The sequence below is a fragment of the Lysobacter sp. 1R34A genome (assembly GCF_051217035.1).
GTDB lineage: Bacteria > Pseudomonadota > Gammaproteobacteria > Xanthomonadales > Xanthomonadaceae > Lysobacter.
Genome location: NZ_JBPKJP010000024.1, coordinates 1 through 44702, shown reverse-complemented (window position 1 = coordinate 44702; position 44702 = coordinate 1). Strand labels below are relative to the sequence as shown.

Annotated in this window: 39 protein-coding genes; 26 read left to right on the top strand and 13 right to left on the bottom strand. The window is 69.5% G+C overall.

From position 1 onward, the window contains the following. From ACSAMQ_RS08575 to ACSAMQ_RS08550, 6 genes are all read left to right on the top strand, one after another. Positions 1-1068: ExeM/NucH family extracellular endonuclease (locus ACSAMQ_RS08575; protein ID WP_435395238.1), on the top strand; the 1068-nt coding region annotated here is incomplete at its 5' end. Between the two features lie 89 nt (positions 1069-1157). After that, on the top strand, positions 1158-1838 hold the full coding sequence (locus ACSAMQ_RS08570) for an alpha/beta hydrolase (RefSeq protein ID WP_435395237.1): 681 nt from the start codon (positions 1158-1160) through the stop codon (positions 1836-1838). Between the two features lie 103 nt (positions 1839-1941). Next, a complete protein-coding gene (zapE, locus tag ACSAMQ_RS08565) occupies positions 1942-3030 on the top strand; it encodes a cell division protein ZapE (RefSeq protein ID WP_435395236.1) in 1089 nt (362 codons plus the stop codon). A 448-nt stretch (positions 3031-3478) separates the two neighbouring features. After that, a complete protein-coding gene (locus tag ACSAMQ_RS08560; RefSeq protein ID WP_057919768.1) occupies positions 3479-3874 on the top strand; it encodes an HU family DNA-binding protein in 396 nt (131 codons plus the stop codon). Positions 3875-4129: 255 nt separating this feature from the next. Beyond that, complete coding sequence (locus ACSAMQ_RS08555) at positions 4130-4414, top strand: hypothetical protein (protein ID WP_435395235.1); 285 nt, start codon at positions 4130-4132, stop codon at positions 4412-4414. Positions 4415-4558: 144 nt separating this feature from the next. Further along, entirely contained in the window at positions 4559-5365 is an 807-nt protein-coding gene (locus ACSAMQ_RS08550) for an aminoglycoside phosphotransferase family protein (protein WP_435395234.1), read from the top strand. Between the two features lie 83 nt (positions 5366-5448). Here the strand turns inward: ACSAMQ_RS08550 and ACSAMQ_RS08545 are convergent, their stop codons facing one another. From ACSAMQ_RS08545 to ACSAMQ_RS08535, 3 genes are read right to left on the bottom strand one after another with little or no spacing between them, the layout of a single operon-like run. Beyond that, on the bottom strand, positions 5449-6840 hold the full coding sequence (locus ACSAMQ_RS08545) for an efflux transporter outer membrane subunit (protein ID WP_435395233.1): 1392 nt from the start codon (positions 6838-6840) through the stop codon (positions 5449-5451). Next, on the bottom strand, positions 6837-8087 hold the full coding sequence (locus ACSAMQ_RS08540) for an HlyD family secretion protein (RefSeq protein ID WP_435395232.1): 1251 nt from the start codon (positions 8085-8087) through the stop codon (positions 6837-6839). The genes ACSAMQ_RS08545 and ACSAMQ_RS08540 overlap by 4 nt, the downstream gene beginning before the upstream one ends. Before the next feature lie 15 nt (positions 8088-8102). Continuing rightward, positions 8103-9851 (bottom strand): MFS transporter, encoded by a 1749-nt coding sequence (locus ACSAMQ_RS08535; RefSeq protein ID WP_435395231.1) that lies wholly within the window; start codon positions 9849-9851, stop codon positions 8103-8105. 233 nt (positions 9852-10084) lie between these two features. Here ACSAMQ_RS08535 and ACSAMQ_RS08530 point away from each other — a divergent pair, with 233 nt between their 5' ends. Then, positions 10085-11806 carry a serine hydrolase domain-containing protein gene (locus ACSAMQ_RS08530; protein WP_435395230.1) on the top strand — a complete coding sequence of 574 codons (1722 nt, stop codon included), beginning with the start codon at positions 10085-10087 and terminating at the stop codon, positions 11804-11806. Positions 11807-11817: 11 nt separating this feature from the next. Here ACSAMQ_RS08530 and ACSAMQ_RS08525 read toward each other — a convergent pair whose 3' ends face one another. Both ACSAMQ_RS08525 and ACSAMQ_RS08520 read right to left on the bottom strand, forming a co-directional pair. After that, on the bottom strand, positions 11818-13149 hold the full coding sequence (locus tag ACSAMQ_RS08525) for an APC family permease (RefSeq protein ID WP_435395229.1): 1332 nt from the start codon (positions 13147-13149) through the stop codon (positions 11818-11820). A 106-nt stretch (positions 13150-13255) separates the two neighbouring features. Beyond that, complete coding sequence (locus ACSAMQ_RS08520) at positions 13256-14149, bottom strand: LysR family transcriptional regulator (protein WP_435395228.1); 894 nt, start codon at positions 14147-14149, stop codon at positions 13256-13258. Positions 14150-14271: 122 nt separating this feature from the next. Here ACSAMQ_RS08520 and ACSAMQ_RS08515 point away from each other — a divergent pair, with 122 nt between their 5' ends. Genes ACSAMQ_RS08515 through ACSAMQ_RS08505 form a run of 3 tightly spaced genes read left to right on the top strand, consistent with a single transcriptional unit; the run spans position 14272 to position 16505 of the window. Then, positions 14272-15039 (top strand): glucose 1-dehydrogenase, encoded by a 768-nt coding sequence (locus tag ACSAMQ_RS08515; protein ID WP_435395227.1) that lies wholly within the window; start codon positions 14272-14274, stop codon positions 15037-15039. Positions 15040-15071: 32 nt separating this feature from the next. Further along, complete coding sequence (locus ACSAMQ_RS08510; protein ID WP_435395226.1) at positions 15072-15452, top strand: RidA family protein; 381 nt, start codon at positions 15072-15074, stop codon at positions 15450-15452. Positions 15453-15512: 60 nt separating this feature from the next. After that, positions 15513-16505, top strand: coding sequence for an aldo/keto reductase (locus ACSAMQ_RS08505; protein ID WP_435395239.1), 993 nt, complete (start codon positions 15513-15515; stop codon positions 16503-16505). A 313-nt stretch (positions 16506-16818) separates the two neighbouring features. Here the strand turns inward: ACSAMQ_RS08505 and ACSAMQ_RS08500 are convergent, their stop codons facing one another. Then, positions 16819-18957 carry a TonB-dependent siderophore receptor gene (locus ACSAMQ_RS08500; RefSeq protein ID WP_435395225.1) on the bottom strand — a complete coding sequence of 713 codons (2139 nt, stop codon included), beginning with the start codon at positions 18955-18957 and terminating at the stop codon, positions 16819-16821. Positions 18958-19212: 255 nt separating this feature from the next. On the opposite strand from ACSAMQ_RS08500, the gene ACSAMQ_RS08495 reads away from it, so the two are divergent. From ACSAMQ_RS08495 to ACSAMQ_RS08475, 5 genes are all read left to right on the top strand, one after another. Then, complete coding sequence (locus ACSAMQ_RS08495) at positions 19213-20535, top strand: amidohydrolase (RefSeq protein ID WP_435395224.1); 1323 nt, start codon at positions 19213-19215, stop codon at positions 20533-20535. Between the two features lie 271 nt (positions 20536-20806). After that, complete coding sequence (locus ACSAMQ_RS08490; RefSeq protein ID WP_435395223.1) at positions 20807-22156, top strand: amidohydrolase; 1350 nt, start codon at positions 20807-20809, stop codon at positions 22154-22156. A gap of 183 nt (positions 22157-22339) precedes the next feature. Next, a complete protein-coding gene (queF, locus tag ACSAMQ_RS08485; RefSeq protein ID WP_435395222.1) occupies positions 22340-23152 on the top strand; it encodes an NADPH-dependent 7-cyano-7-deazaguanine reductase QueF in 813 nt (270 codons plus the stop codon). A gap of 179 nt (positions 23153-23331) precedes the next feature. Further along, a complete protein-coding gene (locus ACSAMQ_RS08480; RefSeq protein ID WP_435395221.1) occupies positions 23332-23634 on the top strand; it encodes a LysM peptidoglycan-binding domain-containing protein in 303 nt (100 codons plus the stop codon). 52 nt (positions 23635-23686) lie between these two features. After that, on the top strand, positions 23687-24178 hold the full coding sequence (locus ACSAMQ_RS08475) for a hypothetical protein (RefSeq protein WP_435395220.1): 492 nt from the start codon (positions 23687-23689) through the stop codon (positions 24176-24178). Between the two features lie 204 nt (positions 24179-24382). On the opposite strand, the gene ACSAMQ_RS08470 is transcribed toward ACSAMQ_RS08475, so the two are convergent. Then, a complete protein-coding gene (locus ACSAMQ_RS08470) occupies positions 24383-24781 on the bottom strand; it encodes a YchJ family protein (RefSeq protein WP_435395219.1) in 399 nt (132 codons plus the stop codon). Between the two features lie 71 nt (positions 24782-24852). On the opposite strand from ACSAMQ_RS08470, the gene ACSAMQ_RS08465 reads away from it, so the two are divergent. Both ACSAMQ_RS08465 and ACSAMQ_RS08460 read left to right on the top strand, forming a co-directional pair. Next, complete coding sequence (locus tag ACSAMQ_RS08465) at positions 24853-25560, top strand: UPF0149 family protein (protein WP_435395218.1); 708 nt, start codon at positions 24853-24855, stop codon at positions 25558-25560. Positions 25561-25762: 202 nt separating this feature from the next. Beyond that, entirely contained in the window at positions 25763-26212 is a 450-nt protein-coding gene (locus ACSAMQ_RS08460; RefSeq protein WP_435395217.1) for a YkgJ family cysteine cluster protein, read from the top strand. Here the strand turns inward: ACSAMQ_RS08460 and ACSAMQ_RS08455 are convergent. Further along, the gene (locus ACSAMQ_RS08455; protein ID WP_435395216.1) at positions 26209-26796 is read right to left on the bottom strand and encodes a hypothetical protein; all 588 of its coding nucleotides are present in this window, start codon (positions 26794-26796) and stop codon (positions 26209-26211) included. The genes ACSAMQ_RS08460 and ACSAMQ_RS08455 overlap by 4 nt on opposite strands. 242 nt (positions 26797-27038) lie before the next feature. Between ACSAMQ_RS08455 and icd the strand changes: the two genes are divergently transcribed. The 4 genes from icd to aceK all read left to right on the top strand — a co-directional run bounded on the left by icd (position 27039) and on the right by aceK (position 33395). Then, entirely contained in the window at positions 27039-28367 is a 1329-nt protein-coding gene (icd, locus tag ACSAMQ_RS08450) for an isocitrate dehydrogenase (NADP(+)) (RefSeq protein WP_435395215.1), read from the top strand. A 2294-nt stretch (positions 28368-30661) separates the two neighbouring features. After that, positions 30662-31048, top strand: a complete 387-nt coding sequence (locus tag ACSAMQ_RS08445) for a hypothetical protein (protein WP_435395214.1) — start codon at positions 30662-30664, stop codon at positions 31046-31048. After that, on the top strand, positions 31045-31533 hold the full coding sequence (locus ACSAMQ_RS08440; RefSeq protein ID WP_435395213.1) for a hypothetical protein: 489 nt from the start codon (positions 31045-31047) through the stop codon (positions 31531-31533). The genes ACSAMQ_RS08445 and ACSAMQ_RS08440 overlap by 4 nt, the downstream gene beginning before the upstream one ends. A gap of 125 nt (positions 31534-31658) precedes the next feature. After that, positions 31659-33395 (top strand): bifunctional isocitrate dehydrogenase kinase/phosphatase, encoded by a 1737-nt coding sequence (gene aceK, locus ACSAMQ_RS08435; RefSeq protein WP_435395212.1) that lies wholly within the window; start codon positions 31659-31661, stop codon positions 33393-33395. A 246-nt stretch (positions 33396-33641) separates the two neighbouring features. Here the strand turns inward: aceK and ACSAMQ_RS08430 are convergent, their stop codons facing one another. Then, positions 33642-33872 carry a hypothetical protein gene (locus ACSAMQ_RS08430; RefSeq protein WP_435395211.1) on the bottom strand — a complete coding sequence of 77 codons (231 nt, stop codon included), beginning with the start codon at positions 33870-33872 and terminating at the stop codon, positions 33642-33644. A 122-nt stretch (positions 33873-33994) separates the two neighbouring features. Here ACSAMQ_RS08430 and ACSAMQ_RS08425 point away from each other — a divergent pair, with 122 nt between their 5' ends. The 4 genes from ACSAMQ_RS08425 (at position 33995) to ACSAMQ_RS08410 (ending at position 38693) form a co-directional block, all read left to right on the top strand. Next, complete coding sequence (locus tag ACSAMQ_RS08425) at positions 33995-34990, top strand: LysR substrate-binding domain-containing protein (protein ID WP_435395210.1); 996 nt, start codon at positions 33995-33997, stop codon at positions 34988-34990. Positions 34991-35059: 69 nt separating this feature from the next. After that, positions 35060-35953, top strand: a complete 894-nt coding sequence (locus ACSAMQ_RS08420) for a class I SAM-dependent methyltransferase (protein WP_435395209.1) — start codon at positions 35060-35062, stop codon at positions 35951-35953. A 70-nt stretch (positions 35954-36023) separates the two neighbouring features. After that, positions 36024-36557, top strand: coding sequence for a pseudouridine synthase (locus ACSAMQ_RS08415; protein WP_435395208.1), 534 nt, complete (start codon positions 36024-36026; stop codon positions 36555-36557). A 366-nt stretch (positions 36558-36923) separates the two neighbouring features. After that, entirely contained in the window at positions 36924-38693 is a 1770-nt protein-coding gene (locus ACSAMQ_RS08410; protein ID WP_435395207.1) for a hypothetical protein, read from the top strand. A gap of 79 nt (positions 38694-38772) precedes the next feature. Here ACSAMQ_RS08410 and ACSAMQ_RS08405 read toward each other — a convergent pair whose 3' ends face one another. Together ACSAMQ_RS08405 and ACSAMQ_RS08400 are read right to left on the bottom strand one after the other, a co-directional pair. Beyond that, positions 38773-39741 (bottom strand): DMT family transporter, encoded by a 969-nt coding sequence (locus tag ACSAMQ_RS08405; RefSeq protein WP_435395206.1) that lies wholly within the window; start codon positions 39739-39741, stop codon positions 38773-38775. A 105-nt stretch (positions 39742-39846) separates the two neighbouring features. Then, entirely contained in the window at positions 39847-40800 is a 954-nt protein-coding gene (locus tag ACSAMQ_RS08400) for an aldo/keto reductase (protein WP_435395205.1), read from the bottom strand. 242 nt (positions 40801-41042) lie between these two features. Between ACSAMQ_RS08400 and ACSAMQ_RS08395 the strand changes: the two genes are divergently transcribed. After that, the gene (locus ACSAMQ_RS08395; RefSeq protein WP_435395204.1) at positions 41043-42143 is read left to right on the top strand and encodes a hybrid sensor histidine kinase/response regulator; all 1101 of its coding nucleotides are present in this window, start codon (positions 41043-41045) and stop codon (positions 42141-42143) included. 866 nt (positions 42144-43009) lie between these two features. Here the strand turns inward: ACSAMQ_RS08395 and ACSAMQ_RS08390 are convergent. Together ACSAMQ_RS08390 and ACSAMQ_RS08385 are read right to left on the bottom strand one after the other, a co-directional pair. After that, on the bottom strand, positions 43010-43378 hold the full coding sequence (locus ACSAMQ_RS08390; RefSeq protein ID WP_435395203.1) for a hypothetical protein: 369 nt from the start codon (positions 43376-43378) through the stop codon (positions 43010-43012). Positions 43379-43545: 167 nt separating this feature from the next. Continuing rightward, positions 43546-44702 (bottom strand): ATP-dependent helicase C-terminal domain-containing protein (locus ACSAMQ_RS08385; protein WP_435395202.1); only part of this gene is annotated, 1157 nt, incomplete at its 5' end.

Here is a 44702-nt window from a genome sequence, read left to right as displayed (position 1 = left end):
GTGCCGATCGACGGCAGCCCCGGCCTGCGCCTGAGCGCGGCGCCGACCGTGCAGGCCGCACCGCGGCCGCAGCCGCCGCGCGTCGCCGGCGACCTGCGCATCGCCGCCTTCAACCTGGAGAACCTGTTCAACGGCGACGGCCGCGGCGCAGGTTTTCCGACCCCGCGCGGCGCACGCACGCCGGCCGAGTACCAGGCGCAACTGGCCAAGCTCGTCGCCACGATCCAGGGCCTCGACCCCGACATCGCCGCCTTGATGGAGCTCGAGAACGACGGCTACGGCCCCGAGTCGACCCTGGCCGAACTGGTCGCCGCGCTCGACCGCGCCGACGCCGCCCATGGCGGCGCCCAGGACTGGCGCTACGCCGCACCGTGCAGGCAACCCTGCGCCGCGCAACAGCGCGGGCCGGGCGACGATGCGATCCGGGTCGGCTTCGTCTATCGCGGCTCGCGGGTGGCCGCGCGCGGCCTCGCCGCGACCCTCGAACAAGGGCCGTTCGGCTCGCTCGCACGCGTGCCGATGGCGCAGGCCTTCGCCGCGATCGGGCGCGACCGCGCCTCCGGACCGGTGTTCGTGGTGGTCGCCAACCACTTCAAGTCGAAGGGCTGCGGCAAGAACGCCGCCGGCGCCGACCGCGACCAGGGCGACGGCGCCTCGTGCTGGAACGCCTCGCGCAGCGAATCGGCGCGGCGCCTCGACGCCTGGCTCAAGACCGACCCGACCGCGAGCGGCAGCGCGCTGAGCATGATCGTCGGCGACCTCAACGCGTATGCGCAGGAGCAACCGCTGCGCGAGTTGTATGCGGCCGGCTGGCAGGACGCATTCGCGGTGGCGCGGGTCGAGGCACCGTACAGCTATGTCTATCAGGGCGAACGCGGCCGCCTCGATCACGCGCTGCTGTCGCCGGCCCTGGCCGCGCGCCTGCGCGGCGCCGCCGAATGGCACAGCAACGCCGACGAACCCGAGAGCGCCGGCTATCGCGCCGGCAGCGGCACCGGCGACGCCGGCCCGTGGCGCAGCTCCGATCACGACCCTTTGCTGCTCGGCTTCGAGCTGATGCCGCGCTGAGCGCGCACCGTTGAGCCGGCGACACCGCGCAGGCGAAGCCGCACACATGGCCGTAACACCCCGCTCACGGCGGGCCGTATCATGAGCGCATGAGCATTCCCGCCTTTCCCAGCGACGCCTCCGCGACGCTGACCCTGCCGGGTCCGGCCGGGGCGATCGAGATGATCGTCGAGGCCGCCGAGACTTCGCCGCGGCCGGTCGTGGCGATCGTCTGCCATCCGCTGCCGACCGAAGGCGGCACCATGCACAACAAGGTCGTGACCATGGCCGCGCGCGCCCTGCGCGAGTCCGGCGCGGCCACGGTGCGTTTCAACTTCCGCGGCGTCGGCGGTTCCGAAGGCGAGTTCGACGAGGGCGAAGGCGAATGCGAGGACCTGCGCGCGGTCGCCGCCTGGGTGCGCGCGACCCGTCCGGACGCGCAGCTGTGGCTGGCCGGTTTCAGTTTCGGCGCCTACGTTTCGCTGCGCATGGCCGACGAACTGCAGCCCAAGCTGCTGATCTCGATCGCGCCGCCGGCCGGCCGCTGGGACTTCGACCGCATCGCCCCGCCGAGCGGTTATCCCTGGCTGGTGATCCAGGGCGAAGCCGACGAAATCGTCGATCCCAACGCGGTCTACGCCTGGATCGAAAGCCTGCGCCAGCCGCCCGAACTGGTGCGCATGCCCGACACCGGCCACTTCTTCCACCGCCGCCTGATCGACCTGCGCGGTGCGATCAAGCACGGCGTGCGCGCCCACCTGCCGCCGGAAATCGCCCCGGACCCGTCCTGAGAACCATGTCGATGCTGCCACTAGCCCTCAACGCCGGGCGGCCCGGCTGCGCCTCGCGCTTGCGCGCGGCGCCGCGCCGCGACCGGCGGACGCGACGCTCGCGATGACCGGCAAGACCCCTTCCCAGGCCTATGCCGAAGGCGTCGCGCGCGGCGACTGGAGCGAGGACCCGGCGCAGCGCCCGGCCCTGCGCGAACTCGACCGCATCCATGCCGGCGTGCTCGACCCGCCGTCGCAAGGCCTGTTCGATCGCCTGCGCGGCAAGCCGCGCGAAGGCGTGCGCGGGCTGTACCTGTGGGGCGGCGTCGGCCGCGGCAAGACCTTCCTGATCGACCTGTTCTACGAGCAGTTGCCGATCCGCGAGAAGCGCCGCACCCATTTCCACCGCTTCATGCGCGAGGTCCACGCGCAGTTGCGCGCCCACGCCGGCGAGAGCGACCCGCTGGCGAAGATCGCCCGGCAGTGGCGTTCGGAGCTGCGGGTGCTGGTGCTGGACGAGTTCTTCGTCATCGACATCGGCGATGCGATGCTGCTCGGGCGCCTGCTCGACCGGCTGTTCGCCGAGGGCGTGACCCTGGTGACGACCTCCAACACCGCGCCGCCGAACCTGTACGCCGACGGCCTGCAACGCGAGCGTTTCAAGCCCGCGATCGAACTGATCGAGCGCCACTGCGAGGTGCTGCTGCTCGACAGCCAGCAGGACTACCGCCTGCGCGCGCTGACCCGCTCGCCGGTGTACCGCGCCCCGCTCGACGCCGAATCCGACGCCTGGCTGGGCGGCCGCTGGAAGGAACTGACCGCGGCCTGCATCGCCGAGGCCGGCCCACTGCGCATCGACGGCCGCGACATCCCGGTGCGCGCGCTGGCCGATGGCCACGCCTGGTTCGACTTCGCCGCCCTGTGCGAAGGCCCGCGCGCGGCCGGCGACTATATCGAGATCGCGACCGAATGCCACACCGTGCTGGTCGGCGGCATCCCGCTGTTCGACGGCCGCAACGACGACCCGGCGCGGCGTTTCATCAACCTGATCGACGAGTTCTACGACCGCCACGTCAACCTGGTCTGCACCGCGGCCGACGCGCCGACCGGACTGTATCGCGGCCATCGCCTCGGCGGCGCCTTCGAGCGCACCGCCTCGCGCCTGATCGAAATGCAGTCGGCCGAGTACCTGGCGCTCGAACACCGGGGCTGAGCCGGCGGCGTTACCGCGGCGGCACCGGCGCCGGCACATTGCCGTCGCCGCTACGGCTGCGCAAAATCGCACGCGCGGGCCGCCGGCAACCGCACGGCGACTGAACCGCATTGCGACATCGCGACGACGGCGCCGGATGGCGTCACAGATTCGCGCCGCGCTTCGCGCAAACCGTCGCTGCGATGCCGCAGGAACCCGTTCGAGCCGTATTTTCCAGCGGTTTTCGCCGAAAGCGACGAGCGGCGCGAAACATCGCGGCGCGCGCAAAACCCCTCATTCGCAAGGGATTTTGTCGCATCCGCGCCGGCCGTCCGGGGCGCACGCACGAAAAACAGCCGCTATTCGCGTCGAAAACTCTTGGCGGCGCGTCGGGCTTGCCCTACATTCCGCCTTGCCGAGGGGTTATCCAGGCAACCCATCCATTCAACGAGTGCTACCGGAAAAAACTATGGCTACGAAAAAAACCGCTGCAAAGAAGAAGGCCGCTCCGAAGGCCGCTGCGAAGTCCGCCGCCAAGACGGCCGCTCCGAAGCCGATCAAGGAAGTGCTGAGCAAGTCGGGCCTGGTCGCGCACCTGGCTGAAGTCACCGGTGTCGTCGCCAAGGACATCCGCGCCGTGCTCGGCGCGCTCGAAGGCGCGGTCCACGCGTCGGTCAACAAGAAGGGCGCGGGCGCTTTCACCCTGCCGGGCCTGCTGAAGATCACCGCCGTCAGCGTGCCGGCCAAGCCGAAGCGCAAGGGCATCAACCCGTTCACCAAGGAAGAGCAGTGGTTCGCCGCCAAGCCGGCCACGGTGAAGGTCAAGGTCCGTCCGCTGAAGAAGCTGAAGGACGCTGCGGCCTGATGCCGCCGGATGCGGCGTGCCCTAGGCCGCCGCATCGCGTACTGCCAACGCCGCCTCCGGGCGGCGTTTTTCATGGGCACCGCCGCGTGTCCGGGCGAACGCCGGACCGCCCCGGCAGACTTCGCCGACCGATCCGCCGCGCGGCGCCCGCCTCAGGCTGAATGCGACAGCTTGCAGCGCACGGGGCTCCGCGCAACGCAGTGCCGGACACGGTCGCGCATGGCATAGTGCGCGCAATCGCAATGGAGCCTTGTCGTGGACCCGATCAGCCTGGAAGAGCTGGCCTTGCTTAATGTGCTACAGCGCATCGACCAAGGTCATCCGCCCGAAAACCATTCCGGCGCGCTGCGCGATCGGCTGGTCGAATCCGGCTTGGCCGAGATCGGCGAAGGCGACGAAGTTCACCTCACCGATGCCGGCATCGAGCGCTGCAAATCGCTGCGCCACCGCGTCGCCGCCGACGCCGAAGCGGCATTGGTGCTGAAGGAGCGAGAAGAGGCGGCGGCGCAGGACGTCGAGACCACGGCCGAGGCGAAGTAGGCCCGGCGCTCGTTCGCCCCGCGCGCGAGGACTTTACCCTTCCTGCTGTTTCGCGGCCGGCGCCGGCCCGCCGCGGCGTGGGCGCTTGCATCGACCGCGCCGGTCCCGATATCGGCATGGACGCCGATCACGCCCGGGTGACGCATGACCCCGTTCGACCTGCATATCGCCCGATGGACCCTGGTCCCCGACGGCGCCCCGATCCACACCCACAGCAGCGACCTGTTGCCGGTGCGCTATCGCGACACGCCGGCGATGCTGAAGATCCCGCGCGAACCAGAGGAGCGCTACGGCGCGGCGATGATGCGCTGGTGGGACGGCGACGGCGCCGCCCGCGTGCTCGCCTGGGACGACGATGCGCTGCTGATCGAACGCGCCTGCGGGCCGCGCTCGCTCAAGCAGATGGCCCGCCACGGCGACGACGACGAGGCCACCCGCATCCTGTGCACGACCGCCGCGCGCCTGCACGCCCCGCGCGCGACCCCGTCCCCGCCGAACCTGCTCGGCCTGCAGCCGTGGTTCGCCGAACTGGCACCGTATGCGAACAGCCACGGCGGCCCGTTCGCGCTGGCCTGGGACAACGCCTGCGCGCTGTTGGCCGAACCGCGCGAGGTCGTGCCGCTGCACGGCGACCTGCATCACGAGAACGTGCTCGACGCTGGCGAACGCGGCTGGATCGCGATCGACCCCAAGCGCCTGATCGGCGAACGCGGTTTCGATTTCGCCTGTCTGTTCACCGATCCCGACGAAGCCACCGCCCTGGTGCCGGGCCGGCTCGCGCGCCGCGCCGACCTGGTCGCGCAGACCGCCGGGCTGGAGCGGCGCCGCCTGCTGCAGTGGATCGTCGCCTTCACCGGCCTGTCCGCAGCCTGGTATCTGATGGACGGGGAATCGCCGGACAAAGAGATCGCGGTGATCGAACTGGCGAACGCGGAGTTGCTGCGGGGCTGAGGTCGCTGCGGCCGGCGGGCAGGGCGACCGCACCGGCGCCAGCCACCGCGATCAGCTCGGCTGACCGGCAAACACCGGCTTCCTCAGCGCTCCACCCCGTCCCAGCCGCCGCCGAGCGCCTTGTACAGATTGACCTCGGCGGTCAGCGCGTCGCCCTGCAGTTGCGCGACCGTCAGCTCGGCGTTGAACAGGTTGCGTTGCGCGTCCAACTCTTCCAGGTACGAGGCGTAGCCTTCGTTGTAGCGGTTGTGGGCGATGCGCAGCGCTTCGTCGAGAGCGATGCGCTGTTGCTCGGCCTGATCGCGCTGTTCGTGCAAGCGACGGATCGCGGCCAAGGCGTCCTCGACTTCGGCGAACGCCGTCAGCACGGTCTTGCGGTAACCGAGCACGGCCTGATCGCGGCGCGCAGCGCCGGCCTGCACTTGCGCGCGCAAACGCCCGCCGTTGAACAGCGGCGCCAGCACGCTGCCGCCGACGCTCCACAGCCGGATCGGGTCGCCATGCAGCAGGCTCGATTCCAGGCTGCCGAGCGTGCCGGTCAGGCGCAACGAGGGCAGCAGCTGCGCACGCGCGGCCGCGAGACTGGCGTCGGCCGCGGCGATCTGCGCCTCGCCCTGGGCGATGTCGGGACGGCGGCGCAGCAGTTGCGAGGGCACGCCCGCCGACGGCAACGGCGGCGCGACGATCTCGCTCAGCGCGCGGCCGCGCGGCACCGCGTCGGGCGCGCGGCCGAGCAGCACCGACAAGGCGTCCTCCTGGCGCCGGATCGCCAGTTGCAGCTGCGGCACGACCTGGGCGGTGGCGCGGTATTCGGCCTCGGCCTGGCTCAGTTCCAGGCGCGAGCTGTAGCCGGTGTCGAATCGGCGTTGGGCGACCTTGCGCGCGCCGGCGCGCGAGGCCAGGGTGCGCTGCGCGATATCGAGCCGCGCATCGCTCGCACGCAGCCCCAGATAGGCCGAGGCGACCGCCGCGGCGACACTGAGCCGCACGCTGTCGGCAGCGGTCTCGCTGGCGAGCAGGTTGGCGCGGGCGGCGTCGGTCAGCGCGTCCAGCCGGCCCCACAGATCGACCTCATACGCCGCCTGGAACTGCGGCTGGGTCACGCTGGAGAGGTTGGCGCGGCCGGTCGCGGCGCCGACGCTGCGCGCGCGTTGCGCGCTCACCGTGGCGTCCAGAGTCGGCCAGCGCAGCGCGCCTTGCGCGTCGAGCAGGGCACGCGCTTCGGCCACGCGCGCGGCGGCCAGGCGCAGGTCGGTGTTGTCGGCGAGCGCGCGTTCGACCAGTTCGGCGAGCACCGGGTCGTTGTAGCCGCGCCACCAGTCGCGTTGCACGGCGAGGCCGGCGCCCGGCGCATCGCGCCAGCCCGGCGGCGGCTCGGCGAAGCTCGGCGGCGGCGGGACGCTGACGCAAGCGGCGAGCGTGCAGATCGCCAAGGCGATCGCGCCGATGCGCCGGATGACGAGGGCCCCGCTCATCGTGCCGCGTCCCTGTCGCTGTTGTCGTCGCCCTGCGACTCGGCCGCGGCAGGCCGCGGCTGCGGACGATCGTGTGCGCCGCGCACCGACTCCGCCACCGCCCGCTCCGCCACCACCGGCTCCGCTACCGCCGGCACCGTCGCATCGCGCGCCGCGCTCGCCGCCGCGGCCTGTTCGGCGCGGCGCACCGCGGCTTCGTCGACCTCGCTCGCGGTATCGACCGTGGCCTCGACCGACATGCCGGGACGCAGGCGAGCCGCCATCGGCTGCTCCGGATCGATCGCGATGCGCACCGGCAGCCGCTGCGCGACCTTGGTGAAGTTGCCGGTGGCGTTGTCGGTCTTGAGCACGCTGAATTCCGAACCGGTCGCGGGCGACAGGCGCTCGACCCGGCCGCGCAGCACCGCACCGTCGAGCGCATCGACGCGGAAGCTCGCGGCCTGGCCGGCGCGGATGCGCGCGGTCTGCGATTCCTTGAAGTTGGCGACCACCCAGACCCGTTGCGGCACCAGCTGCATCAGCTGGGTGCCGGGGGTGACGTACTGGCCCAGGCGCACGCCGATCTCGCCGAGCTGGCCGGCCTGCGGCGCGTGGATGCGGGTATTGGCCAGGTCGATCTCGGCCAGGCGCACCGCCGCCTGGGCGTTGGCGACCGCGGCGGTCAGCGCCTCGCGGTTGACGATCACCGAGCGCACGTCCTCGTCGGCGGAGCGGCGCCCGGCCTGGGCCTGGCCGAGCGCGGCCTCGGCCTGGCGCAACGCGGCCAGGGTCTGGTCGCGTTCGCGCAACGACAGCGAGCCGTCGCCGACCAGGGCGCTGGCGCGGCGCATGTCGGCCTGGGCGCGGGCGAGATTCGCCTGCGCCGCCTTGAGCTGGGCCTCGACGTTGGCGACCGCGGCCTCGCGCACGCGCCGGGCCTGGGTCGAGTTGGCCAGGTTGGCCTGCTGGGCGGCGAGATTGGCGCGCGCCTGGTCCAGGCGCTGGCGGTAGTTGCGGTCGTCGAGTTCGACCAGCACCTGCCCGGCGCGCACTTGCATATAGTCCTGCACCCGCACCTGGGCGACGTAGCCGTCGACCTTCGGCGCGATCACGGTGACGCTGCCGCGCACGTAGGCATTCTCGGTGGTCTGGCGCGCGCTCGTAAACGGCCATAGCCGCCAGGCGTAGAGGATCAGCAGCACGCCGACGATGGCGATCGCGACGACCGGCACGGTGGCCTTGGATTTGAAGGGCGTCTTCAGCGGCATGGGGCGTCCTTCGGCTCAGGCAGCGGGAATCGGGGAAGAAGAAGGCGATGCGGCATCGCCCGGGCCGGCGCGTCCGTCGCCTGGCGCAGGCGGCGCCGCGGCGGGCGGGCCGAACGGCCCCGGCACCTGCGAGGCGAAACTGACCACGGTGTGGCCGCGCCGCCACAGATGCCACTTCAACAGCAGCACCCAGGCGAGCACGCCGAGCGCGAGCCAGGCCACCGCCAGGAACACGTCGTTGTAGGCCAGCACCCACGACTCGCGCACGACCTGCTGGCTCAGCGAGCTCAACGCCTGGTTGCCGCGCGCGGCGCCGTCGCCGACCACCCGCGCGACCGCGCCGCCGAGTTGTTGGGTACGCAGCACCACTTGCGGATCGCCGAGGGTCAACGACTGGGTCAGATGCTGGTAATGCGCGGTCTGGCGCTGGCTCAGGTAGGTGCCCAGCACCGCCGAGCCCAGCAGGCCGCCTAGCGCGTTGGTGGTGCTGAACAAGACGATGAAGGTGACTAGGTTGCGCACGCCGTCGGCGACCACCCGCACCAGGGCGAGCAGGATCGAACTGGCCAGGAACATCGAGGCGGCCATCGCGATCAGGGTCTGGGTCAGGTAGAAGTTCGCCGGCCGGGTGAGGTTGGTCGCGTAGGAATCGAACCAGGCGCAGACGCCGACCAGGCCGACCGCGATCAGGCCGAGCATGTCGAAACGCTGGCCCGGCAGGAACGGCAGGGTGATGACGAAACCGGCGACGGTGCCGGCCAGGACCAGCCAGAACAGGGTATGCATCTGTTCGTTGTTGAGGCCGAGCACGTTGAGCAGGCCGACCGCGCCGACCGATTGCTCCGACAGCACCATGCGCGAGAGCACGATCGCCAGGCCCAGCCTGACCATGTAGCCGCCGTGCAACAGCCAGCGGATGTTGACCATCGGCTTGGCACGGTTCATCTCGATCACCACGAACAAGGCGCCGCACACCACCGCTGCGACCAGGCATTCGCCGAGCCAGGGCGTGTCCAGCCACCAGCGCAGCCGGCCCTGGGTCAGCACCACGCACAGCAGGGCGATGGCCGAGGCGTAGAGCGGAAAGCTGGCGATGTCGAGCCGGTCGAACATCGGCTGGCGCGGCACCGGGGTGACCCGCAGCAGGTTGATCGCGGCCAGGCAGGCCAGGGCCAGGCCGAGTTCGAACACCACGATGCCGTGCCACTGGGCGTTGAGCAGCAAGCGCTCGGCGATGATCCGCGAGATCGGCGCGCCGGTCTGGAGCGCGGCGAAACCGAACATCAGCCCCAGCACCTTCTTCGGCCCGTTGAAGACCTCGGCCATGTACAGCACGGTCAGCGAACTCAGCGGCGCCGCGGCGATGCCCAGCGCGGCGCGCGCGGCGATCGCCGAGTCGAGATCGTTAGCCAGCAGGTGCACCACCGCGGCGACCACGAACAGACCGATGCCGAGGTCGGCGAACAGGCGCAGACCGTAGTGCAGGCGGAACTTGGTCAGCAGCAGGCTGGCCGGGATGTTGGTGGCGAAGTAGGCGGTGATCAGCCAGGTCGCCTCGGCGCTGGTCGCGCCGAGCGCGCCCTGCACCTGCTGCAGGTTCGAGGCCACTAGGTTCATGCCCAGGCTCTGGGTCAGGCCGAGCAGCAGCGAGATCGAAACGAAACCGGCGATACGCCAGCGCGACATCGGCGCCGGCGCGCCGGGCGGCCCGGCCGGCGGCGCGGAGTCGGAAGGCGAGGCGGCGATGGCGGAGGTGCTGGCCATGGATCGAGGCGCGCGGCTCCCGCTGGTTCGTTGCAACCGCTAGTAGGCAACAGGCGGCGGTCAAGGATCAAGCGTGCGGCCTGCGAATGGCGCCATGGTGGCTAACGCGTTGTGTGCGTCGCGTCTAAGCCTGCGGACGCCAGCGCGACGACCATGCCGGCGAGCCGGGGCCGCAACGCCCGGCGTATCGCAGAACCGGGCACGCCGCTGCGCAACGACCGAGGACCCGCTGCATGATCACCGCCGCTCCGGCCCCAAGCTACGCCCTACCCCTGCTGGCGCTCGCGATGACGCTCGCGACCGCGCATGCCGCAGCGCCGGTCGCCGCGGACCGCGCCGCGCTCGAAACCGCCACCGACGCGATCTTCGCACCGTGGAACCGCCGCGATACGCCGGGCTGCGCGGTGGCGGTGTATCGCGACGGCGCGATCGCGTTCCAGCGCGGCTACGGCATGGCCAGCCTCGAACTCGGGGTGCCGATCGGCCCGGACAGCGTGTTCGACATCGGCTCGACCTCCAAGCAGTTCACCGCCGCCAGCGTGTTGTTGCTCGCCCGGGACGGCAAACTTTCGCTCGACGACGACATCCGCATTCACCTGCCGGAGATGCCCGACTACGGCCGCAGGATCACGATCCGTCATCTGCTCGAGCACACCAGCGGCCTGCGCGACTACATCGCCCTGCTGATCCTCGGCGGCACGGCCTTCGACGACCAGGCCACCGACGCGCAGACCCTGGACGCGATCGTTCGCCAGCGCGCGCTCGACTTCGCGCCCGGCAGCGAACACCTTTACAGCAACACCGGCTATTTCCTCGCCGGCCAGATCGTCGAACGCGTGTCCGGCCTGTCCCTGCCCGCGTTCGCGCAGGCGCGCATCTTCGCCCCGCTCGGCATGCGCGACACCCGCTTCCGCCGCGACCACGCCGAGCTCGTGCCCGGCCGCGCGATGGCCTACGCGCGCGCCGAGGCCTCCCCAGACGCGCAGCCTGGCGACGGCGCCATGGCGTACCGGCTCGATCAGCCGCACTGGGACCAGGTCGGCGACGGTTCGGTGCACACCACCATCGGCGATCTGCTGCGCTGGGACCGCAACTTCTACGCGCCCACGGTCGGCAGCGCGGCGATGCTCGCGCAGATGCAGCAGCCCGGCACGCTCGCCGACGGCAAGCGCATCGACTACGGGCTCGGCCTGAAAATGGGCGAGTACCGCGGCATGACTACGGTGCGGCATGGCGGCGCCTGGGGCGGGTATCGCGCCGAGCTGCTGCGTTTCCCGCAACGGCATCTGAGCGCTGCCGTCTTGTGCAATTTCGCCGAGGCGCAGCCGCAGCGTTGGTCCGAGCGCGTCGCCGAGCTGTGGCTCGGCCTGCCGCCTTCGCCGTCGCAAGCGCGCGCCGACCCACAACGCGAGCCGGTGCGCCCGAGCCCCGCGCAGCTGCAACGATGGAGCGGCGTCTATCGCCAGGCCGGAAGCGGCGAGCTGCGCAGGATCGTTCACGCCGACGGCCGGCTGTCGCTGCATCACTTTGGCGGCGAATTCGCGCTGCGCCCGGTGAGCGGCACCGAGTTCGAACTGAGCGCGCCTTCGCCTGCCACGCTGCGCTTCCATGAGGACAGCGGCGAGCGGCCACGCCGGATGAGCGTGAGCGCCGACGGCCGCACCCGGGACTACCTCGCCATCGACCTCGCCGCGCCCACGCTCGCAGAGCTGCAGGCCTATGCCGGCCGCTACCGCTGCGGCGAGCTCGGCCGCGACTACGAATTCGCATTCGTCGACGGCGCCCTGCGGCAACTCGACCCGCGTTTCCCCGCCGTCGCCCTGGAACCGCTGGAGCGCGACCGCTTCGTCCAGGGCCTGGTGGGCTATCGCTTCCACCGCGGCGCCGACGGCCGCATCGACCGCGTGTCGCTCGACGCCGGCCGCGTGCGCGATCTCGGCTGCACGCGGTTGTAGCGCCGGCGCTCTCAACCGCGCCGGCGCAGCCTCCGCAACACGCCGTACAGCGCGACCAGCAGCAGCAGCGAGGCGGCGATCGCGGTCCATTGCGCGCGCGTCATCGTCGCCAGGATCGCCGCCATCGTCAGCACCGCGAGCGACGGCATGGTCCAGGCGCCGCCCGGCATCACGAAGGGCTCGCCGGGGCCGCGCAGGTCGAGCGCCTGGGCGCGCCAGGCGGCGATCGACACCGCCGCGAACAACAGGCAGATGGCGCCGCCGGAAATCAGGGCCAGAGTTTCGAAGTTGCCGATCCAGGCCAGCGCCAGGGCGATGCCGGCATGCGCGGCGAGCGCCGCCCGCGGCACGTGGTGCCTGGCGTCGACCCTGCCGAAGGCCTGCGGCAGGTAGCCGTCGCGGCCCAGCGCGAACAACAGGCGCGACGATGCGAACAGATTGCCCATCAGGAAGCCGGTCATCGAGACCCCTGCGGTAAGCAGCAACACGCCGTGGCCGGGCGACCAGATCGCGCCGGCGGCATCGGCGATCGGCGCGGTGCTCGCGGCGAGCCGCGCGCCGAGCACGCCCTGGCAAACCACCTGGATGCCGACGTAGAGCAGCACCACCACCACGATCGCCGACAAGGTCGCGCGCGGCACGTGCCGCGAGGGATCGCGCACTTCGCCGGTCGGCACCAGCGCGGTCTCCATGCCGGAGTAGGCGAACACCACCAGCACCATCGACGAGCCGAGCGCGCTCCACGACGGCACCTCGCTCCAGCCGACCTGCTGCCAGTCGACGAAGTACAGGCCGAGCGTCGCCAGCAGGAATAACGGGGCGAGTTTCAGGGTCGCCAGCAGCACGATCATGCGCGCGCCCAGGCGCACGCCGAAGGCATTGAGTGCGAACAGGAGGGCATACACCGCAGCGATGAAGACGCCGCGCGGCAGCGGCTCGCGCAATACCGCCCAGGCATTGCCGGCCTGTTCGGCCAGGGCCGCGGCGACGCCGGCGCTGGAGGCGGTGTTGCAGATCCACATCAAGGCGCCGGCGAGGAAACCCGCGAACGGTCCGAACGCCGCGCCGACATAGGTGTAGGGGCCGCCGGTCGCGGCGGCGCGGCTGCCGATGGCCGAGAAGCACAGCGCGATCGGCACGATCGCGATCGCGCCGGCGACGAACACCAGCGGCGCGCTGACGCCCATGCGCCCGGACAGCAGCGCCGGCAGCATGAAGATGCCGGCGCCGACGATGATGTTGATGATCGAGGCGCCGAGCTGGAACGGGCCCAGCGCGCGTACCAGCGCAGCGTCGCCTTGCAGGGTCTTGGAGGAAGCGGCGGGCGCGGCGGCGGCGGTCATGGCGGGTCCCGGACGGGTCGCCGCAGCCTCGCACGGGCCGCGGCGAAAGGCGAGCGGAAGCGGCCGAGGCGAGATCGCCTGCCGGGCGGCCGGAAGGGCGGCGCTGTCAGCTGCCCTCGCGCAGGAAATCCACGAACACGCGCAGCTTGGTCGGCAGTTGTTTGCGCGCCGGGTAGTAGAGGTAGAAGCCCGGGAACGCCGGCGTGTATTCGTCGAGCACCTGCACCAACTGTCCGCTGCGCAGGTCCTCGAGCAACATCGACTCGAAGGCCTGCATCAGGCCGAGGCCGGCGCGGACCATGTTCAGGGCCAGGGTGCTGTCGTTGAAGATCAGGCGACCGGCGACGTCGACTTCGTAATCGCGGCCGTCGCGGGTGAACTCCCAGGCCATCAGCCGGCCGCTGCCGGGCAGGCGATGGCGCAGGCAGTCGTGGTCCACCAGGTCCTCCGGCGTGCGCGGGCGCGGCCGTTGCCCGAAGTAAGCCGGCGACCCGACCACGATCTGCCGCTGCGGGCCGGCGAGCGGCAGCGCGACCATGTCCTTGGCCAGGCATTCGCCGAGGCGGATGCCGGCGTCGAAACCGCCCGCGACCAGGTCGGCGAGGGTGTCGTCGGCGAACACCTCGACCTGCAGTTCGGGATAACGGGCGAGAAACGCCGGCAGCTTCGGTTCGATCAGCAAACGCGCGGCGACCCGGCCGGTGTTGATGCGCAGGCGACCGGTCGGGCGGTCGCGAACCGCATTGAGGTCGTCGAACGCGGCCTCGATCTGAGCCAGCCCCGGCCCGATCTGTTCGAGGAAACGCGCGCCGTGTTCGGTCAGGCCGACCCGGCGCGTGGTGCGGTTGAGCAGGCGCACGCCGAGCTTGGCCTCCAGGGTGCGCACGGTCTGCGACAACGCCGACGGCGACAGCTCCAGCTCGGCCGCGGCGCGGGTGAAGCTTTCGTGGTGGGCCACCCGGGCGAAAGCGATGACGGCGGGCAGCGGATGCGAGGCCATGCGGGGCACCGTTGATTATGAAGCGACGCTTCAAGAGTCATTCGGATAATCCCTGTTTTTGGACCAATCCGCCAGGGCTATCGTGGTCCCCATCCCGCTCCCACCCGTCTCAGGACATCACGATGAGCCTCTCCAGCTTCGCACTCGACGGCAAGATCGCCTTGGTGACCGGCGCCTCGTCCGGCATCGGCGCCGCCACCGCCCGCGCCTTCGCGCGCGAAGGCGCGACCGTGATCCTGGCCGCGCGCCGCAGCGCCGACGGCGAGGCCATCGCCGCCTCGATCCGCGCCGACGGCGGCCGCGCCGAGTTCGTCCGGGCCGACGTCACCCGCGAGGACGACCTGATCGCGTTGGTCGATCACGCCGTCGCCGGTTACGGCCGCCTCGACATCGCCTTCAACAACGCCGGCACCGAAGGCCGCTTCTCGCCGTACCTCGAACAGGACAACGACAGCTTCGAGCTGATCATGAACACCAACGTGCGCAGCGTGTTCTGGGCGATGAAGCATCAGATCGCGGCGATGCTGAAGACCGGCGGCGGCGCGATCGTCAACAACGCTTCGATCGGCGCGCTGATCGGCTTCCAGAACGCCGCGGTCTACGTCGCCAGCAAGCACGCGGTGATGGGGCTGACCAAGACCGCCGCACTCGAATTCTTCACCCGCGGCGTACGCATCAACGCGGTCTGCCCCGGCATCATCGACACGCCGTTCCAGGACCGGGTCTGGGGCGACGAAGCCAGCAAACGGGCCTTCGCCGATGCCACCGTCGCCGGGCGCAGCGGCAGTGCCGACGAAGTCGCCGATGCGGTGCTGTTCCTCGCCTCGCAACGCGCCAGCTTTTTCAGCGGCCAGGGCCTGGTGATGGACGGCGGTTACGTCACCCAGTGACCGCCTCGCGCGCCCCGGTCCGGACCGCCGCCGTGCCGCAACGCATCGACTACCCGCACCTGCCGGCCCCGGCCGGTCCCTACGCGCACGCCGTACGCCATGGCGCGAGCTTGTACCTGTCGGGGCTGACCGCGGCCGGCCTCGAGGAGGAACATGCCGATGCCGCGGCGCAGACCCGCGCCGTGCTGCGCCAGATCGAGGACGTACTGGCCCACGAGGACCTGGGCTGGGAAGCGCTGGTCAAGGTCGGCGTGTTCGTCACCGACCTGGCCGACCTCGCCGCGGTCCGCGCGGCGCTCGACGAGGCCTACGGCGAAACCCCGCCGGCCGGCTCGCTGGTCTGCGTGCAGGCGCTGTTAGCGCCCTCGCTGAAGATCGAGATCGAAGCCGTGCTCGCCCTCGGCTTGCGCTGAAGCGCTTTCGGCGCACGTTTCTTCCCCCCTCGCAAAGGATTCCGCATGAACGCCAACGCCATCCCGACCCGCCGCCTCGGCCGCAACGGCCCCACCGTTTCCGCACTCGGCCTGGGCTGCATGGGCATGAGCTTCGCCTACGGCGACGCCGACGAGAGCGAATCGCTCGCCACCCTCGACCGCGCTCTCGAACTCGGCGTGACCTTGCTCGACACCGCCGACATGTACGGCCCGCACACCAACGAGCGTCTGCTCGGCAAAGCCCTGCGGGGCCGTCGCGACCGAGTGTTCCTGGCGACCAAGTTCGGCATCGTGTTCGACCCCGACCGACCCGAGTTGCGCGGCATCGACGGCCGCCCCGAGTACGTGCGCAGCTCGATCGAAGGCAGCCTGCAGCGCCTGGGCACCGACCATATCGACCTGTATTACCAGCACCGCATCGATGCCGAGGTACCGATCGAGGACACCGTCGGCGCGATGGCCGAGCTCGTCCAGCAAGGCAAGGTACGTTTTCTCGGCCTGTCCGAACCCTCGGCGCAGACCCTGCAACGTGCGCATGCCGTGCACCCGATCACCGCGGTGCAGAGCGAATACTCGCTGTGGACGCGCGACCCCGAACACGACGGCGTGCTGGCGACCTGCGAACGCCTCGGCATCGGCTTCGTCCCGTACAGCCCGCTCGGGCGCGGTTTTCTGACCGGAAACATCGCCAGCCCCAGCGAACTGCAGGGCGACGACTTCCGCCTGTCGACCCCGCGCTTTCAGGGCGACAACTTCGTCCGCAACCTGGCACTGGCCGAGCAAGTGAAGCGGATGGCCGCGGACAAGGGCTGCACGCCGGCGCAACTGGCGCTCGCCTGGGTGCTGGCGCAGGGCGAGCACATCGTGCCGATCCCCGGCACCAAGCGCCGCAAGTACCTGGAAGACAACCTCGGCGCCTTGCGACTGGCCTTGTCGCCCGACGAACTCGCCGCGCTCGACGCCGTGTTCCAGCCGGGCGCGGTCGCCGGCGACCGCTACACCGCGGTCGGCATGTCCTTGATCGGGCGCTGAGGTTCGATGAGGGCGTTCGACGGCGAGCGCATTCGATAGCGGACGCGCGATCCACCACCCTCGGCGCCGAAGCGCGTGATGTATTGCCCCCTTTGACAAAGGGGGCGAGCGCCCTGCGCAAGCTTGAGGTCCGAGCGGGTCGCGGCGGGGGATTTGCTCTTCAACGCGATGCTTCAGGTGAAGCAAAGTTGAAGCAAATCCCCCGCCCCCTTTTCAAAGGGAGGACAGCGAAAGCAAAGCCGGTTCCGGGTAGGTTTCGGTCGACCGGTACGGCGAGACCCTCGACGGTCGCTCGATCGACTACCCGAAACGATCACCACTGGTAGCGCGCCGTCGCCGTCACCGTGCGCGGGTAGCCGTAGTAGCACCAGGCCGCGCTGTTGCAGACGCTGACGTATTCCTTGTCGGTGAGGTTGCTGGCGCTGAGCTGGAAGCGCCAGTTCTGCGAGTCGTAGCGCAGCGAGGCGTCGAACACGGTATACGACGGCGTCTTCCACTGGTTGTAGGTGTCGCCGTAATGCTCGCCGGTGTAACGCACGCCGGCGCCGAAACCCAGGCCCGACAGCGGGCCGTAGGCGATGGCGTAGTCGGCGCCCAGCGAGGCGAGGTTGCGCGGTTGCAAAGCGATCTGCCGGCCGAGCGCGGCGGCGTCGTTGGTCCGGGTCACTTCGCTGTCGGTATAGGTGTAGGCGCCGTACAGGCTCAAGCCGTTGCGCAGGTTCCAGCGGCCTTCGAGCTCGGCGCCGCGCACCCGGGTCCGGCCCTGCTGCACCGAGAACAAGGTGTGGTTCGGGTCGACCGTCAGGGTGTTTTCCTGCTTGATCTCATACACCGCAAGGGTCGCCAGCGCGCGGCCGCTCGCCGGCTGAAACTTCAACCCGGCCTCGATCTGTTCGCCGGTGGTCGGCTTGAACGACTGCCCGGCGAAGTCCACGCCGACGGTCGGCTCGAACGATTGCGACCAGGCCAGGTACGGCGCCCAGCCCGAATCGAACAGATAGTTGACGCCGAGGCGGCCGGAGAAGCGGCTGTCGCTCTGGCGCTCGCGCGCGACCGGCACGGCCAGCCGCTGATCGGTGCGGGTGCGCACGCGGTCCTGGCGTCCGGCGGCGGTGATCACCCAGCGGTCTATTTTGATCTGGTCCTGTAGGTAAAGCCCGAGTTGCTGCTGGGTCTTGTCCTGGCGCGAGGTGTAGGCCGGCTTGACGATCGGCGCGCCATAGACCGGGGCGAAGATGTCCAGCGACGGCGCGCCGAAGGCGAAGGCCGAGGCGTAGTCGCTGTCGAGCCGGCGGTAGTCGATGCCGGCCAGCACGGTGTGGCGCCAGGCGCCGGCGTCGAGATTCCACTGCAGGTTATTGTCGACCGCGAACGAGGTCGATTCCTCTTCGAGCGGAAAGTAGTAGCGCGTCAGCGTGCGCTGATCGGCCTGCAGGCCGAACGCGCCGACGCCGGCATCGTGGTCGACTTCGACCTTGCCGTAGCGCAGGTTCTGGCGGAACTCGAGCGCGTCGCCGAAGCGATGGCCGAATTCGTAGCCGACCGAGGTCATGGTTTTGAGGTAGTCGTTCCAGCCCGGTTCGCCGGTGTAGCGATGGCTCGGGATCTTGCCGTTCGGGTTCGGCAGCAAGGTGCCGGCCGCGGGCAGGAAGCCGCCGCCCTGGGCCGTGTCGGCCTTCTGATAACGCGCGAGCCAGGTCAGCGAGGTGGCTTCGCTCGGCTTCCAGGTCAGCGCCGGAGCGAGGTAGTAGCGATCGTCGTGGACGTGGTCGACGTGGTTGTCGCTGTTGCGCGCCAGGCCGGTCAGCCGGTAGGTCCAGCGGCCGCCGTCGCCGAGCGGGCCGCCGAAGTCGAACGCGGCCTGGCGCAGATCGTAGTTGCCGACGGTGACTTCGACTTCGCGCAAAGGTTCGTCGACCGGGCGCTTGCTGACCATGTTGACCAGGCCGCCCGGCGGCATCGCCCCGTACGACACCGACGACGGCCCCTTCAGCACTTCCAGCCGCTCCAGGCCATAGGGCTCGATGCGGGTGCCGCCGGTCCAGACGCCGTCGGTCAGGGCCAGCCCGTCCATGTAGCGCGCCGGGCTGAAGCCGCGCACCAGCAGCCAGTCGCTGCGCGTGTCCTGGCCGTAGCCGCCGCCCTGCGCGCCGGCGGTGTACCAGACCGCCTCCTCGATGCCCTGGATGCCGCGATCGCGCATCTGCTGCGCAGTCACCACCGACACCGATTGCGGCACCTCGATCAGCGAGGTATCGGTCCTGGTCACGGTCTGGCTGCGCTTGGCGATCGGCGCACGCACCTGCACCTGATCGAGCGTGGTCGGATCGCTCGCCTCTTCGGCCTCGGCCGCCTGGACAGCGAATGCGCCGAGCAGCAGCGGCAGGCCGAACAGGGCCAGGCGGATCGCGTGCGGCAGGGCGGGCGGGTTGGATGCGGACGAAGACGGCATGGACGGGAGCCTGTAGAGAGGGCGAAAGCGGGATCGAAGGGGTGTTGGAGCGCGCGCCGCGTCCCTGCGCGTCGTCGCTGGCACGTCGCGAACGCAACGCGACCGGGTGACGGGTCCGGGCCGCCCGGGCGGCCACAGTCACAAACAATAATCATTCTCATTTTAGCGCGGCCGGACGAGGGCGCAATGCGCAGGACTTGGCGCCGCCGTCCCGCCCAGGCAGGCTGCGTTACCCCTTCGTCGTCGAGAGCTCCGATGCGACTCGTTTCTCCGCGCGCCCTGAAGGTCGCGCTTGCCGCGGCCCTGTCCTGCCTGTCCGCGCCCGCGATGGCGGCCACGGCCGCCGAACCCGCGCAGGTCGCCCAGGCCGCGCAACGGGTGCGCGAGCAAGTCGTGGCCTGGCGCCGCGACATCCATCAGCACCCGGAACTCGGCCAGCACGAAGTCCGCACGGCGAAGCTCGTCGCCGACCAGTTGCGCAAGCTCGGGCTGCAGCCGCGCACCGGCATCGCCCACACCGGCGTGGCCGCCGTGCTCAAGGGCGGCAAGCCGGGGCCGCGCATCGCGATCCGCGCGGACATGGACGCCTTGCCGGTGACCGAGCCGGCCGGGCTGCCGTTCGCCTCGCAGGTCAAGGCCGATTACCGCGGCCGGCCGGTCGGGGTGATGCATGCCTGCGGGCACGACGCGCACGTCGCGATCCTGCTCGGCGTGGCCACCGCGCTGGCGGCGCAGAAGGAACAGTTGCCCGGCGAGGTGATGTTCGTGTTCCAGCCGGCCGAAGAAGGCCCGCCGGTGCCGGGCGCGCCGTTCGGTGCGGCGATGATGCTGAGCGAGGGCGTGTTCGAGCAGTTCAAGCCCGAGGCGGTATTCGGCCTGCACGTCTGGGCCGGCTTGAACGTCGGCGAGGTCGGCTATCGCAGCGGGCCGATGCTCGCGAGCGCGGACGAATGGAGCCTGACCGTGCGCGGCAAGCAGACCCACGGTTCGCGGCCCTGGGACGGCGTCGACCCGATCACCGTCGGCGCGCAGATCCTGCTCGCCAGCCAAAGCCTGATCGCGCGCCAGGTCAATATCGCCGCGACTCCGGTGGTGCTGACCGCGGGCCAGTTCAACGCCGGCGTGCGCTTCAACATCATCCCCGACGAAGCCAAGCTGGTCGGCACCTTGCGCACCTTCGATGCGGCGGTGCGCGAGGACGTGATCGCGCGCTTGCGCCGCACCGCCGAGGACTACGCCCACGCCGCCGGCGCCAGCGCCGAGTTGCAGGTGGTCAACAACGCACCGGCCACCATCAACGATCCGGCGCTGACCCGGCGCGTGCTGCCGTCGCTGCAGCGCGCGGCCGGCGAGGCGCAGGTCAGGGAGTCGGCGATGGTGACCGTGGCCGAAGACTTCTCGCAGTTCGCCAACACCGTGCCGGGCTTCTATTTCTTCGTCGGTTCGACCGCGGCGGGCATCGACCCGGCCAAGGCGCCGATCAACCACTCGCCGCAGTTCCTGCTCGACGAGGGCGCGCTGGAGGTCGGCACCCGGACGATGCTGCAGGTGGCGCTGGATTATCTGCACGGCGGCTAGAGCGCGCCTGCGCTTCAAACGGCAGGAGCGGCGCGGGCCGCGACCGCGGCATCGCGGTTACGAGTCAGCCGCGGGTGCGCGGTCGCGCCTTACGTCGCTCCTACAGGGGCTGCAACGTCGCGATCGGACGACGGCGACTGCGTAACGGCGACATAGGCGCGGTTCGCGCCGCTCCTGCCCTCGAGCCGGGCGCCGGCCGAACCGACCAAGGTCGCGCAGCCCCGCCGGCGGGCATGGGCTAGCATCGGGGCTTTCCTGCCGGAGTCCGTCGATGAAGCGTCCGCTGTCCGTCGCCCTGAGTTGCGTCCTGAGCTGCTCCGCCTTCGCCGCCCTCCCGCTCGCCGCCGCGGCGCAAACCGGCGCGGCCGCGGCCGAACGCCCCGAGGTGAAGTCCGCCGCCGCCCAGGTCAAGGCCGACGTGATCGCCTGGCGCCGCGACTTCCACCAGCATCCGGAGCTGTCCAACCGCGAGGAGCGCACCGCGGCCAAGGTCGCCGAGCACCTGCGCAAGCTCGGCCTCAAGCCGCGCACCGGCATCGCCCGCCACGGCGTGGTCGCGATCATCGAAGGCGGCAAGCCGGGACCGAAGATCGCTCTGCGCGCCGACATGGACGCGCTGCCGGTGACCGAGCAGGTCGACCTGCCGTTCGCGTCCAAGGCTACTGCGAGCTTCCGCGGCGAGACCGTCGGGGTGATGCACGCCTGCGGCCACGACGCCCACACCGGCATCCTGCTCGGCATCGCCGACGCCCTGGTGGCGATGAAGAACGACCTGCCGGGCCAGGTGATGCTGGTGTTCCAGCCGGCCGAGGAAGGCGCCCCCGCCGACGAGGAAGGCGGCGCCTCGCTGATGCTCAAGGACGGCCTGTTCAAGGACTTCAAGCCCGAGGCCATGTTCGGCCTGCACGTGTTCTCGACCCTGCCGGCCGGCCAGCTCGGCGTGCGCCAGGGCCCGCTGATGGCGGCGTCCGACCGGTTCACCATCAAGATCAAGGGCCGCCAGACCCATGGCTCGGCCCCCTGGGCGGGGGTGGACCCGATCGTCGCCGCCGCCGACGTGATCGGCAGCGCCCAGACCATCGTCAGCCGCCGCACCAACATCGCCAAGCTGCCGGCGGTGGTGAGCTTCGGCGCGATCAAGGGCGGCATCCGCTACAACATCATTCCCGACGACGTCGAAATGATCGGCACCATCCGCACCTTCGACGAAGGCATGCGCCAGGCGATCTTCAAGGACCTCAAGAACGTCGCCGAGCATGTCGGCGCCGCCCACGGCGCCCACGCCGAGGCGACGGTGCCGGACCAGGACGGCAACCCGGTGACCTACAACGACCCGGCCCTCACCGCGCGCATGCTGCCGAGCCTGAAGGCCGTGGCCGGCGAGGCCAACGTGGTCGAAATGCCGCTGGTGATGGGCGCCGAGGATTTCTCGTATTACGCCAAGGAAGTGCCGGCGATGTTCTTCTTCGTCGGCGCGACAGCGCCGGGCATCGACCCCGCGACCGCGCCGAGCAACCATTCGCCGAAGTTCAAGCTCGACGAAACCTCGCTCGACGTCGGCCTGCGCGCGATGCTGCAGGTGACGCTGGACTATCTGCATGGGGCGAAGGCGGCCGGGTGAGGGCTCGCTGGGCCTGACTGCTGCCCCCTTCGACGAAGGGGGCGAGCGCCCGAAGCGGGTACGAGCCCGGAGTGGGCCTCGGTGCGGGAAACGCTGTTCGGCGCGATTCGCGAAAAGCGCGGCCATGCGGGACGGACCGAGCCCCTCACCAGGCCTGCCTGCGCCAGCGGCTAAAATGCCGGCATGACTTCCCATGACCTGCCCCTCGGCCGCCACGTCGACTATCCGCGCGAATACGACGCCTCGCTGCTGTTTCCGATCGCCCGCTCGCTCGGCCGCGCCCACATCGGCCTGGCCGACGACGCCCTGCCCTTCGTCGGCATCGACCGCTGGCACGCCTACGAGCTGAGCTGGCTCGATGCCCGCGGCAAGCCGCGCGTGGGCACCGCGACCCTGTCGGTGCCGGCGACTTCGCCGCAGTTGATCGAGTCCAAGTCCCTCAAGCTCTACCTCAATTCCTTCAACGCCACCCGTTTCGACGACGACGCCACGGTGCTGTCGACCATCGCCCGCGACCTGTCGGCCGCGGCCGGCGCGCCGGTCGAGGTCGCGTTCGGCCTGCCGCCCATCGACGACGCCGACGGCGCCGAGTCGATCGACGAGCTCGAGGTCGCGATCGACGACTACGGCCCGCCGAACGCGGAGCACCTGGCCGCCGACGCCGGCGAGATCGTCGAGGAGACCCTCGGCAGCGCGCTGCTCAAGTCGAATTGCCCGGTCACCGGCCAACCGGACTGGGCACGGGTGGTCATCGCCTATCGCGGCCCCAGGCTCGACCGCGCCGCGCTGCTGCGCTATCTGGTCTCGTTCCGCGACCACGCCGAGTTCCACGAGCAATGCGTCGAGCGCATCCATTCCGACCTCAGCCGCCGCTGTCGGCCGCAGTGGCTGTCGGTCGAGGCGCGCTACACCCGCCGCGGCGGGCTGGACATCAACCCCTGGCGCGGCAGTCCGGGCCTGGCCCGTCCGCGCGTCGGCCGCGACGAACGCCAGTAAGACGCTCAAGGCAATGCCGGCAAGTATCGCCCTGGGCCGGTCGGCCGGGCGGTCCGTCCCGTGCTTATCCGCGGAATCGCATTATTCAGTTTTGTAATGTGAGTTCACGCCGGCGCTATACATTTTTAACAACCGGCATGTCATGTTGCGCTCGCCACTTCGGCAGGAGCCCTCAACCCATGACTACCCCGGACAAGAAAGCCGATTTTTCCGATGTGACCACCAAAGTCGATACCACCGCGGAGAAAGTCGAGAAGGCCGACTTCTCCGACGTGACGGTGAACGTCGACACGACCGCGGAAAAAGTCGGCGAGCAGACCTATACGGTCGAAAAGGGCGACACCCTCTCGCACATCGCCAAACAGTTCTACGGCAAGGCGAGCAAGTGGAACGCGATCTTCGAGGCCAATCGCGATCAACTCGACGATCCCGACAAGATCCAGCCCGGCCAGATCCTCAAGATTCCGACCGACAACGACTGATCCGTCGACTGCGTTTCGCCATCATCGCCATCGTCTTTCCAGGAGATCCATCATGTTGATCCGCAATCGTACGCACTACGCCGTTGCCGCCGCCCTCGTGGCCGCGCTGGCCCTGGCCGGCTGCAAGAAGAAGGAAGAACCGGTTGCGCCGACTCCGGCCCCGGCCGCGACCGAAACCCCGGCTCCGGCCCCGGTCGAGCCCGCTCCGGCTCCGGCCGCGCTGAGCGTGACCTCGGTGAGCCTGGGCACCGCCGCCGGCCCGGACAAGAAGATCGCCGCGCCGACCACCAGCTTCAAGCCGACCGACAAGATCGTCGCCTCGGTCGCCACCGACGGCACCGCGACCAACGCCAACGTCACCGCCAAGCTCGTCTACCAGGACGGCCAGACCGCCGGCGAGGACACCGAGACCCTCAACACCACCGGTGCCGAGACCACCAACTTCGAATTCGCCAAGGCCTCGCCGTGGCCGACCGGCAAGTACAAGGTCGAGATCAGCGCCAACGGCGCGGTGGCCAACACCACCGAGCTCGAAGTCAAGTAACCGTCTCTCTCCGCCTCATGGGCGGGCAAGCCCGGGCGCGGCGTACTGCCGCGCCCTTTTTTTGTCCACGCGATTCGTAATCGCCAATAAGCCAGGCTTGCAGCAGCGGGTACGCCGACCGCAGCCGCAGGATTGGCTCTGGCCTCGATCAGCTCGCCGCACCAGGTCCGTAACGCAACCCCGCGAAAACACCGCTCCGCCGGCTCACGCCGCCGGACACTCCCCGTCCACGTACAGCCAGCGCCCGTCGACGCGGACGAAGCGGCTGACCTCGTGCAGGCGCGCGGCCGAACCGCCGCCGACCCGGTAGCGGGCGACGAACTCCACCGTGGCCGCGTCCTCGCCGTCGCGGCGATGCCGCTTCACCTCCAGGCCCAGCCACCGCACCCCCGGCTCGAAATCGAGTTCGCCCGGGTAAGTATCGGGAGACCAGCTGGCCCGCAGATACTCCAGGTCGCCCAGGACGTAGGCGCTGTAGCGCGAGCGCATGAGCGCCTCGGCCGAGTCGGCGGCGGCCCCGGCATGCAGCCGGCCGCAGCAGTCGGCATAGCGGCGCGAAGGGTCGCAGGGGCAGGCGGCAGGCAGGGCGATACGAGCGGTCATGGCGATATTTTCGTCGCAAGCACGCCGCTGCGACTACCATTCGCGTCCTCTCCCCTGTCCCGAGCCCTGCCATGAAACCGCCTGCCTACCTCGACGACGAGCAGATCGAACGCCTGGCCGACCTGCTCGACCAGCGCGCCGTGCCCCACAAGGGCTTCAATCTGGAAGCGCTGGACGGCTTCCTGTCGGCCCTGGCGGTCAGTCCCGAACAGCCGCCGGCCGAGGAATGGCAGCCGGTGGTCTGGGGCGGCAAGGCGCCGCGCTGGAACGACCAGGGCGAGGCCGACGAGGTCCAGGCGCTGCTGCTCGGCCACTGGAACATGGTCAGCTCGCGCGTCCGCCACGGCGACGACGACCTGCCCGACCATCTGGCGCCGCTGCTGTGGCTGCCGGAAGAACCCGAGGCCGACGCCCCGGACGAGCTCGACGTCGGCCGCGACTGGGCCTTCGGCTTCTTCCGCGGCGTCGAGTTGCGCGAAGCGGCCTGGGACCAGTGGCTCGACGACAACGACTGGATGGACGAGATCTTCGGCCTGTTCGACCGCCTCGCCAGCGGCGAAGTGCTCGGCGAGGACCCGGCCGCGCCGCCGGCCCCGATCAGCTACCGCGAGCGCCTGGAGATCGTCGCCGGCCTGCCGGGCATGCTGGCCGACCTGCACCACCATCGCATCGAGGCGCTGACCCCGCGCGAACCCCTGCGCCGCGCCGAAACTCCGGATCGCAACGATCCCTGTTCCTGCGGCAGCGGCAAGAAGTACAAGAAGTGCTGCGGCGCCTGATCGGCGCGCGCTGACACCTCACGGCTACCGCTGCGCGGCCCGGCGCAGCGCCCGTTCCCGGCACAGAGCGCCATGCATCGCAGCCGCGTCGATCGCGTCGGTGCGGCCCGGTCGGTGTCGCGACCCGCTCACGCCGCCGGCTCGCCACGGGCTCGCGACATCGCCGGCAGCGCTTGCCGGCCGCGCCCGGGCCGATGAGAAAATGGCGCGATCCCCTCGGTTCCGTTCGGCGATGTCGACCCACCCCTGCCTGCGCTGCGGCGCCTGCTGCGCCCACTTCTGCGTCGCCTTCCATTGGAGCGAGACCGACGCCCACCCCGACGGCCTCACGCCGTCGGCCGCGACCGAGCCCCTAGACCCGCACCGCGTGGTCATGCGCGGCACCTACGCCGGCCGCATCCATTGCCAGTCCCTGCGCGGCGCCGTCGGCGCCGACGCCCAGTGCGGCATCTATCCGCTGCGCCCTTCGCCGTGCCGCGAACTGCATCCGGCCTGGGAAGACGGGCGGCCGAGTGCGCAATGCGACCGGGCGCGCGCGGCGTACGGCTTGCCGCCGCTATCGCCGCGGGATTGGCCGGCCAGCGCGCAGTGCGCCGCGGATGGCGGGTACACGAACGCGAACGCCGCCAGCGCGGCAGACGCCGCGCACTAGACCGGTCCCGGCCCGGCGAGGTCGGGACCGGACGCGGTCCAGGCCCTCAGCAAGGGTTCGCGGTAATCGGCGTCCTTCTCGTTCCATTGGACATAGCCATTGGGCAAGTCGATGTGGAAGAAGCTCTCGTAGTAGTCCTCCTCGAGCGCCGCGTCGTCCCGGTCGCGGCCGAAGATCTTGGCCCGGACCGCGTGGGTCTCCAGCTCGATGTCTTCCTGCTGCAACGCGATCAGGGTGTAGGACTCGCCGGCCGCGGCCAGTCGCTCGTACGGCTCGATCGCATACAGCTCGGCCAGCGCGCCGACCAAGCGGTCGCTGGCCGCGCCGATCGACGACAGCACCAGGCCTTCGGCGTAGACGTGCTCCTGGCGCAGATGCATGTCGGCATCGAAGCCGGGGCCGATCCGTTTCACCAGCCGCGCCGCCAGCCCGACGATCTCGCCCTGGTGGCGCGCCGTCATGCGGAAGTAGTAGTGATCGGCGTCCGAGCGCAGGTCTTCGATCTTGAAGGTGCAGTCGACGAAACCGTCTTCGCAGGCCTCGGTCAGTTCCGGCAGCGCCGAGTCGGTTTGCTCCGTTTGCATCGCAGTTCCTCCCATCGATGGTCCGAGCGATCGGCGCCTGCGCCGTTGCCGTTGAGCCGGGCCCGCCCGGGGCGAACCCGGGATGCATCATTCCACAGCTCGAAGGGCACATACCCGACTGGTCTTTGCCTCGCCCCGCCCGAACCGCGACAATGGCGGGCCGGATCGCAGCCCCACCGCTTTCCGCAAGGACCCTGCTCCGCCCCGTGCGCCAGCGCACGGCGGCCCCACTGGAGATCGTAATGACCGAGTTCGTAGCGACGCCGCCCGCAGGCGGCGCCAAGATCACCAAGACCCCGACCGGCCTCAACGTGCCGGACCGCCCGATCATCCCGTTCATCGAAGGCGACGGCACCGGCCCGGACATCTGGCGCGCTTCGGTGCGCGTGCTCGACGCCGCCGTCGCCAAGGCCTATGGCGGCCAGAAGAAGATCGAGTGGGTCGAGGTCTTCGCCGGCGAGAAAGCCAACAACACCTACGGCACCTGGCTGCCGGAAGGCACCGTGCAGGCTTGCCGCGACTACCTGGTCAGCATCAAGGGTCCGCTGACCACGCCGGTCGGCGGCGGTATCCGTTCGCTCAACGTCGCCCTGCGCCAGATGCTCGACCTGTACGTCTGCCTGCGCCCGGTGCGTTGGTTCGAGGGCGTGCCCTCGCCGGTGAAGAAGCCGGGCGACGTCGACATGGTGATCTTCCGCGAGAACACCGAGGACATCTACGCCGGCATCGAATGGGCCGGCGGCAGCGCCGACGCGCAGAAGGTGCTCGACTTCCTGAGCAAGGAATTCCCGCAGGCCGCCGACAAGATCCGTTTCGGCACCGCCGAGAAGAACGCAGCGTGGCTGAAGGAAATGGAAGCCATCGGCGCTCCGGCGCGCGAGCTGCCGGTCGAAGTCGGCATCGGCATCAAGCCGGTCAGCCGCCTCGGCACCGAGCGCCTGGTGCACAGCGCGATCTCCTACGCGATCGAGAACAAGCGCAAGTCGGTGACCCTGGTCCACAAGGGCAACATCATGAAGTTCACCGAAGGCGGCTTCCGCGATTGGGGCTACCAGGTGGCGCGCGACTACTTCGGCGCGGTCGAACTCGACGGCGGCCCCTGGCACGTGATCCCGGAAGGCAAGCCGGGCGCGGGCCTGGTGATCAAGGACGCGATCGCGGACGCCTTCCTGCAGCAGATCCTGCTGCGCCCGAAGGAATACGACGTCTCGGCGACGCTGAACCTCAACGGCGACTACCTGTCCGACGCGCTCGCCGCGCAGGTCGGCGGCATCGGCATCGCTCCGGGCGCCAACATCAACTACGTGACCGGCCATGCCGTGTTCGAAGCGACCCATGGCACCGCGCCGAAGTACGCCGGCCTGGACAAGGTCAACCCGGGCTCGGTGATCCTGTCGGGCGAGATGATGCTGCGTTACCTGGGCTGGACCGAAGCGGCCGATGCGATCATCGCCGCGATGGACAAGGCGATCGCCAGCAAGCGCGTGACCTACGATTTCGCCCGTCTGATGGACGGCGCGACCGAGGTCAAGTGCTCGGAGTTCGCCGACGAGATCATCAAGCACCTGTAATCGGTGTCGTGACGACGATCGTGCAAAGGGCGCTTCGGCGCCCTTTGTTTTTCTTGGTTTTTACGTGCCTCGCAAGTCGGCGCTCCCTGCTTGAGGGTAGGAGCGGCGCAAGCCGCCACCAAGGGGCGCGCAGAAGCGCCAAGGCCGACGTCATTCATCGAGGTAGCGCATCTTCGCCAGGGTAGGAGCGACGCAAGTCGCGACCGCGCAGGCTCGATCTCGCGACGTCCCGATCATGAGCTCTGTAGGAGCGGCGTAAGCCGCGACCAAGGAACGCGCAGAACCACACTGCCTTCATCATTGATCGAAGCCGAAAATTTTCGCCAGGGTAGGAGCGACGCAAGTCGCAACCGCGCTGGCTCGATCTCGCGGCGTCCCGATCATGACCTCTGTAGGAGCGGAGTAAGCCGCGACCAAGGAAGCGCAAAACCGCACTGCCTTCATCATTAATCGAAGCCGAAAACTTTCGCCAGGGTAGGAGCGACGCAAGTCGCGACCGCGCTGGCGCGATCTCGCGGCGTCCCGATCATGACCTCTGTAGGAGCGGCGTAAGCCGCGACCAAGGAACGCGCAGAACCGCACTGCCTTCATCATTAATCGAAGCCGAAAACTTTCGCCAGGGTAGGAGCGACGCAAGTCGCGACCGCGCAACTTCATTCTCGCGGCGCAACTGGGATGTCTTTGTAGGAGCACCGTGAGCCGCGACAGCGCAGCTGGCGGTTACAGCGTTTCTTATCGCAAGCGATGAAGCAACATCAGTTGCAAAGCTTCCGTCCGCTGACGCGTCCGGGTTACTTTCTTTTGTCATAAGCAACAAAAGAAAGGTAACCAAAGAAAAGTGCTCACTTTGAATCAAAAGCCCGATCGATGCCGACGCCGGGATGCTCCAGACAGGCCATCCATGGCCTGCTTGCGCACGGCCCGCATCCCTGCGGGCCGCCCTACGGGTCTTCATTTGACCGGTAAAGCGGCAGATCAAAATCCAGGCAACGGCAGACGCGTCGCGTCTGCTCTTGGGTAGGAGCGGCGCAAGCCGCGACCAGGTCCCTCCGGACAACCGCGCCGCCGCCCGCAGATTCGCGGTCGCGGCTTGCGCCGCTCCTACCCTGCGACAGCACGCCGCTGCGATGGATGGCGTTGGCCTTGTGGTTTCGGCGCGTCCCTTGGTCGCGACTCACGTCGCTCCTACAGGGGATGGTGACATCGCACGCGTCAGCTGTTTGCGCTGCGGCCTTGCTTTGGCTGTGCGTCGCCGAGCACTCGCGAAGGCCATCGAAGACCCGGAGGGCGGCGCGCAGGGATGCGCGCCGTTTTTCATCGGGACAGGGAGGTCCCGTATGAAAAATCACCGCGTATGCATCGAACGCGCGGGCCTGTGATTCAAAACAAAGCACTTTTCTTTGGTTACCTTTCTTTTGTCGCTTTAGACAAAAGAAAGTAACCCGCCGCTTTAGTGGCGGAAGCTTTGGGTTTGATCTTGATCTTTCTTGAGCCATGTGCCGCAAGACCGGCGCAGCGATGTCGCGGCTTTCGCCGCTCCTACCCTGGCGAAAGAGACGCAGCTTCGATGGATGGCATAGGCATCATTGTCTCTGCGCGTTCCGCGGTCGCGACTCACATCGCTCCTACAGGGAGGGCGGCGCGCGCGTCGGCTGTTTGCGGCTTTGGCCGTTGCTTTGGCTGTGCGCCGCCGCGCACTCGCGAAGGTAATCGAAGACCCGGAGGGCGGCGCGCAGGGATGCGCGCCATTTTTCATCGGGACAGGGATGTCCCGTATGAAAAATCCCTGCGTCGGCATCGCTCGTGCGGGCCTGTGATTCAAAACAAAGCATTTTTCTTTGGTTACCTTTCTTTTGTTGCTTTAGACAAAAGAAAGTAACCCGCCGCTTTAGTGGCGGAAGCTTTGGGTTTGATCTTGATCCTGATTTTTGATTGAAAGAGACGCCGCAAGACCGTCACAGCGTGGTCGCGGCTTGCGCCGCTCCTACCCTGGCGAGAGTACGCCGCTTCGATGGGCCACATCGGCCTTGTGGCCTCTGCGCGTCCCGTGGTCGCGGCTCGCGCCGCTCCTACCCTGGCGAAGGGCTCGCCCCCTCGACGAACGGCGACGGCCTCGTCATCTCTACCCGTTCCGCGTCGCGACTCACGTCGCTCCTACAGGGGTTGGCCGCGTCGGTGTGCGAGTTAGACTCTTCCGGTTAGCGGCGCACAGCAACGGCACAACCACGCAAGCGCGCAACATCGATACGACGCCTGGAACACGACAAAGCAACTCCGCCCAAGGATCGGCCGCCATGACAGCGACTCCCCCCACCGACCACGCCCTCGCCGGCGGTCCCTTCGCCGGCCTCGACCTCGGTGCATTGAGCGAACCGGTCCGCCGCACGATCCTCGAAGCCTCGCAGGACTTCCGCGACGTCCTCGCCGGTCGCGCGCCGAGCTTTGCCCGGCCCGACCTGGAAGCGCCGCTGCCGGCCGACGGCGGCAGCCGTGGGCATGTCGGCCGCGGCTACACGCTCTGGGTCTGCCGCAGCCTGTCGAGCTTCGGCGGCGTCGATGGCTATGTGTACGGCCCGGTGCTCAGCTTCGACGAGAGCATCGCCGCCGGCAACGAGCGCTCGCTCGCCGATACCCGCTTCTATCCCGCCGCGCGCCTGCACGCGTTGTTGGCCCAGGCATGACCGGCCTCGTCCGCTACCTGTGGGTGCTGATCGCCGCCATCGCCCTGCCGGCCTGGGTGCACTGGCCGTACGTGGTCGGCGAGATCGACCTGGCGTCGGTCGAGATCATGAGCTCGAGCCGCTTCCTGTTCGAGATGTGGCTGTCGGCGAGCTTCGCATTCCTGCTGGTGGTCCTGCCCACGACGCTATGGCGGCGGTGGCGGCAACGGCGGCGCGGAAGGCGGCCGCGCGATGCCTGGTTCGCGGCGGCCGCGACGGTCGCGGCGACCGTGCTCGCTTTACACGCGAACCTGACCGGCTATGCGCCGTTCTACGGCAACACCTGGGCGCGGTGGGAACCGACCTTCGAGTTGTTCCTGCCGCACGGCCTGTCGGTGCTGGCGATCCTGGCGCTGACGATCGCGCTGGAAACCTGGATAGTGCCGCGTCCGCCGCCCGCGGCACCGGTTGCGCTGGCTCCGGTTCCACCGCGACCCAGCCTGTAGCGCCGCCGCTTGCGCCGCGTAACGGCGCCATGTCGTAACGAGCATGTCCGTTTCATCCGTAAGGACTCAAAGACCGCGGCGCCCAACATGCCACGGGCGTCGCGGCTCCGCCGTACACTCCAGCCATGGCCACCCTGCCCGCTGCCGATCCCGTCGCCGAAGCCACCGCCATCGCAGGCTTGATCCGCGACGCTTTCGCCGATTATCACGCGCGCTTCGCCGCGATCACCCGCCGTGCCCAGGGCCGCTTCGAGCGCAGCGACTGGAGCGGCGAGCGCGAGGATGCGGTCGAGCGCATCGAGCTCTACGACCTGTGCATCGCCGAGGCCAGCGACTCGCTCGAACGCCGACTCGGCGAACGCGCCCGCGACCGCGCGCTGTGGTCGGCGGTGCACGCGGCCTACGCCGAGACCATCGCGCCGCTGCTCGACTGCGAGCTCTACAAGACCTTTTTCAACACCCTGACCCGGCGCTTCTTCAAGACCCGCGGGGTCGACCCGGCGATGGAGTTCGTCGCCCTCGACATCGAGCCGACCGACGCCATCACCCATCCGGTCGCGCGCCACAGCTATGCGGTGTCGGAGGACCGCCTGGTCGAGACCTTCATGCGAGTGCTCGGCGACTACCCGTTCGCGGTGCCGTACGCGCATCGCACGCGCTGCGCCGCCGGCATCGCGGTGCGCCTGCAGGAGGATTTGCAGCATTGGGGCCCGCACCCGGTGCGCGCGGTCGAACTGCTCGACACCGTGTTCTATCGCGAACGCCGCGCCTATCTGGTCGGGCGGGTGTTCGGCGAGCGTTCGTTCTCGCCGTGCGTGATCGCCCTGGTCAACGACGGCGGCGCGCTCAAGGTCGATGCGGTGCTGACCCTGCGCAGCGAAGTCGTGCAGTTGTTCAGTTACTCGCGCAGCTATTTCCATGCCGACCTCGGCACGGTCGGCGATGCGGTGGTGTTCCTGCGCACCCTGCTGCCGGGCAAGCCGATCGACGAGCTCTATACCGTGCTCGGCCGCGCCAAGCAGGGCAAGACCGAGCGTTACCGCACCTTCTTCCGCCAATTCGCGGCGCAGCCCGGCGAGCGCCTGATCCGCGCCGAGGGCGAGCGCGGCATGGTCATGGCGGTATTCACCCTGCCCAGCTATCCCCTGGTGTTCAAGATCATCCGCGACCGCTTCGCCTACCCGAAGGAGGTCGCGCGCGAGGACGTCGAGGCCAAGTACTCGCTGGTGTTCCGCCACGACCGCGTCGGCCGCCTGGTCGATGCGCAGCCGTTCCGGTTCCTGCGCTTCCCGCGCGCGCGCTTCGCCCCGGACCTGCTGGAAGAATTGTTGAGCACCTGCGCCAGCAGCATCAGCCTGGACGGCGACGACCTGGTGCTGCACCTGTGCTATGTCGAGCGTCGCCTGCGCCCGCTCAATCTGTATGTGCGCGAGCAGACCGCCGAGGCCGCGCGCGCGGCGGTGATCGACTACGGCCAGGCGATCCGCGACCTGGCCTTGAGCAACATCTTCCCGGGCGATCTGCTGCTGAAGAACTTCGGCGTATCGCGGCACGGCCGCGCGGTGTTCTACGACTACGACGAGCTGTGCCTGGTCACCGACTGCCGCTTCCGCAGCGTGCCGGAGCCGCGCAATCACGAGGAAGAGATGGAATCCGGCGCCTGGTTCTACGCCGCCGGCAACGATGTGTTCCCGGCCCAGTTCCCGCGCTTCCTGGGCCTGTCGCCGGCCCTGCTCGGCGCGCTGATGCACGCGCACGCCGACATCTTCCGCGTCGAATGGTGGCAGCAGGTGCAGGACGGCCTGGTCAGCGGGCGTCACAACGACGTGGCGCCGTACCCGGAGCGGCGGCGGCTGCCTTAGCCGGAAGGCACGCTTAAGAGAGGGGCGGGAAGGCTTGGTCTCGTTCTGTCCTCAACCCAGCGCGCGCAGAAGCAACTCCCCGCGCCGAACCCCACCCTGGCTTCGTGCTCAGTCAGGGCGCTTGCCCTTTTCAAAGGGGCAGTGGATTGCCGACCGTCGTTGCGGCTCCCGTTTGGAAAACGGGTTGGGGATTTGCTTGGTCCGGCGAAGCAGACGAGGCAGGAGCCGTCGAGGAATCGCTTCCCCTCAAGCACACCCATGCGCATCGCCACAGGCGTCCTGGCGGGTCAGGCGCTCGGGGGTGCGGGCGAACCAGGCGCGCCAGCCGGTGACCGCCGCGGTCGCCGAACCCAGCGGGGCGACTGGCTGGGTACGCTCGACTACGGCCGCGGGGGCGGCCTGGGCGAGGTCCTCGTCGGCATCGCGCGGATCGACGAAATGGCCCTGCAGGAACATCAGGTTCTTGTAGATATTCATCGCTCGTCTCCCTGCGGCGCCGGCCCGATATGGGCTGGCTTATTGAGTGATTCGCAAGGTACGCTCGCCCGATACGGCAAAAAAGCGCGCCGTTTGCAAGCCAGACTTGAAAGGGATTCAAGATGAATCGACCGCCGCTGCATGCGCTGCTGGGCTTTGCGACCGCCGCGCGCACGGGCAACCTGACCCGCGCCGCCGATTCGATGAACCTGACGGTCAGCGCGCTCAGCCACCAGATCCGCACCCTGGAGGAACGCCTCGGCCGGCGCCTGTTCGAGCGCGGGCCGCGCGGGGTGCGGCTGACCGCCGACGGCGAGCGGCTGCTGTCGGTGGTCGCGCCGCACCTGGATGCGCTCGACCACGCGCTGCGTCCGTACAGCCCGCGCCGCGACGAAGTGCTGACCCTGAGCCTGATGGCCTCGATGGCCTCGGCCTGGCTGGTGCCGCGGCTCGGCAGTTTCGTCGCCCGCTGCCCGCAGCTCGAACTCAACCTGTTCTCGTCGGCGGCGGTGGTCGATTTCGACCGTGAGCCGGGCATCGACGCGGCCATGCGCGGCGGCTACGGGCGCTGGCCGGGGCTGGTCACCGAGCATCTGTTCAACGAGACCCTGATCCCGGTCGCCAGCCCGGCGCTGATCGAACGCATGGGCGGCGAGTTGCCGGCGCAGGAGGACCTGCACCGCTGGCCGCTGCTCGGCGACCTGTCGCCGTATTGGAAGGACTGGTTCGAACGCTACGGCGGCAAGATGCCGAACCGCTACGTCGCCCATTTCGACGACTCCGAAACCATGCACCGCGCCGCGGTCGAAGGCCTCGGCGTCGCTCTGGGCCGGATGGCGCGCACGCGCCTGCTGATCCAGAACGGCCAGCTGGTGCCGCTGAGCCAATGCCGGCTGCAGATCGATTGGGGCCACTACCTGGTGTACCCGCAACGCTCGGTCGATCACGCCGGGCTGGGTTCGTTCCGCACCTGGCTGCACGAGCAGGCGGCGGCCTATGTCGCCGAGATGGAAGCCGACCACCTCGCCCGCCATGGCCGCAGCGCCAAAACCGCGAACGGTCCCGCGAGCCACCCCGCGAGCCACGGCAACGCCAAGGCCGCCGGCAAGCGCCGTTGAGCACATCCCCGGCACCGGGCGCTTGCGGTAGGCTGACGCCCCCTGTCCGATGCCACCGGAGTCCGTTGCATGGAACGTAACCGTCCCGCTCGTTTGCTGTTGCTCGCCGCGTTGTTGCCTGGCCTGGCCCTGGTAGCGCATGCGCAGAAGCCCGCCGCCAAGGCCAAGGACGCCGAGAGCGCCGCCAAGACCGCCGAACCCGCCGCGAGCGCCGGCAATGCCGCGTTGAAAAAGGCCGTCGCCGGCAGCTGGCGCGACCCCAAGAACGTCGCCCGCGACGCCTATCGTCATCCGCTGGAGACGCTGCAGTTCTTCGGCGTGCGCCCGGACCAGACCGTCATCGAAATCACCCCGGGCGGCGGCTGGTACGCGGAGATCCTCGCGCCGTATCTGGCCGAACGCGGGCGTTACGTCGCCGCGGTGGTCGACCCCGACTCGCAGTCCGAGGACGGGGCGCGCAAGTACTACACCAAGGCCAAGGCGAACCTGGAAACCAAGTTCGCCGGCGCGCCGGCGCAGTTCGGCAAGGCCGTGGTCGCCGCCTACGACAGCTACAAGCCGGCGTTCGGCCCGGCCGCCTCGGCCGACGTCGTGCTGACCTTCCGCAACGTCCACAACTGGCGTTCGGCCGACCAGGCCGAGGGCATGTTCAAGGGCTTCTTCGACGTGCTCAAGCCGGGCGGCACCCTCGGCGTGGTCGAACACCGCGCCAAGGCCGACGTCCCGGCCAGCGACAAGAGCGGTTACGTCGGCCAGGCGCAGGTGATCGCGATGGCCGAAGCGGCCGGCTTCAAGCTCGAGGCCAAGAGCGAGATCAACGCCAATCCGCGCGACACCAAGGACCACCCGAACGGCGTGTGGACCTTGCCGCCGTCCAACGATCACGCGGCTGCCGACGCGGCCAAGTACAAGGCCATCGGCGAAAGCGACCGCATGACCCTGCGCTTCCGCAAGCCGCGCTGAGTCCACGACTGCGCGCCGTAGTACCGCGAGGCGGCCCGCGCCGCCTCGCGTCCTGGCCGGCCCCATCCGCGTGCTGATCGCCTTCAACAAACCGTATGGCGTGCTGTGTCAGTTCACCGACCGCAGCCAGCCGCCGCGGCCGACCCTCGCCGGCTTCGGCCTGCCGCCGGACGTGTACGCAGCCGGGCGTCTGGACCACGACAGCGAAGGCCTGTTGCTGCTGACCGACGACGGCGGCCTGGCCCATCGCCTGACCGACCCGCGGCATAAGCAGCCCAAGACGTACTGGGTGCAAGTCGAGGGCGACCCGCAGGACCCGGCGCTGCGCGCACTGCGCGACGGCGTCGAGCTCAACGACGGCCGCACCCTGCCGGCGCAGGTCGAACGCCTCGACCCGCCGGCGCTGTGGCCGCGCGACCCGCCGGTGCGTTTCCGCAAGACCGTGCCCGATGCCTGGCTGGCGATCACCATCCACGAAGGCCGCAACCGCCAGGTGCGGCGCATGACCGCCGCGGTCGGCTTGCCGACCCTGCGCCTGGTGCGCGTGGCGATCGGGCCGTATCGGCTCGACGGGCTGACGCCGGGGCAATGGAGCCCGCGCTGAGGGCGGCTCCGTCGCGGCAGTGCCACGACGCCTGCGCGAGGTCGCGCACTTCCGCGCCCTTGCAGAACCCCGGGCGTGACGTGGCGCGCTGCGACTGAGACTGAGACATCGAACCTGCGACGTAGTTGCGATGGTGCGGTCGCGGTTCGCGCCGCTCCTACCCTGGATGGCGCCCGGCTTCTACGATCGATCTGCGACCGTCGTCGCATGGATGCAGTCAATCGCGAAATCCCATGAGATATCGACCCGGTTTGATCCCGGGTCCGCCATGGCAGCGCATCGCCGCGCCCTCTAGCGTGCAGTGACGGGCGCGTGCCAGGACCGGCCGATGCGCCACCAGCCAAGTTCTCTCTGGGGAGACCAGCCATGACCCGACTGCGTTCGATTTCGTTCGGCTTCGGCGCGATGCTGTGCGCGTCCGCCGCTTACCTGTCGTATCCCGCGCCCGCCGACAGCGCGGTCGGCCGGGTCGCCGCCGCCGAGGAGCCCGGGTTCGAACAGACCCCGCCGGTGCTCGAAGACAGCTTCATCATCCCGGTCGACGGCAACCCCGGCGGCGATGCGCTGCTGGAGTTCGTCTATGCCAAGGGGCAGGCGCTGCCGGCGGAGATCGCCTTCAACGTCGGCGACAAGCCGGTCACGCTGCAGCGCGATGCGGAGAACCCTCAACTGTATCGGGCGCTCATCCCGTTCGACTTCGACGGCCTGGTCAAGGAACAGGAAACGCGCCAGGCCCTGGCCGCCGAACAGAAGGCCACGGTGCCGAGTTTCGACGGCCGCGAGCACCTCGGCGACAGCCCGATCGCCTTCCTGCCGCCGGACCAGCTGCGCGAGCAGATCGCCGCGCGCGTGCGCATCCGTATTCCCGGCGGCGTGCTGCTCGGCCCGCCGGCGATCGTGCGCCCCGAACGCTCGCTGCTGGTCACCCACCCGGCCGTGGTCGAAGACCCGACCCGCACCTTCGACGCCTGCACCAACGCCGGCAACCCGAACGGCGCCTGGACCTTCAACCGGCTCATGACCAACATGGCCAACCAGCCGCTGACCGGGGTGGACCCGTCCGACTTCGTCGAGAACTGGATCCGCACCTGGAACACCTCGACCACGGTCAACAGCTTCGTGGTGCCTGCGCGCACTTCGGTCAACTCGCAGGTGCTCGCCAGTTGGCCCCGCCTGAGCAACGGCAAGCTCGACCTGAGCCGCTCGCCGATGCGCCTGCTGGCGATCGTCAACCGCGTCGACCTGCGCGGCAACGCCGGCTACGGCGGCGGCAACGCCGGCGAAGGCCGCTTCGTGTTCGGGGTGATCCGCCGCAACACCACCGGCACCTGCACCGTGCACCGCTTCACCGTGATCCTCGAATACGGTGTGCCGATCGCCGGTTGCCCGGCGGTGCGCAGCTTCGCCCAGCAGTGGGGCGCGCTGGGTTCGATGAGCCTGGGCTCGTCGCTGTACAACAGCTCGCTGCAGGCGATCACCGACCAGTTCACCGGCGCCAACGCCGCGCCGCGCAAGCCCAACGGCAGCGCGATCAACCAGATCCGCACCAACGAGTTCCTGCAGAGCCCGTGGGAACTGCGCGAGTTCAACATCGTGCGCGCCACCGCCCAGCTCGGCATCGTGCCGGCCAAGCAGACCCCGAACCACGTGTTCAACAACGCCGGCACCCTGCTCGCCAGCTACGTCAACGCCAACCAGGCGCAGGTGCTGGTCGAACAGCACTCGGTGCCGCTGAGCTATCTGGGCACGCCGTTCCTGACCGGCTCGGTGCGCAATCCGAGCCCCCAGGTGGCCTGGACCCATCCCGGCATCGTCAACAACAACGCCCGCAACAAGCTCTCGCTCAACACCTGCGATGCCTGCCACGGCCGCGAAACCCTGACCACGAGCTTCCTGCACGTGGGCCCGCGCGCGTCCGGCGCGCAGGCGACGCTGTCGCGGTTCCTGATCGGCAACGGCACCCTGGCCAGCCCGACCACCTTCAACATGGCCGACCCGGTGGTCGCCTCGACCGTGCGCAACTACGGCGACCTGGTCCGCCGCCAGGCCGACCTGGCGACCCTGCAGAGCAATGCCTGTTTGTCCGGCGGCGTGTTCCAGCAGGCGCAGTTCCACCCGATGCTGGCCACCCACTGACGGGCGACAGCCGCAGACCGGGAAGGCGCCGCGAGGCGCCTTCTCTCTATCGGGCCGTTTGACCGACCGGCGCGGCCGCCTACTTGCCGTCCGGCGGCGCCACCGGCACCGAGTTCGCGCCCGGCCGCGACAACAACACCACCCCGCCCAGCACCACCGCGGTACCGACCAGTTGGATCGCGGTGATCGCCTCGCCGAGCACCCAGGCGCCGAGGAACACCAGCGACACCGGCCCGATCACCGAGAACTGCGCGGCGGTGCCGGCGCCGAGCCGGGCCACCGCGGCCATGGTGAAGGTCACCGGCAGGAAAGTGCAGAACACCGCGTTCGCCGTCGCCAGGCCGTAGACCTGCCACGGCAGGCCGAGCAGGCCCCCCGGATCGCGCGCGATCAGGTAGTGGATCAGGGTCGCCGCGGTCGACACCACCATCGCGTAGGCGACCAGTTGCAACGAGCCCATGCGCTTGACCAGCTCGCCCGACATGGCGAGGTAGAGCGCGTAGCTGACCGCCGCGCCGAGCACCAGGGCGCTGCCGAACAGCACGTGCTCGCCCTGCACGCGCAGGTTCTCGACCATCACCAGGACCACCCCGGCATAGCTCACCGCGAGCGCGATCCACTCCTTGGCCGCGACCTTGCGCCGGTAGGCGAACAGGCCGATCAGCAACACGATGGTCGGGTTGAGGAACAGGATCAGCCGCTCCAGCGACACCGGCACGTACTCCAGGCCCCAGAAGTCGAGCAGGCTCGACAGGTAATAGCCGAGCACGCCGAGCACCAGGATCAGGCCGAGGTCGCGGCGCGAGGGCAAAGCCTCGCGCCGGCGCGCGCGCCGGGTCTCGCGGATGCCCAGCAACACGAACAAGGGCAACGACAGCGCCATGCGCAGGGTCAGCACGTCGAGCGAATCGACCCCGTAGCGGTATTGCAGCTTGGCCAGGATCGCCTTGGCCGAGAACAGCACCGCACCGCTCGCGGCGAGGGCGATGCCGAGGCGTCGGGCGCGATGCTCGGCGGCGACGGAAGCGGCGGGGGACACAGCGGTCATGGCGGACAGGTCGTCGGACGATCGGTGGAGGTGGGCGGATTCGAACCGCGCCGCGGCGGCAGGCCCGGCAACGAGCGCCGGGCGGCGCCGATCATGGCAGAGCGCTCAGGCCTCGGCGCTGGCCGCATCGAGCGCGGCGATCTGTTCGGCCGACAGGGACAGCCGCGTCGCGGCGAGCAGCTCGCGCAATTGCGCCACGCTGGTCGCGCTGGCGATCGGCGCGGTGATCGAGGGCCGCGCGATCAGCCAGGCCAGGGCCACCTGGGCGGGGGTCGCGCGCTGGGCGGCGGCGACTTCGTCGAGCGCGGCGAGGATGCCCAGGCCGCGCGCGTCGAGATAGCGCGCGACCGCACCGCCGCGGGCGCGGCTCTTGTCGAGGTCGCCGCGGCTGCGGTACTTGCCGGTCAGGAAGCCGCTGGCGAGGGCGTAGTAATTGATCACGCCGAGCCCGCGCTCGCGCGCCAGCGGTTCGAGCTCGGCTTCGTACACCGCGCGGTCGGCGAGGTTGTAATGCGGCTGCAGGGTCTCGTAGCGCGGCAGGCCGTGGCGTTCGGACACGTCCAGGGCTTCGGCCAGGCGCGCGGCCGAGTAGTTGGAGGCGCCGATCGCGCGGACCTTGCCCTGCTCGATCAGCCGGCCGAACGCGCCCAGGGTGTCCTCGAGCGGCACCTTCGGGTCGTCCTCGTGGGCCTGGTAGAGGTCGATGCGGTCGGTGCGCAAACGGCGCAGCGAGTCCTCCACCGCGGCCTGGATGTTGGCCGGCGACAGGCCGGGCCGCTGCGGCCATTTGGCGACCTTGGTGGCGATGAGTATGCGCTCGCGGCGGCCGCCGCCCTGGGCCAGCCAGCGCCCGATCAGGGTTTCCGACTCGCCGCCGGCATTGCCCGGCACCCAGGCCGAGTAAACATCGGCGGTGTCGACCAGGCTGAAGCCCGCTTCGGTGAATGCGTCCAGCAGGGCGAAGCTGGTCGCCTCGTCGGCGCTCCAGCCGAACACGTTGCCGCCGAAGGCGAGCGGCGCCGCCGACAGGGATGAACGGCCGAGCGGTCGCAGGTTCATTGCGGATTCCTTAATCGAACAGCGTCCATGATGCGCCGCCGCATTCGGCCTTGGCATCACCGAATTCGCAACGCCGCGTTGCCGAGCGCGGCGAGTTGCCACAAAGGGCGTGAACTGTTCAGCTTTTTGACTTTTCATCCCGCCTTTGTGTGAAGGTTTCTGTTAACTTTCGACCCGTTTCCTCGCGGTTCATTTATGCGAATTCAGCGTGAAAAACCCGCCCTAGGGGATGCCAAGGACGTATGAGCACTGCCGCGCCATCTACGGGTCGGATTCTCGTCGTCGACGATCAGGCCGCGAACCTGCGCGTCGTCACCGCACTGCTTTCGCGCCAGGGTTACGAGGTCGTGTCCGCCTCGACCGGCGACGAGGCCCTGCGCCTGTACGCCGAGTCGCCGCCGGACTTGATCCTGCTCGACGTGATGATGCCTGGCATGGACGGTTTCGAAGTCATGGCCGCGTTGCGCGCCGGCTCGCCGCTGCGCGTGCCGGTGGTGTTCGTGACCGCCGCCCACGACCGCGACCTGTTGCTGCGCGCCTTCGATGCCGGCGTGGTCGATTACGTCACCAAGCCGTTCCTGCCCGAAGAACTGCTGGCGCGGGTCAACGCCCATGTCGGCCTGAAGCTGACCCGCGACCGCCTCGAGCGCGTCGCCCGCGAGCGCGAGGAACTGGTCAACCTGGTCGCCCACGACCTCAAGAACCCGCTGACCAGCGTGTTGTTCGCCAGCGACCTGCTGCTGCACAACGGCTGCAAGCCCGAGCGCGTGCCGCGCTACCTGCAGATGATCCACGAGAGCGCCGACGACGCGCTCGGCTACATCCGCCATTACCTGGAAAGCCAGGCCGGCACCCGCGAGCAGGCCGCGAGGCAGGGCCGCGCCGACCTCAGCGAGACCCTGGGCTGGCTGGTGCGCCGCTACGAGATGCAGCTCGACGCGCGCGGCATCCGCGTCGAGATCGCCCCGCCGCCGCACGGCACCGCGCAAGTCGCGATGGATCCGCGCGTGCTGCGCCAGGTCAGCGAGAACCTGGTCACCAACGCGATGAAGTACGCCCCCAACAGCGACCTGCTGCTGGCCGCGCGCAACAGCGCCCCCGGCTTCTGGCAGCTGATCGTCGCCGACCGCGGCCCCGGCATCCCGGTGGCGCGCCAGCGCGAACTGTTCAAGCCCTTCGTGCGCCTGCACGACGAAGACGTCGACGACGGCCTGTCGAGCGGCCTGGGCCTGTCGCTCGCGAAACAGATCGTCGTCAACGCCGGCGGCCAGCTCTGGTACGAGGAGCGCAAGAACGGCGGCTCGCGTTTCATCATCGAGTTGCCGGAGGCGGCCGCGGAGTAACGCGGTTGGCGTTGGCGTGGGCGTTGCCATGAGAGCTTTGTGCCGACCTTGGGAGCCCGCCCCTGTAGGAGCGACGTGAGTCGCGACCGCGGGACGCGCAGAGACAACAGGCCGTCGTCATTCGTCGAAGCGGCGCGCCCTCGCCCGGGCAGGAGCGGCGCGAGCCGCGACCGCGCCGTTACGGTCTTGCGGCGCCTCTCTCAATCGAACGAGTTCAAAGATCAAGATCAAACCCAAAGCTTCCGCCACTGAAGCGGCGGGTTACTTTCTTTTGTCTGAAGCAACAAAAGAAAGGTAACCAAAGAAGTTGCTTTTCTTTGAATCACCAGCCCGCACGATCGGTGCATCCGCGGTGATTTTTCATACGGGACATCCTTGTCCCGATGAAAAACGTCGCGCATCCCTGCGCGCCGCCCTCCGGGTCTTCGATTACCTTCCCGAGTGCGAGGCGGCGCACAGCCAAAGCAAAGGCCGCGGTCGCAAACAGCTGCGCGCGCGACGTCACCGTCCCCTGTAGGAGCGACGTGAGTCGCGACCGCGGAACGCGCAGGGACCTCAACGCCTATGTCATCCATCGAAGTGGCGCGCTTTCGCCAGGGTAGGAGCGGCGCAAGCCGCGACCGCGCCGCGACGGTCTTGCGGCGCTTCTTTCAAGAAACATCAGATAGCTGAAGTGTCGCGGTCGCGGCTTGCCGCTCCTACTCTTGGGTGCCGCGATCCAGACGCGTCGACGACGGCGCGCCCAAACGAACGAGGCCGACGCTTTCGCGTCGGCCTCGGGTATGTCGGGGTGGTACGGCATAGCCCGTCGCGATCCGGCGGTCTGCAAACAGGCCGTCGGTCGTTTGGGCGCAACCCGCGTGCGTTTATTCGCTGGCGCTTGCTTCGCTGGCCGACTTGCGGGTACCGGACTTGCGGCGCGAGGCGCTGCCGTTCGCGCGGCGCGCGTCGATGCGGCGCGCGCTGCCTTCGATCGGATCGCCTTCCGCCTGCTGGCGGGCCTTGCGGCGTGCGGCGGCGTACCAAAGCAGGCCGGCGCCGGCCACGGCGGCGGCCGCGATCATCGGGTTGCGGCGGATGAAGACACCGGCGGTGCGTGCGCCGGTCTTCAGCGCGCCCAGCTTGACGCCCGTTTCCAGCCACTGGCCGGCGTTGGGCACGTGCTGCCTGATGTTGTCGCCAACCGACGACACCAGTTCCAGCGCGCGATCCGGCAAAGAAGTGAACTTGCTCATCGTGTCGATCCTGTGACGAGAGAAACGGGGTCCAGTGTCGACGCGGGGGCGTTGAAATTCTGTGAGCGCTCCCGCGCCGGACCGGCTCCCCGCTGAATACGGCGCGGTATCGGCGGCCTCGGCCGATGCGCGTCGCCCGCCGCCGCCCCGGCGGGGCGGCGCAAGACTCAGGTGCCGCGCGGTTTGGCGCGGTGGGTCGCGGTCGCCGTCCACGGGTCGTCGGGCCAGGGGTGCTTGGGATAGCGCCCCTTCATTTCCTTCCTGACCTCGGGATAAGTGCGCTCCCAGAAACCGCGCAGGTCCTGGGTGACCTGCAGCGGTCGCCCCGCCGGCGACAGCAGGTGCAGGGTCAGCGGCACGCGGCCTTCGGCGATGCGCGGCGTATCGGCCAGGCCGAACAGCTCCTGCAGTTTCACTGCCAGCACCGGCGCGACCGCGGCGCCGCGTCCGTCGGCGGCATGCGCGTCGTAGGCGTAGTCGATGGCGCGCTCCATCCCCGACGGCACCGCCATGCGGGTCGGCGCGAGCGCGTCGAGCCGCTGCCGCCACGACCAGTCCGAGAGCGAGCGCAGGGCTTCGCCGAATGCGGCCTCGTCGAGCGCGTCGAGGCGGGTCCTGCCCCGCAACGCCGGCTTCAGCCAGTCGTCGAGGCCGGCCATCAAGGCCTCGTCGGAGAGGTCCGGCAACGCGTTCTCGCCCTGCGCCAGCTCGGGCATCCATTCGCGCAGACAGCGCACGCGGGCGCGCCACTGGCGCAGGCCGCCGGTCCACGGCAAGGCATCGAGGCCGAGTTGGCGCACCGCGTCGACCAAGGCATCGGCGTAACGCGAGGGGTCGGGTTTGGCGAGTGGGCGGCTGTCGAGCACGATGCGGTCGTAACGGCGCTCGCGCACCGCCGCGATCGCGCGCGCGGCGGCGTCCCACACCACCCGGTCCTCGCTGACGAAGCGCTGCGGAAACTCGCGCTCCAGCCGTGCTTCGTCGAGCGGCGAGGCACGCAGCACGCGCGCGTCGCGCGGGTCGTCGCGCAGTTCGCTGATCACCAGCCAGGGCTCGCCGTAGACCGCGCTGTCGTCGAACAACTTGGCGCTGCGGCCGTTGGCGAGCTGATAACGGTAAGGGTCGCTGGGGTGCTGGCGGGCGATGCGGTCCGGAAACGCATGCAGCAACAGATCGCCGAGCGCGTGCGCGGGCACCTGGTTCGGCGGGGTCGCCTCGACGCGCAGGCGGCGGCGCCATTGCCTGGCGGCCTGGTCGAGCGCGGCCAGGGCCGAACGCGAGGCCTCGGCCGGAGCCCGGCCCTGGCGGAACGCGGCCAGCGCCT

What these genes read in the sequence shown, in the direction of transcription:
- ACSAMQ_RS08560 (WP_057919768.1), top strand. Translation starts at nt 3,479, where the DNA reads ATGGCTACGAAAAAAACCGCTGCAAAGAAGAAGGCCGCTCCGAAGGCC.
- ACSAMQ_RS08535 (WP_435395231.1), bottom strand. Translation starts at nt 9,851, where the DNA reads ATGGCCAGCACCTCCGCCATCGCCGCCTCGCCTTCCGACTCCGCGCCG.
- ACSAMQ_RS08480 (WP_435395221.1), top strand. Translation starts at nt 23,332, where the DNA reads ATGACTACCCCGGACAAGAAAGCCGATTTTTCCGATGTGACCACCAAA.
- queF (WP_435395222.1), top strand. Translation starts at nt 22,340, where the DNA reads ATGACTTCCCATGACCTGCCCCTCGGCCGCCACGTCGACTATCCGCGC.
- zapE (WP_435395236.1), top strand. Translation starts at nt 1,942, where the DNA reads ATGACCGGCAAGACCCCTTCCCAGGCCTATGCCGAAGGCGTCGCGCGC.
- ACSAMQ_RS08410 (WP_435395207.1), top strand. Translation starts at nt 36,924, where the DNA reads ATGACCCGACTGCGTTCGATTTCGTTCGGCTTCGGCGCGATGCTGTGC.
- ACSAMQ_RS08540 (WP_435395232.1), bottom strand. Translation starts at nt 8,087, where the DNA reads ATGCCGCTGAAGACGCCCTTCAAATCCAAGGCCACCGTGCCGGTCGTC.
- aceK (WP_435395212.1), top strand. Translation starts at nt 31,659, where the DNA reads ATGGCCACCCTGCCCGCTGCCGATCCCGTCGCCGAAGCCACCGCCATC.
- ACSAMQ_RS08525 (WP_435395229.1), bottom strand. Translation starts at nt 13,149, where the DNA reads ATGACCGCCGCCGCCGCGCCCGCCGCTTCCTCCAAGACCCTGCAAGGC.
- ACSAMQ_RS08420 (WP_435395209.1), top strand. Translation starts at nt 35,060, where the DNA reads ATGGAACGTAACCGTCCCGCTCGTTTGCTGTTGCTCGCCGCGTTGTTG.
- ACSAMQ_RS08430 (WP_435395211.1), bottom strand. Translation starts at nt 33,872, where the DNA reads ATGAATATCTACAAGAACCTGATGTTCCTGCAGGGCCATTTCGTCGAT.
- ACSAMQ_RS08390 (WP_435395203.1), bottom strand. Translation starts at nt 43,378, where the DNA reads ATGAGCAAGTTCACTTCTTTGCCGGATCGCGCGCTGGAACTGGTGTCG.
- ACSAMQ_RS08490 (WP_435395223.1), top strand. Translation starts at nt 20,807, where the DNA reads ATGAAGCGTCCGCTGTCCGTCGCCCTGAGTTGCGTCCTGAGCTGCTCC.
- ACSAMQ_RS08425 (WP_435395210.1), top strand. Translation starts at nt 33,995, where the DNA reads ATGAATCGACCGCCGCTGCATGCGCTGCTGGGCTTTGCGACCGCCGCG.
- ACSAMQ_RS08500 (WP_435395225.1), bottom strand. Translation starts at nt 18,957, where the DNA reads ATGCCGTCTTCGTCCGCATCCAACCCGCCCGCCCTGCCGCACGCGATC.
- ACSAMQ_RS08545 (WP_435395233.1), bottom strand. Translation starts at nt 6,840, where the DNA reads ATGAGCGGGGCCCTCGTCATCCGGCGCATCGGCGCGATCGCCTTGGCG.
- ACSAMQ_RS08475 (WP_435395220.1), top strand. Translation starts at nt 23,687, where the DNA reads ATGTTGATCCGCAATCGTACGCACTACGCCGTTGCCGCCGCCCTCGTG.
- ACSAMQ_RS08550 (WP_435395234.1), top strand. Translation starts at nt 4,559, where the DNA reads ATGACCCCGTTCGACCTGCATATCGCCCGATGGACCCTGGTCCCCGAC.
- ACSAMQ_RS08460 (WP_435395217.1), top strand. Translation starts at nt 25,763, where the DNA reads ATGGCGCGATCCCCTCGGTTCCGTTCGGCGATGTCGACCCACCCCTGC.
- ACSAMQ_RS08470 (WP_435395219.1), bottom strand. Translation starts at nt 24,781, where the DNA reads ATGACCGCTCGTATCGCCCTGCCTGCCGCCTGCCCCTGCGACCCTTCG.
- ACSAMQ_RS08405 (WP_435395206.1), bottom strand. Translation starts at nt 39,741, where the DNA reads ATGACCGCTGTGTCCCCCGCCGCTTCCGTCGCCGCCGAGCATCGCGCC.
- ACSAMQ_RS08515 (WP_435395227.1), top strand. Translation starts at nt 14,272, where the DNA reads ATGAGCCTCTCCAGCTTCGCACTCGACGGCAAGATCGCCTTGGTGACC.
- ACSAMQ_RS08400 (WP_435395205.1), bottom strand. Translation starts at nt 40,800, where the DNA reads ATGAACCTGCGACCGCTCGGCCGTTCATCCCTGTCGGCGGCGCCGCTC.
- ACSAMQ_RS08445 (WP_435395214.1), top strand. Translation starts at nt 30,662, where the DNA reads ATGACAGCGACTCCCCCCACCGACCACGCCCTCGCCGGCGGTCCCTTC.
- ACSAMQ_RS08440 (WP_435395213.1), top strand. Translation starts at nt 31,045, where the DNA reads ATGACCGGCCTCGTCCGCTACCTGTGGGTGCTGATCGCCGCCATCGCC.
- ACSAMQ_RS08520 (WP_435395228.1), bottom strand. Translation starts at nt 14,149, where the DNA reads ATGGCCTCGCATCCGCTGCCCGCCGTCATCGCTTTCGCCCGGGTGGCC.
- ACSAMQ_RS08395 (WP_435395204.1), top strand. Translation starts at nt 41,043, where the DNA reads ATGAGCACTGCCGCGCCATCTACGGGTCGGATTCTCGTCGTCGACGAT.
- ACSAMQ_RS08530 (WP_435395230.1), top strand. Translation starts at nt 10,085, where the DNA reads ATGATCACCGCCGCTCCGGCCCCAAGCTACGCCCTACCCCTGCTGGCG.
- icd (WP_435395215.1), top strand. Translation starts at nt 27,039, where the DNA reads ATGACCGAGTTCGTAGCGACGCCGCCCGCAGGCGGCGCCAAGATCACC.
- ACSAMQ_RS08455 (WP_435395216.1), bottom strand. Translation starts at nt 26,796, where the DNA reads ATGCAAACGGAGCAAACCGACTCGGCGCTGCCGGAACTGACCGAGGCC.
- ACSAMQ_RS08465 (WP_435395218.1), top strand. Translation starts at nt 24,853, where the DNA reads ATGAAACCGCCTGCCTACCTCGACGACGAGCAGATCGAACGCCTGGCC.
- ACSAMQ_RS08495 (WP_435395224.1), top strand. Translation starts at nt 19,213, where the DNA reads ATGCGACTCGTTTCTCCGCGCGCCCTGAAGGTCGCGCTTGCCGCGGCC.
- ACSAMQ_RS08570 (WP_435395237.1), top strand. Translation starts at nt 1,158, where the DNA reads ATGAGCATTCCCGCCTTTCCCAGCGACGCCTCCGCGACGCTGACCCTG.